This window comes from Pantoea eucrina (assembly GCF_001691555.1).
Taxonomy (GTDB): domain Bacteria; phylum Pseudomonadota; class Gammaproteobacteria; order Enterobacterales; family Enterobacteriaceae; genus Pantoea; species Pantoea borealis.
In genome coordinates, this window is the sequence record NZ_MAYN01000008.1 from 328,617 (window position 1) to 385,318 (window position 56,702).

The window sequence follows — 56,702 nt, forward strand, 5'->3', positions numbered from 1 at the left end:
CGATTTTCAGCTTGTTTTACCGGATAACAGAATTTGCCTGGCGGCCACAGCGCGGCGGTCCCACCTGACCCCATGCCGAACTCAGAAGTGAAACGCCGTAGCGCCGATGGTAGTGTGGGGCCTCCCCATGCGAGAGTAGGGAACTGCCAGGCATCCATCAAGTAAGAGAGCCCTGAACGCCTGTTCAGGGCTTTTTTACGTCTGCAGAAAACGCAGAAGTGAGTAAAATTTAAGCTTTTTTCAGCCAGCTGACGATAAAGTCAGCGATGCGGTCAGGCTGGTTGATATTCAGAACCGGCACCTGTCTTCATTCTTTATTATCGCGTCTCATTCCGGAGCAGCGACAATTCCCTTACCGGGCAAACTAATGTTTTACTACCCGCTTCGCGTTCTTTCTTCGCAAGGAAATGAGGTAAAGCATGACCCATCTGGAACATCAAAACAGCCGACCGCCCGTATCAGCAGCCGAAACGCGGCAAAGAATCAGGGCAATTGTCGGTGCATCATCCGGTAACCTGGTTGAGTGGTTTGACTTTTACGTTTACTCTTTTTTCTCCCTCTATTTTGCCCATGTCTTTTTTCCGGCAGGCGATACCACCACGCAGCTACTGCAAACAGCAGGGGTATTCGCTGCAGGTTTCCTGATGCGACCGATTGGCGGCTGGCTGTTTGGCTACATTGCCGATAAACATGGACGTAAAACCTCCATGCTGATCTCGGTCTGCATGATGTGCCTGGGCTCTCTGGTAATAGCGTGCCTGCCGGGCTATGGCGAAATTGGCATAGCAGCGCCGATCATTCTCCTGCTGGCACGTATGTTTCAGGGACTGTCAGTGGGTGGCGAGTATGGCACCAGTGCAACCTATATGAGTGAAGTCGCGCTGGAAGGGCGGAAAGGCTTTTATGCTTCTTTTCAGTATGTGACGCTGATTGGCGGTCAGCTGATGGCAGTATTAACCGTAGTCGTACTGCAACAGTTGCTGGATGATGAAGCGCTGCGCAGCTGGGGCTGGCGTATTCCGTTTTTCATCGGTGCCGGACTGGCCATCGTCGCACTCTGGCTGCGACGCTCTCTCAATGAAACCTCTGAGAAATCGCATCGTACGCATCGCGATGCGGGCAGCGTGATCGGGCTGTTACGCAATCACTCACGCGCCTTCTTTATGGTGCTTGGCTTTACCGCCGGCGGATCGCTGAGTTTCTACACCTTCACCACCTATATGCAGAAGTACCTGGTCAATACTGCAGGGATGGATGCGCGCAGTGCCAGCGGTCTGATGACCGGTGCTTTACTGGTCTTTATGGTGATCCAGCCCATTATCGGGGCGCTATCCGACAAAATCGGACGGCGGGCTTCCATGATGATATTTGGCGCAGGTGCTGCAACGTGCACCGTGCCTGTCCTGCTGCTGCTGCAACATACCGACAATCACTGGGTCGCATTCCTGCTGGTTATGCTGGCGCTGGTTATCACCAGCTTCTATACCGCTATCAGCGGTATTCTTAAAGCTGAGATGTTTCCGCCAGAGGTGCGTGCGCTGGGTGTGGGACTCTCTTATGCGGTGGCTAACGCGATTTTTGGCGGATCGGCGGAATATGTTGCACTGCTGATGAAAAGAGAAGGCATTGAAACCAGCTTCTTCTGGTACGTCTCAGCCATGGGCGCACTCTCTTTCCTGGTTTCGCTTATGCTGCATCGCAAGGGTAAAGGAATTGCGCTGTAGTCAGTGACGGATATTCCAGAGCATGATGCCGCTGGCAGCACCGGCGGCATCCCATGCCAGGTCTTTCCAGCTCCAGCCGCTTCCTGCCGCACGGCTGTCATATAACTCTTTTGCCGCACCAAAACTGAGTGAGAACATCAGGCCAAAACGCAGATTTTGGGCGTTATCCTGCTGCTGATGATGGGCAATTTCTCTGCCGGCGGCAGCAAGCAGCGCGGAGGAGACATAGTGCTGCGCTTTATCTTTACCGGTCCAGCTATCCTGCGCCTGATGCGCACATCCGCTACACAGCAACGCTATACAGAGGATGCACGCCCGCACGATTTTACAGCAACCTGCTGATCAGCCGGTCGATGCGGATACGTCGCAGACGACGGATAAGCTTGCGCACTTTAGCGGGGTAGTCGGAGATACTTTCCAGCTCGCGAAAGTGAGTCACCACCGTAGTATGTTCGCGGATTAGCGTCAGCTCTTTCTCGCGCTGTTCCGCCAGCTGATTAAGCGGATCGTGAATCAACACGGCATTTTCCAGATCCAGACGCCACGCGCGCGGATTAAGGTTGTTGCCGGTGATCATCATCCACTCATCATCAACCCAGATGCCTTTCAGGTGATAGCTGTTCTCACCATCTTTCCACAGGCGTACCGTCAGCTGACCGTTATCAACATAGTACTGCAGGCGGCTGAGAAAACGGCGCAGGTTGATCTCATAAAGGTAGGGCAGGGCGCCAATCACTTTGAACGGTTCAGACGGGGGAATATAGAAATCATTCGCCGTTTTATCGCCGACAATAATCTCAACATCTTTACCCTGACGCAGCAGATGGATCAGATTACGCACCAGTATGGCGGGCAGATTAAAGTAGGGTGTGCAGAGCGTAAGTTTCTGCTCGGCGCAGGGCATCAGATGGAAGATGGTTTTATTCAGTAAACTGCGTTTGCCCAGACCAACCAGCGGCGTTACCGCCAGCGTATCGTTGCCGGCATCGCCGGTAAAGTGATAATGAAAACTGCGCAGCTCGCTGCGAAACTGACGCGTTTCGTTTTTGATTTCCGGACTGGAAGGGCGTTCAGTCTGATCGAGGCGATTGACCGCATCAGACTGTTTCAGATTTTCATCGATCCACTCATACATCGCATTTGCCAGCTGCGGATTGCGAATCAGCTGATAGCGATCGTAGCGGTACCGTTCATGCTGATGCAGATAGACATCATTCAGGCTGGCTCCGCTGTAAAGCAGCGTATCATCAATGATAAAGCCTTTAAGATGCAGCACGCCCAGCGCTTCCCGCGTATTGACCGGGATGCCGTAGACCGGAATGGCAATATCCGGATACCGGGTAGCCATCTCACAATACCAGTCAGCATTGGTCAGGCCGCGCGCCGCACCGATACGTCCGCGCTGTGCACGATGCCAGTCCACCAGAATAGAGATATCCAGTTCCGGGCGAGCCTGACGCGCAGCATACAGCGCCTCCATAACGCTACGGCCGCCATCATCGTTTTCCAGATAGAGCGCAGCAATACAGATGCGTTTTTCTGCCGCGGCAATTTTTGCCAGCAGCGTCTCGCGAAACTCAGCAGGCGAAAAAAGCGTGGTCACATCCGACACAGATTGTGACAGTTTAGGCAGCTGTGCGAGGTGTTGTTGGTGTTTATTGCGTTTAAATTTAGACAACATCACAGTGCACTTCTTCTCTGTTCATTGTATGGCCTTTTGCCATCAAATCATGATCCTAACGTCAAATAATAACATTAACTCACCTGATAAGGAGGATTTTTACCGTTCTCTACAGGCGGCGTTCCGACGTCAATTAACGGTAAATTAAGCGTGACAATGCCATCATCAAGCTGAATATTCACGCGAAAGTTAAGTTTGCGTGCCAGTGTAATCATGCCGCTATTGTGTGGCATGGTTATACCGTTCAATTGTTGCAGACCATGATCGCGGGTATAACGAATCATCTTCTCCAGCAGTCGTCGTCCCATACCCAGTCCCTTGAGATCGGAACGGACCAGTACTGAAAACTCAGCATCGACATTATCGGCGTCAGATATCGCCCGGGTAACGCCGATGATCTCTTCAGCGCCTTCCCGCTGACGTACCGCCACAATTGCCATTTCGCGGTCATAATCTATCTGCGTCATATTGGCTAAGTCATCATGGGTGAACTCGCTGATTTCACTGAAATAGCGATAGTAGAGATCTTCTTTAGTCACCTGCGCAATAAAGGCGCGCAGCTGTGGCTCATCCTCAGGCAGAATCGGGCGAAACAGACAGTGCTGGCCATCCTTCAGGGCGACCTGCTCCTCCAGATGCTGTGGGTAAGGGCGGATAACCAGCCGCGCCTCGCTGTCGCCGCTAAACGGGGCCAGCTGCAGCGTGACATCAATCAGGGTAAACGTCTCTGCCGATGCCAGCAGCGGATGAATATCAAGCCGCTGAATCTCCGGACAATCCACTACCAGGTTTGAAACCTGTACCAGCAGCTGGCTCAGCCCGGCAATATCCAGCGGATGCAGCGCGCTGCGGCTGCGGATCTTGCCGCTTTTTATCGCCTGAATCACCAGATAGCGCGCCAGCGTCATATTCAGCGGCGGCAGCGCTACAGCGGCCTGCTTATCAGGCTGCCATTCCGCTCCTCCTTCGCCCAGCAGGATAATAGGCCCAAACAGCGGATCCTGGTCTACCACTACGCGTAGCTCCTGAGCACCAGCCCGGCTGGCCATACTCTGTACCAGCAGGCCATCCACGCGCGCCTGCGGATGCGTGATGCGCACGCGCTCAAAAATAGCCTGGGCGGCCTGTTTCACTTCAGCAGCACTGCGCAGATAAAGCATCACGCCCTGTACTTCAGACTTATGGGCGATATCAGGCGAGCGCAGTTTGAGGGCTACCGGATAGCCCGTTTGCTCAGCAATGGTGACCGCTTCCTGACTGTCGCTGGCGATCCAGCCGGGCAGCGTTGTCAGGCCATACGCCTGCATTACAGGCTGCACCTCATGGGTATCCAGCGTGGTCACGCCGCTGTCGAGCGCCTGCTGCAGCAGCTGATGTGCTTTAGCGCTGTTTTGCTGCAGCCCTGGCGGCAGCGCCGGCGTTTCCCGCAGCTGCTTCTGGTTACGGCGATACTCAACCTGATGCATAAATGCGGTCACGGTGCCTTCCGGCGTGCGCCAGGTCGGAATGCCGGCCTGGGTAAAGGCGCGCCGCGCCGCCTGGGATGAGGACTCACCGCACCAGTTAGTCAGCAGCGTGATCTGCCTGCCGCGTGGATGACGCGCCAGCGCGGCAATAATCTGCTCCGCCGTTTCAGTTGCTGGCGCTACCGCACTGGGGGAGTGAATAATCATCAGCGCGTCAAACTCATGGCTGTCGAGCAGCAGTTCAATGCAGGCAACATAGCGTGCGGGGGTGGCATCATCTTTTAAATCCAGTGGGTTTCCCCGGCCAGCGCCCTCCGGCAGCAGGGACGCAAGTCTCTGCCGTATCGCCTCATCCAGAGAGGCCAGTTTGCCACTGCGCGCATAAAGCGCATCCAGCGCCAGAGCAGCAGGCGCGGCGCCGTTGCTGACGATCATCAGGCGCTCGCCGCGCAGCGGACGCATGTGGCTGAGCGATTCAACCGCAGAGAACAGTTCATGCGTATCCTGCACGCGCAGCAGGCCGGCGCGCTGTATCGCGGCATCCCAGGCGGCATCCAGACCGCTCAGGGTGCCAATCATCGCCTGCGCTTCGCGACTGCGTCCGCTTTTAATGACCAGAATAGGTTTATTACGTGAGGCGCTGCGCGAAGCGGAGACAAAACGCCGGGCATCGCTCAGGTGTTCAAGGTAGAGCAGAATAGCGCTGGTTTTCGCATCGCGGGCCAGAAAATCGAGCACGTCATCGACATCGATATCGAGGCTGTCGCCCAGCGCGATAAACCAGGAGAAGCCGAGATTCCGCTGCTGCGCCCAGTCGAGGATGGTGTTTGACACTGCGGCAGACTGTGAAACAAAAGCAATGCGTCCTTTCGCGATGGGCACCGGCGAGAAGCTGGCGTTCAGCCCCTGCCACGGGGCCAGCAGTCCCAGGCTGTTAGGACCGAGCAGGCGAATTTGCCACTGGCTGGCGCAGGTTTTCAGCGTTTCAAGCTGGCTGGCGGGTGAGGAGAGAATAATGCAGGCTCTGCAGCCTTTTTCGCCCAGCTGCTGCAGCAGCTCGGGATTGCGCTTTGCATGGGTGCAGATGATCGCCAGGTCAGGCGCAAAAGGCAGACTGGCGATATCGGGCCACGCCAGCACGCCCTGTACCGCCTTGTATTTTGGCGTGACCGGCAGCACCGGGCCGCTGAAGCCGCCCGCCAGCAGGTTGCGCATCAGAAAATAGCCGGCACGCCCCGGCGTTACCGAGGCGCCAATTACCGCAATCGATTTAGGTCGTAACAGCGCTTCCAGTCCACGTTGACTCATCATCCACTCCTGCAGTCGGGATTGGCATGATTGTAAACGCTTTTACGGTGAAAACCGATTTGCTGCTGTCAGGCTGCGAGCCAGCTTCAATTTTCGCTGCTGTTTATCGCTTGCTGCGTATGAACCGGATGATGCGGTTTGCCCGCAAGGTAAGCATGACGGAACTGTTCAAAGTGCTGCTGCAGGGCGCTGGCAGCAAGACTGTCACCCGCCTGAGCCAGCAGCGCTGCGGCGACCTCAGCCGTGCAGTGCTGTCCTTCACCGTGCGCCTCGCGCAGCGTATAGCGCGAAGGCGTACTCACGCTAAGCGACATAACGGGAAAAGTGTCCAGCCACGGGCTTTTACGGAACATCTTGCGCGCCTCGGACCAGGTGCCATCCAGCATAATAAACAGTGGCGGTTTACCGCTGACCGGCGGCGTGGTCAGCACGTCGCGTCCGGGATCGGCATAAGATGCAGGAAACACCACTACCGGCTGATAGTCACTGCTTTGTACTGCTGCCAGCAGCGCCGGATCGGGCTCCGTTCGCGACCAGCCGAAGGCGAGGGTATCTGGCAGCACATCGGCAATCAGGCGTCCGGTATTGCTGGGCTTCATTGGTTCAGTATCAAACATCACCAGGCAGAAGCGGCTGCGCGACTGCTGCGGCTGCAGCGTAGCACACAGGCAATTCTTGTGCGGCAACAGGCAGCGCTGACAGCGTACGACGCGATTACCGCGCGCGAGAAAAGGCCGGGTGGCGCGGGCCAGACGTTGCGCCCGTAAGCGCAGAACAGCATTTTCAGACATAGATGTGCAGGGCAGGAAAAACGTCAGTGTAATAGAAGGGGAAAAGCAAGGCCAGCAATGTGCCGGCCTTCAGTGACTACAGGGTTTCATCGAGCCATTCATTAAACGGCGTTTTCGGCATTGCGCCATTCAGCATATCGACCATTTCGCCCTGTTTAAAAATCATGATGGTCGGGATCGTGCGGATACGAAAACGCGTGCTCAGCGCCTGCTCAGCTTCCGTATTCACTTTGATGAAGCGCACTTTGCCACTGCGTTCGGCCGCAACTTCTTTAAACACGGGCGCAAAGTTTACGCACGGTCCGCACCACGGTGCCCAGAAGTCGATCACGACCGGCAGGTCATCCTGCAGATAGCTATCCAGCGTAGCGGCCGTGGCATTCACCACTTCACCGTTGAAAAGCGCTTCGCCGCAGCGGCCGCACTTCGCACCGTCGGTCAGGCGCGCTTCGGGAACGCGGTTAACTGCCTGACAGCCGGCGCATACAGTATTTATTGTCATCTCAAACCGGTCCTGTAAATCTGGTAATAGAGTCGTATTATGAAAAGGCTGAATGCTATGCTCAATCTGGATTACCCAATAGGTTCAATAGTTGATAGCTAAGCGCTGGCACATCAGGTAATCTTCGCGCTCTCAATGCTGGAGGAACAGATGAACGACGAATTTAAAGGCAAAAGCGGCAAGGTAAAAGTGATGTATGTACGTGAAGAGGAGGGCGGCAGTAAGCCAAATCCGCGTACCGGCAAAGGCGGCCGTCCTGCTGCGCGCCAGGAAGATAGTCGTCGCTCTGCTCCCCGCAGCAATCGCAATAATGACGAGGGCGATCGTGCCCGCGCACCGCGCAGCGGTGACGACTCCGGCCGCTCGCGCAGCCGTGATGACGCCGGCCGCTCACGTGCGCCGCGCAGCAGCGATGATGCCGGACGTGGCCGCCGTACGGACCGTAACGACCGTAATGACCGTAACGACCGTAGCAATCGCCCTGAGCGTAACGACCGCGACGATCGCGGCTTCAGCGATTCGCCGTGGCGCACCGTATCCCGCCCGCCGGTTGCCGCTGCAGAGAGCGCGGCGGATGATGCCGCTGACGCGAAGCCGGTCATTGATTCTGAGCAGATCCGCCGTCAGCGCCAGGAAGAGACGCGTGTCTATGGCGAAAACGCCTGTCAGGCGCTGTTCCTGAGCCGTCCGGAAAGTATCGTGCGCGCCTGGTTTGTCCAGAGCGTTACGCCGCGCTTCCGCGAAACGCTGCGCTGGCTGGCCGCAAACCGCAAAGCGTATCACGTGGTTGAGGAGGCTGAGCTGGCGAAAGCGTCCGGTACCGAACATCACGGCGGCGTCTGCTTTATTATCAAAAAGCGCAGCGGTATGGCGGTATCAGAGTGGCTGAAGAAGGCAGAGCGTAAAGATTGCGTGCTGGCGCTGGAAGATGTCAGCAACCCACACAACCTGGGCGCCATTATGCGCAGCTGCGCGCATTTTGGTGTGAAGGGACTGCTGGTGAACGATGCGTCGCAGCTGGAATCGGGTGCTGCCGTTCGTACTGCTGAAGGCGGCGCTGAGCACGTGCAGGCGATCAACGGTGAAGATTTTGCTGCAGGTCTCGAAGCGTTTCGTAAGGCGGGCTACACCATCGTGACCACGTCGAGCCATGAGGGCACGCCGCTGGCGCGCGCTGAACTGCCGGCGAAAATGGTACTGGTGCTGGGGCAGGAGCGTGAAGGTCTCTCAGACAGCACCTTCCGGCAGGGCGATCTTAGCCTGTCAATTGGCGGAACCGGCAACGTCGAGAGCCTGAACGTCTCGGTAGCAACCGGTATTCTGCTGGCCGAATGGTGGCGTCAGAACGCATAAAAAAAACGGGCCATTACGGCCCGTTTTACATGGTGGCGGCTTAGTGCGCGCCGCCACCTCCGCCGCCTGCGCCAAACGGCGGACGGGCAAACCATACCAGCACCAGCAGAATCACAAACACCCCCGCCGATGCCCAGAAGATCTCATTGGCTGAAATAATCAGACCCTGATTGGTAATCTCCCGCGCAATCCATGCAGACGCCTGCTGGTGGCTCATCCCCATCCCTTCCAGCTGCGCATACATCTCCTGCGAATTCTGGTTGTAAGGATTGACGGATTCACTCAGATAGCTGTGATGCATTGACTCGCGATTGGTCCACAGGGTGGTAGTGATCGAGGTACCGATCGACCCCGCCAGCGTACGCACAAAGTTAGAGAGGCTGGAGGCGGCCGCCAGGCGCTCCGGCGGCAGTCCCGATAGCGTAATCGTGGTCAGCGGCATAAAGAAACAGGCTACGGCAAAGCCCTGAATAAACTGCGGCCAGGCAGATGCGCCAAAGTCCATGCCGGGTTCAAAGGTATAGGCGCGCCAGTAAAAACAGACGGCATACATGATAAAGCTAAAGGTCACCAGCCGGCGCATGTCGAGCTTGTGGGCAAAACGGCCGATGATAGGTGAGAGGATCACCGGAATAATCCCGACCGGTGCCGATGCCAGTCCGGCCCAGGTGGCAGTGTAGCCATAGACCTCCTGCAGCAGCTGCGGCAGCAGGACAATGGAGCCGAAGTAAAGCATATAGGCCAGGCTTATCGACAGGCAGCCAATGGTGAAATTGCGCATTTTGAACAGCGACAGGTCAACTATCGGATGATCATCCGTCAGCTCCCACACCAGCAGCACCGCCAGCGCCACCACGGCGACCACCGTCAGCACGATAATCTCTGTTGAGCTGAACCAGTCCAGCTCTTTACCGCGATCCAGCATCACCTGCAGCGCCCCGATACCCACCACCAGCAGCACCAGACCGACAATATCGATCGGGCGGATCTCTGTTTTGGTTTCGCGGCCACGCAGCGTCTGCAGCGTCAGCATCACCACCACAATGCCAATCGGCACGTTGATAAAGAAGATCCAGCCCCAGTGATAGTTGTCGCTGATCCAGCCGCCGAGGATCGGGCCACAGATTGGCGCGACGATCACCGTCATCGCCCACAGCGACAGCGCAATGCTGCGTTTGGCAGGCGGATAGTTACTCAGCAGCAGGCTTTGCGAGAGCGGGATCAGCGGGCCGGCCACAATGCCCTGCAGAATACGGAAAAAGATCAGCATCTCCAGGCTTTCTGACATGCCACACGCCCAGGAGGCGAGCGCAAACAGGATTGTCGCCCAGGTAAAGAGCTTCACTTCACCGATGCGTTTTGCCAGCCAGCCGGTAATCGGAATCGAGATGGCGTTAGCCACCCCGAACGAGGTGATGACCCAGGTGCCCTGTGAGTTAGAGGCGCCCAGGTTACCGGCAATGGTCGGGATCGCCACGTTGGCGATGGTTGAGTCGAGCACCTGCATGAATGTCGCCAGCGACAGGGCGATAGTCATCAAAACAAGGGGCGCGCCCTCAAGCGGTTTTTGTGCCATAACAGTCTCCGGCGGATCAGCCCGCGTTGGCACGAACGATAGCGGTAATCATCTGGTTGACCGGTGCGAGGTCGATAGCCAGCGCATTGCTCTCATACGCCGCCTGCGGACGTACGGCACCCGCCAGCACGGCGCCCTCTTTGTTCTGCGTATCAATTTTCACCAGGGTCGAAAGGCCGATGCGCAGCGGATGCGCCGCCACTTCATCCGGGTTCAGCTCAATACGCACCGGCAGGCGCTGTACGACTTTGATCCAGTTACCGGTGGCGTTTTGCGCGGGCAGCAGCGAGAAGGCGCTGCCGGTACCCATATCGAGCCCCGCAACCCTGCCGTGATAAACCACGTCATCGCCATAGATATCGCTGACCACGGTTGCAGACTGACCGATACGTACGCCGGCAAGCTGCGTCTCTTTGAAGTTGGCATCTACCCACAGGTTGGTGGCGGGCACCACCGCCAGAAGCGGGGTGGTAGTGGAGATTTGCGAGCCGACCTGCACGCTGCGGCGTGAAACATAGCCATCAATCGGGCTGCGAATATCGGTACGCTGCAGATTAAGCCAGGCATCGCGCAGGGCAGCAGCGCTTTGCTGTACCGCAGGCTGATTTTCCAGACCGGTATTCAGGATCATCGCCTGGTTGGCATTATATTGCTGCACAGCCACGTCAAGCTGCGCTTTGGCGGTCGCAACGGCGTCGCGCGCGTGCTGCAGCTCTTCGCGGCCAATCAGATTGGAGGCACCCAGCGGTTCGCGGCGCTTCAGGTCGGCTTCTGCCTGCTCCAGTGCCGTCTGCTGCAGCTTGATCGTGGCCTGATACTGCCTGCCGTTGATCATCAGCTGGTGCGTCTGGCGGACGCTGGTGGCCAGCGCAGTTTGCGCTTTTTCAAAAGCCTGCTGCGCATCGGTTTTGTCCAGTGAGACCAGCACGTCACCTTTTTTGACGCGATCGGTATCATCAAACCACACTTTATTAACGCTGCCGGAAACCTGCGCCATCACCTGCACCTGATTGCCAGCCACATAGGCATCATCAGTCTCCTGAAAATGCCGCAGCACCAGATACCAGTAAGTCAGATAGCTAATGCCGGCCACAATAAACACGACAGCCAGCAGGATCAGCGCAAGTTTACGCTTCTTCTTCTTGTTTGCAGGCTGTTGCGGGCTTTGAGCTTCCGCTGTCGCACTCATGTCGTTCTCCACGTTTGCCATAAGTCGGGATGTGCTGATCCATCAACACGGTAACCCGAATCGAAAAAGCCAGCGCAAAAGGCGCTGGCCAGATAAAGGAAAATTAAAATAGCGATTTCGGCAGGGGGTTGTGTCGCACTTCTTGCTATTAGCGAGAGAGTGAGGCGATAACCTGATCTTCGTCCATTTTATCCAGACGGTTAAGCAGCTTGCGCGTGATGGCTTCCAGCTGCTCCTGCTCGGTTGCGCTCAGTGACGACCAGAGATACTGCAGGCTCTGGTGCTGTGGCGGCAGCAGCTGACGCAGAAACTCGTTGCCTTTTTCAGTCAGGTGCAGATGCAGGCAGCGGCGATCGTTGTCGCTTTCACGGCGTTCGATCCAGCCGCGCTTTTCCAGTTCATCCGCAATGCGCGTGGCGTTGGTGCGTGAGGAACCCAGCGCCGAGCTCAGTTCTGATGGCTGAATGCTCTGGTTTTCCTGTGCATCCAGCGTGATCAGCGCCATAAATAAGGTTTCGTTAATTCCCTGCGCCTTGAGCATTTTGTTGCGATTATCCAGCAGCTTGCCCTGCATATGCATACACAGGCGGGTCAGGATAATTTCCTGCAGCGGAAAATCTTTATGGCGATTTGCCCGGACGTTCAGCATCTGCTCAATGGGAGTAAACGAACTTTCCATCTAAAAAAACCTCTTGATTGCAACGTAGAAATATCACATTCAGCGCGCTAACCGCTTCGCTGTGGAATAATTTCGAGAGTAAAAATAACTTCAGTGAATAAGTACACTGCTAACGATATCAAACTCACCTGTTAATGGACAGCGCAGCTTACCGATTTGCGCTGTTTTTCTTGCTCAGGCAGGCTCTGCGCGGGCATTACGCCACCAGATTGTCAGATTAAGCAGCGTTGCCAGGGCGCCAGCCGCACAGACGCCATACCAGCCAAACAGATGAAACGCATTTGCCGAGATAACCGAGCCCAGCGCACCCCCGGTAAAATAGCTGGTCATATAGCCGGAGGTCAGGCGATTGCGCGCTTCAGGCAGGGTGCGATAAATCACGCTTTGATTGGTGATGTGCACCCCCTGAACCGCCAGATCCAGCAGCACAATACCGGCAATCAGCGCCAGCAGGCTGCTGCTGCCCAGAGCGGTAACGCCCCAGGAGATCAGCATGATCACCAGCCCGGCGCTGGTGGTGAGTTTTGCTTTGCCGCGGTCGGCCAGTCCGCCTGCCTGACGCGCCGCCAGCGCGCCTGCTGCCCCGGCCAGACCCAGCAGGCCAATCTCGCCCTCGCTGAAATTCCACGGCGGCGCGGCCAGCAAAAAAGCTATTGAAGTCCAGAGCATGCTGAAGTTTGCAAAACTCAGGCAGCCGGTAAGTGCCCGGGTACGTAATACCCGATCGGCGCTGAACAGGGAGAAAATAGAGCGCAACAGCTGCAGGTAGTTAAGCGGCACGCGCTGCTGGTAACGCGGCAGATAGCGCCACAGCGCCAGCGCCATCAGGATCATCAGCACGCTGGCGCACCAGTAAACGCTGCGCCATCCTGCAACCTGAGCCAGCGCGCCGGCCACGGTACGGGCCAGTAAAATGCCCAGCAGCAGACCACTCATGACCGTGCCTACCACTTTGCCACGCTTTTCCGGAGCAGCGAGCGTTGCGGCCAGCGGTACCAGCAGCTGTGCGACCACTGAGAAGAGACCGGTTATCACGGTACCCAGCAGCATCAGCGTCAGCGAAGAGGAGAGGGCGGTCAGCATCATGCCGCCCGCCGCCAGCAGGCTCATTGAGACAATCAGGGCACGGCGTTCCAGCATATCGCCCAGCGGCACCAGCAGCAGCAATCCACAGGCGTAGCCTAGCTGCGCCGTAGTCACGATAAAGCCCGCGACACTGACTGAGAGGCCAAACTGATGCGCGATTGTGTTGAGCAGCGGCTGCACGTAGTAGTTACTGGCCACTGCCAGCCCTGTCGCCACTGACATCAGCGTTACTAATGGGGCACTGAGACGTGCCGGGGATGAACTCATGAGCTGACACACAAAGAAATAATCATATACGGGTAATAGTAACCGAAAAAATTATTTCATTGTTGTGATAATTGACAGGACATACCAGTCCCCTTCAGCGCACGCTGCGCTGACATTTAGCGTGCAGAAAGAGAAGGAGGGCAGCACCACGGGAGTTCTCCCGTGGCGTATAAAACCGGCAGTGCAGCGTAACGTTAAAAATCCCAGTCCTCATCTTCCGTTTCCACAGCTTTACCCATCACATAGGAGGATCCGGAGCCGGAGAAGAAGTCGTGGTTTTCATCGGCGTTGGGCGACAATGCTGCCAGTATTGCCGGGTTAACTGCCGCTATCTCCGCCGGAAACAGCGCCTCATAGCCCAGATTCATCAGCGCCTTGTTAGCGTTGTAGTGCAGAAAAGCTTTTACTTCGTCAGCCCAGCCCGACTCCCCATACAGCGTATCGGTATAAGCCAGTTCATTTTCATACAGCTCCAGCAGCAGATCGACAGCGAACTGCTGTAGCGCCTCTCGCCGCGCGTCATCGGCGTGCTGCAGCGCCTGCTGATATTTATAGCCGATGTAGTAGCCATGAACCGCCTCATCGCGGATGATCAGACGGATCAGATCGGCGGTGTTGGTCAGCTTGCCGCGGCTTGACCAGTACATCGGCAGCCAGAAGCCCGAGTAAAACAGAAACGACTCCAGAAAGACGCTGGCGATCTTTTTCTTCAGCGGATCGTCCGCCTGATAGTGCGCCAGAATGATCTGCGCCTTATTCTGCAGCGCGGCGTTCTCTTCACTCCAGCGGTAGGCAGCGTCCACGTCTGCCGTATTGCATAGCGTGGAGAAAACCGAGCTGTAGGAGCGGGCGTGTACCGCCTCCATAAAGCTGATATTTGACAGCACCGCTTCTTCATGCGGCGTGGCGGCATCCGGCATCAGGCCCGGTGCGCCCACCACATTCTGAATCGTATCGAGCAGCGTCAGCCCGGTAAACACGCGGATAGTCAGCTGCTGCTGCGCCGGTTCCAGCGCCTGCCACGCGGGCAGATCGTTTGACAGCGGTACTTTTTCCGGCAGCCAGAAGTTACTGGTCAAACGGTTCCAGACCTCAAGATCTTTATCATCCTGCAGGCGATTCCAGTTGATTGCCTGAATGGCATTACGTTTCATCATAATTTTACAGGGCGCAGGAGACGCAGCCCTCAACCTCCGTGCCTTGCAGCGCCATCTGACGCAGACGAATGTAATAGAGCGTTTTGATGCCTTTTTTCCAGGCGTAAATCTGCGCCCTGTTGATATCGCGCGTGGTGACGTCATCGCGGAAAAACAGCGTCAGTGACAATCCCTGATCGACATGCTGCGTCGCTTCGGCATAGGTATCAATAATCGCCTCAGGACCGATCTGGTAGGCATCCTGATAGAACGCCTGGTTTTCATTGGTCATAAACGGTGCCGGATAATAGACGCGCCCGGTCTTGCCCTCTTTACGGATCTCAATGCGCGACACAATCGGATGAATACTCGAGGTGGCGTGATTGATGTAGGAGATAGAACCGGTCGGCGGGATCGCCTGCAGATTCTGGTTAAACAGCCCGTGCTGCATTACCGCCGACCGCAGCGCCTGCCAGTCAGCCTGCGTCGGCAGGACAAGTCCGGCATCGTGGAACAGCTGCGCAATACGGGCGGTGCGCGGCTGCCAGCTGTGCGTAATATATTTATCGAAGTAGCGCCCGCTGGCGTAGTGCGACTGTTCAAATCCGTCAAAGCTGCGCTGCCGCTCGCGGGCCAGCTGGTTTGAGGTACGCAGTGCGTGGAACGTGACGCAGTAAAAGTAGAGGTTGGTGAAATCAAGCGCCTCGTCTGAACCGTAGGCGATGCCTTCCCGCGCCAGGTAGCCGTGCAGATTCATCTGCCCGAGACCAATGGCGTGTGAGCGGCGGTTACCTTCGGCGACGGACGGCACCGAGGCGATCTCGCTCATCTCTGACACCGCGGTAAGCGCCCGCACGGCCACCGCTACGGTGCGGGGAAGGTCGCGGGAGTCCATGGCGTGCGCGATATTCAGCGATCCGAGATTACAGGAGATATCTTTGCCCGTGCGCCGGTAGCTGAGATCCTCATTCAGTTCACTGGCGCTGTTCACCTGCAAAATCTCCGAGCAGAGGTTACTCATGTTAATGCGGCCGGCAATCGGATTACTGCGATTAACGCTATCTTCATACATGATGTAGGGATAGCCCGATTCAAACTGGATCTCTGCCAGCGTCTGGAAAAAGTCGCGCGGTTTGATATAGGTTTTGCGGATACGATCGTCAGCCAGCATCGCATCATAGTGCTCGCTGATGCTGATATCGCTGAACGCTTTGCCATAGATGCGCTCAACGTCATACGGCGAAAACAGCGCCATATCCCGGTTCGCTTTTGCCAGCTGAAAGGTGATATCCGGGATCACCACGCCCAGCGAAAGCGTTTTAATGCGGATTTTTTCATCTGCGTTTTCACGTTTGGTATCAAGGAAGCGCAGAATATCGGGATGATGCGCATTCAGCCAGACGGCACCGGCACCCTGGCGGGCGCCCAGCTGGTTAGCGTAGGAGAACGCATCCTCCAGCATCTTCATGACGGGGATCACGCCGGATGACTGGTTTTCAATGCGCTTGATGGGGGCTCCCGCTTCGCGCAGGTTAGAGAGCAGAAACGCCACGCCGCCCCCGCGTTTAGAGAGCTGCAGGGCAGAGTTCACCGCCCGGCCAATCGACTCCATGTTATCTTCGATACGCAGCAGGAAGCAGGAGACCAGCTCACCGCGCTGCTGTTTGCCGCAGTTCAGAAACGTGGGCGTGGCAGGCTGGAAACGGCCGCTCAGGATCTCCGCCAGCAGCGCACGCGCCTGCTGCTCATCACCGCGTGCCAGCGTCAGCGCCACCATACAGGCGCGCTGGGTGAAGGTCTCCAGGTAGCGTTTGCCATCAAAGGTTTTCAGCGTATAGCTGGTGTAAAACTTCCAGGCGCCGAGGAAGGTGTGAAAGCGGTGCTTCTGCGCATCCGCGTCATCATGCAGCGCGCAGAGAAAGCGGAAATCATACTGATTCAGCACGCTGGCTTCGTAGTAGCCTTCATCCACCAGATAGCGCAGTCGCTCAGCGGCAGAGCTGAAGGTGAGCGTGTTGGGCTGAACATGCTGCAGGAAAAACTGCCGCGCCGCTTCACGATCTTTCTCAAACTGAATATGGCCTGCTGCGTCATACAGATTCAGCATCGCGTTCAGCGCATGGTAATCGAGCTGCGTGCTGTTCAGGGTGTCTGCTGTTGCCAAAATTGGGTTACTCCTGCTTTAACCTGCGCAATGTCTTCCGGCGTCCCCATCATTTCAAAGCGATAGAGGCAGGGCACCTGACATTTACGCGCAATGATGTCGCCCGCCAGGCAGAAACCGCTGCCGAAATTGCGGTTGCCGGCGGCAATAACGCCACGGATGCCGCGACGATTCGCGCTGTCGTTAAGAAACTGAATCACCTGGCGTGGTACGGCACCCTGCACACCGCCGCCGCCATAGCTTGGCACCACCAGAATATAGGGGTGGTCAACCTGCAGCCGCTGGTCAGCCTCTGCAGGAATGCGGCGCGCCGGCAGCGCCAGGCGGGTAATAAACCTGTGGGTGTTTTCAGATCGGCTGGAAAAATAGACCAGCGGATACACGGGGCTATTCACTTACCGCTGCTGGCTGGCGCAGCGCAGCAATTTTGTCCGGACGGAAGCCGCTCCAGCTGTCGTCCGGCGTTATCACAACCGGTACCTGGCGGTAGCCCAGCGTTCTGAGCTCTCCAGTCGCCTCCGGCTGTATATCAAGATTGATGAGCTGGTAAGCGATACCACGACGATCCAGCGCATGTTTAGTGGTGTCACACTGGACACAGTTGCTTTTAGTGTAAATAATAATGCTCATGATTCGCATTTCCTTTTAGTCACAGGAAGATAGCGGCTACTGCCAGACGCAACGGGTCATATTTCAATATGTAGTGCCTTATTTGATTATAAGATACTAGATGTAGCGATTGCGGTGGTCAACCCGCTAACTGAAGGGATATTGCTCCGATAGCAGCACAAACCAGGCAGGCAGCGCTTTTCGCAGCGGAAAAAATTTTTCGCGTAAAAAACGGCAAAAAAAAGCCCTGCGTCAGCAGGGCCTTGTGAGATTTCATAGGTCAGATTAGCGGCGGGATACCAGCAGCGCACCCAGGACCAGACCAACGGCAGCGCCTACTCCGACACCGTGCCATGGCTTGTCGCGCACATAGGCATCAACCTGATAGCCTGCATCACGCGCCGCCTGTGAAACTGAATTGTTGCCGTTCATTTTCGCACGGGTCTGTTTCAGCAGTTTTTGCGCCTTATCGCGTGCGCTGTCGACTTCATCTTTGGCATCGCTGCCGTAAGATTTGAGCAACGCTTCCAGCGAATCAGCCAGATCGTTTACATCCTGATTGATATCAATGTCATCATTTTTAGTCGTTCGATTAAACATTTTTCGCTCCCTTTGATTTAAAACGTAATACTAAGTGTAGACGATACGTGATTAAACGCAGCGCTATGCCAGGCTTTAGGGAAAATCCGAATGTCTGTACCATAGGTCTGTTGTAAGGTTGCGGAGCTGTGAGAAGAGAGGAGCAAGCATGTATTTACGTCCGGATGAGGTTGCGCGCGTACTGGAAAAAGCAGGATTCGAAATGGATGTTCTGACGCCAAAAACCTATGGTTACCGCCGTGGTGAGAACTACGTCTATGTTAACCGTGAGGCGCGTCTGGGACGCACAGCGCTGGTGATACATCCTACGCTGAAAGAGAAAAGCCAGCACTTTGCTGAGCCCGCCTCAGAGATGAAAACCTGCGATCACTACACGCAATTCCCTCTCTACCTGATGGGTAATTCACAGGAGCATTACGGTATTCCCCACGGTTTCAGTTCCCGTGTTGCGCTGGAGCGCTATCTGCAGGGCGTGTTTGGCGCCTGATTTTTTGCCCCGTTAACGCGGGGCTCTCCCGATCTGTACGATTCCCTGTTTCCGCCACGTTGCAAAACGCAGCGCGGATGCGTATAACTCTGTATCCATATAGAAGTTTAGACGTCCATATGGATTATCAGCATGCAAAGCGCGAATACCCCTCCGCAGGAAAGTTTTAAACGCACGATGAAAGTGCGGCATCTGGTGATGCTGTCGCTGGGCGGCGTCATTGGCACCGGCCTGTTTTTTAACACCGGCTACATCATTTCAACAACCGGTGCCGCGGGCACACTGCTGGCCTATCTCATCGGCGCGCTGGTGGTCTGGCTGGTAATGGCCTGTCTGGGCGAGCTGGCGGTAGCGATGCCGGAAACCGGTGCGTTTCACGTTTACGCCGCGCGCTACCTGAGCCCGGCCACGGGCTACACCGTCGCCTGGCTTTACTGGCTCACCTGGACCGTGGCGCTGGGGTCCAGCCTGACCGCGGCCGGTTTCTGTATGCAGTACTGGTTCCCGGCCGTGCCGGTCTGGCTCTGGTGTCTGGTATTTTGTCTGGCCATCTATCTGCTGAATATTATCTCTACGCGCTTTTTTGCCGAAGGCGAGTTCTGGTTCTCGATCATTAAAGTGGTCACCATCATCGCTTTTATTGTGCTGGGCGGCGCCGCGATGTTTGGCTTTATCCCGCTGAAAGATGGCTCTGCCGCGCCGGGCCTGCATAACCTCACGGCGTCGGGCTGGCTGCCGCACGGCACGCTGCCTATTCTGATGACGATGGTGGCGGTAAACTTTGCGTTTTCCGGGACTGAACTGATCGGAATTGCAGCAGGTGAGACTGAGGAGCCGCAGAAAGCGCTGCCGCTGGCTATCCGTACAACCGTGGCCCGCCTGATTATCTTCTTTGTCGGCACGGTATTTGTGCTGGCGGCCCTGATCCCGATGGACCAGGCGGGCATAGTTAAAAGCCCGTTTGTGCTGGTGTTTGAAAAAATCGGTATTCCCTGGTCAGCTGACATCTTCAACTTCGTGATTCTTACGGCGATCCTCTCTGCTGCTAACTCCGGCCTCTATGCCTCCGGACGCATGCTCTGGTCGCTGGCGAATGAAAACACGCTGCCGCGCTGTTTTGCGCGCGTGAACCGGCGTGGTATTCCGGTTCTGGCGATCACCATCAGCATGCTGGGCGGCCTGCTGGCGCTCTTTTCCAGCGTAATCGCGCCGGATACGGTATTTGTGGCGCTGTCGGCCATCTCCGGTTTTGCCGTGGTGGCCGTCTGGCTCAGCATCTGCGCCTCACACTACGTTTTCCGCCGGCGCTACGTGCAGGCCGGAAATGATATCAGGCAGCTCGCGTACCGCGCGCCGTTCTACCCGGTGGTGCCGGTACTGGGATTTGTGCTTTGTCTGGTAGCGTGCGTGGGTCTGGCGTTTGATCCGTCACAGCGCATCGCGCTCTGGTGCGGTATTCCGTTTGTACTGCTCTGTTATGCTGCTTACTATGTTACCCGGCGACGTAAACCCCTTAAGACGCAGGAGAGCAACCATGCCGCGTAACCCGATTGCTGAAGCACTCACTCAAACCCGTCCGCTGATCCTGGATGGCGCGCTGGCCACCGAGCTGGAGGCACGCGGCTGCGATCTTGCAGACTCCCTCTGGTCAGCAAAAGTGCTGATGGAGCAGCCGGAACTGATTTATGCCGTGCACCGCGACTACTTTGCTGCCGGCGCACAGGTGGCGATCACCGCCAGCTATCAGGCAACGCCGCGCGGTTTTGCCGCACGCGGCCTGGATAGCGGCAAGGCGGGCGAGCTGATCCGCCTGAGCGTGACGCTGGCGCAGCGTGCACGCGATGATTACCGTGCTGCTTCCGGCACCACGGCTCCGCTGCTGATCGCCGGTTCAGTAGGGCCCTGGGGCGCCTATCTGGCAAACGGTGCCGAGTATCGCGGCGACTACGCGCTGCCGCCGGAAGAGATGAAAGATTTCCACCGGCCGCGCGTGGCGGCGCTGCTGGAGGCGGGCGTCGACCTGCTGGCATGCGAAACGCTGCCGTCGTTTGGCGAAGCGCAGGCGCTGATCGCGCTGCTGGCTGAATTCCCGCAAAGCAGCGCATGGTTTTCGTTTACGCTGCGTGACGCAGAGCATATCAGCGACGGCACGCCGCTTGAGAGCGTGATGAAGGTGATTGACGCAGCACCGCAGGTTGTTGCGGTGGGCATTAACTGTGTGGCGCTGGAGAGCGTTACGCCGGCGCTGCGGACCCTGCAGGCGCTGACGCAGAAGCCGCTGCTGGTCTACCCTAACTCGGGTGAGCAGTATGATGCAGAGAGTAAAAGCTGGCACTCCGCCCCGTCTGGCTGCACGCTGCAGGAGAAGTTCAGCGAATGGCAGCAGGCAGGTGCGCAGCTGATTGGCGGCTGCTGCCGGACGTCGCCTGAGGATATCCGGGCAATTGCTGCCTGTTGTCAACGCTGAATAAGCACAAAAAAAGCACACTGATAGCGCGATTGTCGTCAGTGAAAAGCCAGAGAGCACGGTTTACACTGTGCTCTCTGACTCTGATGCGGATCTGCTATGAACCTGCGACACACTCTTCCCGCCTGCGCGCTGCTGCTAAGCGGCTGCGCCACTATCGTCGGTACAGACACGCAGCCGGTAAAAATTGACTCTATCCCGCAAGGCGCCCGCTTTACGGTACAGGATGAGACCGGACGCGCGGTAGCGCAGGGCTACACGCCCCAGACCATAGACCTGGCAAAATCAAACGGCAGCTACTTTGGTAAAAAACATTATCAGGTCATGCTGGAAAGCCCCGGCTATGTCCCGCTGACGCTGCCGATTGAGGCAAGTGCCAATCTCTGGTACGTGCTGGGAAATATTCCGCTGCTCGGCTTCCCGGGCTGGCTGGTGGTCGATCCGTTCTATGGCGGGATGTATACCCTGAAACCGGATCATCCGCAGCCGGTACTGAACGTGGTAGGCGCGCGCGGCCGCTGATCTCTGCGTAATCATTCCCCTGCGAAGGTTCAGGTGCCGTAGAGGGCGCATTCATGCGCCCCTGGCCAGTTCCCGGCAACGCCGGCCAGGGCGCCATTAATGGCGCCCCTACGAAGGGTTCAGATGCCGCAGGGGGCGCATTCATGCGCCCCTGGCCAGTTCCCGGCAACGTCAGCCAGGGCGCCATTAATGGCGCCCCTGCAAAGGGTTCAGGTGCCGCAGGGGGCGCATTCATGCGCCCCTGGCCAGTTCCCGGCAACGCCGGCCAGGGCGCCATTAATGTTGCCCCTGCGAAGGGTTCAGGTGCCGTAGGGGGCGCATTCATGCGCCCCTGGCCAGTTCCCGGCACGCCGGCCAGGGCGCCATTAATGGCGCCCCTACGAAGGGTTCAGATGCCGTAGGGGGCGCATTCATGCGCCCCTGCAAAATGTTCAGATGCCTGCGGTTCGCTGCTTACTGGGCGGTGGGCTTGACCATGGCGTTGCCGGGTTTATGCTGCGCCAGATACTGCTGCTGAAAAATGCACATGCGGATGGTGTTACGGTATTCACCGTTGATAAAAAATTCATGCTTCAGCACGCCTTCAACTTCAAAGCCGAGCTTACTGTAGATATGAATCGCCTTCTCATTCTCCTGATCAACAATCAGATAGAGCTTGTAGAGATTCAGCACGGAAAAACCGTAATCCATGGCCAGCCGGGCCGCCTTGCTGGCTAAACCCTTGCCCTGATGGCCTGGCGCGATGATGATCTGAAACTCAGCGCGACGGTGCACATGGTTAATCTCCACCAGCTCAACCAGTCCCGCTTTTTCCTCTTCATATTCGACCACAAAGCGCCGCTCGGTCTGATCGTGAATATGCTTGTCATAGAGATCGGAAAGCTCAACAAACGCCTCATAAGGCTCTTCAAACCAGTAGCGCATCACGCTGGCATTATTATCCAGCTGATGAACAAAATGCAGATCTTCCCGCTCCAGAGGGCGTAATTTCACCGTCACAGGCTGCTCCTTGCGTTAAGAAATTCAGAAAGCGGCCGCCGGATACCGGAGGCCGCATAAGCGAAAGGCTAACTGACAATGCGTCCCTGCGCCATATGCGCCGCGCGATCGCACATATGATCGATAACATCCGGATCGTGGCTGACCAGCACCATGGTCAGTCCGTCGTTCTGCTTGAGATCGTTCAGCAGGTTGAGGATCTCCGCCTGCACCGACATATCCAGCGCTGATGTCGGTTCATCCAGCAGCAGAATTTTAGGTTCCAGCAGCAGTGCGCGTACAATCGCCACGCGCTGGCGCTGTCCGCCCGAAAGCTGATGCGGATAGCGATCTGCCAGCGCCGGATCGAGACCGACATGACGAAAACCTGCGTCGATGCGCTCATTGATATTGTCGCGCTTCAGCAGCTTCAGGGGCTCCGCCAGCGTGCGGCGCAGACGATGACGCGGATGCAGCGAGGCATAGGGGTCCTGAAACACCATCTGCACATCGCGCCGCAGCTGGCCGGTAAAGGCTTTACCGGGCTGCACCGCCGTCTGCGCCAGCGTCATCTCGCCCTGCCAGTGCGGGTTCAGCCCGGCCAGCACCCACAGCAGCGAGGATTTGCCGCAGCCGGAGGGACCGACCAGGCCAAAACATTCACCGGCAGCGACCTGCAGCGAGACGTCATGCACTACGGTACGCAGCTCATAGCCGTGCTTATGGGCAACGCTCAGGTTTGATAACTCAATCATTCTCTCTCTCCAGCGCAGCGCGATCCAGCACCGGCAGACGTTCGCCGTGCGTCGCCTTGCCGGGGCGACATGCCCACAGCGTGCGGGTATAAGGGTGAGTGGCATGAGAGAGCTGTGAGGCCGGCAGCGTATCAAGCAGCCGGCCCTTATACATCACCATTACCCGTTCACAATGTTCTGAGACCTGTTGCAGATCATGACTGATCAGCAGCAGCCCCATATTACGCTGCTCAACCAGACGGCGGATCAGCGCCAGCACCTGGTCGCGCATGGCGTGATCGAGCGCAGAGGTCGGCTCGTCGGCAATCAGCAGTTCCGGATCGGTGATCAGCGCAATCGCCAGCATCACGCGCTGGCCCATGCCGCCGGAGAGCTGATGCGGGTAGCGCTTCATCAGCTGACGCGGTTCGGGCAGGCCAACGGCTGCCAGCATCTCACACACTTTCTCGCGGCGTTCAGCGCGGCTCAGCTTGCGATGCAAAATCAGCGGCTCTTCTACCTGCCAGCCGATGGTACGCGTCGGGTTAAGCGCATATTTCGGGTCCTGCATCACCATCGCCACTTTGCCGCCGCGCAGCGTGATCCAGTCACGCTCCTGCAGACGCTGAGCATCAGCGCCGGCAATCTGCAGACGTTCAGCCTGCAGCTGCAGGGAAGGGGAGAGCAGGCCCATCAGCGAGCGTGCGGTGAGTGATTTGCCGGAGCCGGATTCACCGACCAGCGCCACGCGTTCGCGGCCAATCTGAAAGCTGATGTTATCCACCAGCAGTGATTCGCCGCTGCGGATGCTCAGCCCGCGGGCATCAATCAATAACTCATTTTGCATGGCGGGTATCCAGTCGATCGCGCAGGCCGTCGCCTGTCAGGTTAAACGCCAGGCTGGCGAACAAAATCGCAGCGCCGGGCGCCGCAGCTACCCACCACTGATCGAAAATCACTTTACTGCCTTCGGCAACCATTGAGCCCCATTCGGCGGTAGGAGGCTGTACGCCCATACCGAGGAAGCCGAGACCCGCAGCAGAAAGAATAATACCGCCGAGGCTGAGTGCAGCACGCACGACGGCAGTTGGCAGGCAGAGCGGCAGAATATGGCCGAACATCAGCCGCAGGCCGGTGATCCCCTGCATGCGCGCGGCGGCAAGATAGTCGCTGCGGCGCAGCGCCAGCGTCTCTGCACGCGCCTGGCGGGCAAACGGCGGCCAGCTGGTCAGCGCCAGCGCCAGCGCACCATTCATCAGGCCCGGACCGAGCATGGCGACCAGCGCCAGCGCAATCACCAGATTTGGTAACGACAGGAAGATATCCGTAATGCGCATCAGCACGCGCTCGGTCCAGCCGCCGACATAACCGGCGGTAATACCAATCAGTAATCCCACCGGGATCGTCAGTACCAGAATCAGCGACACCAGCAGCAGCGTCGGGCGCGCACCGTAAATCACGCGCGACAGCAGGTCGCGGCCAAAGCCGTCGGTGCCAAACCAGTGCAGGGCGGAGGGCGGCAGCAGGCGCTGGTTAATGGTCTGCACATTCGGATCGAACGGGGCCAGCCACGGTGCCAGCAGCGCCATCGCAATCAGAATTACCACCAGCGTCAGGCCGATGGAGAGGGAAGTCACGCGCGCCCGACGACGACGCGGACGCACGCTTTCCAGTTCGTGAAGTTGTTGAGTCATCGGGTTCTCGGATCGGTTAACCAGGTCAGGGCATCAGCCACGGCGTTGAGCAGAATAAAGCAGCCGCCAATCAGCAGCGTGGCGCCGAGGATAGCCGGCACATCCGCTGAAAACAGGGCATTGGTCATGTAACGGCCTACGCCCGGCCAGGCGAAGACGGTTTCTGTCAGCACCGAGCCTTCCAGCAGCGTGGCATACGAAAGTGCAATCACGGTGATCAGCGTACCGGTGACGTTGGGCAGAATATGACGCAGCAGGATGCGCGTACGGCCTGCGCCTTTTGCACGTGCCAGCACCACATACTCTTTGCTGCTCTCTTCAAGCAGCGCCGCACGCAGCAGGCGGGTGATGCCCGCCATCGCCAGCAGGCCGAGAATTACCACCGGCAGCCAGAGATGCGCAATTGCATTACGGAACATCTCCGGATCGCCGGAGAGCCAGCTGTCGATCAGCACAAAGCCGGTTTTGGGCTCCAGCGTGTAGACCCAGATATCATCCAGCTGACCCGGTCCGGCGGACCAGTGCAGCACCGCGTAGAACAGCAGCAGACCCAGCAGCCCGAGCCAGAACACCGGCACCGAATAACCCAGCAGCGAAATAAAGCGCGCCACGTTGTCGATAACACTGCCTGGCTTCCACGCGGCCAGCAGCGCCAGCGCCACGCCAAACACGGCGGCAAAGATCATTGCGCAGGTGGCCAGCTCAATCGTAGCCGGAAAGGTACGCAGCAGATCGGCGCTCACCGGCTGATTCGTCAGATGAGAAAGACCTAAATCGCCGCGCGCCAGATGACTGATATAGCGCCAGAACTGCACCAGCACCGGCTGGTCAAGTCCGAGATCGTGCCGCACCTGCGCATAGGTTGCTTCGCTGGCGTGATCGCCGGCAATCTGCTGCACCGGATCAACCGGCGAAAGGTGCGACAGCATAAAGGTAAACGCCAGCAGCCCGAGCAGCGTCACCAGCAGCGAAAGCAGGCTGGTGACAAGGCGGCTGCCGCGCTGCCAGAGTGACCGGGCGAACCCGGTCTGTGAAGCAGATACGGACATTATTTAGAGACCTGCGCGTAATACACCATATCGGGGTTGATGCCCTGCACATAGCCTTTCAGATTGTCGCGCAGCGCAACCAGATTACGCGCCTGCAGGCCAATCACGTACGGGGAGTTTTTCAGCACTTCGCGCTGCATCGCCTGGTACAGCTCTGCGCGTTTGTTGCTGTCCGCTTCCGCCGTGGCAGCCAGCGTCTGCTTGCTCAGCTCCGGAATGTGCCAGTCAGAGCGGTAGGCGATGGTTTTGCTGCCATCTTCCGGATTATAGGCAAAGGAGGCGGCGTTGGTGTTGGGATCGAAATAATCGGCACCCCAGGCGTTCAGCGTCGCCTCAAACTGATGCGCTTTAACCCGCGTTGAGACTTCAGAGCTGAGGCCCGGCTGAACCTCAACTTTTACCCCGCCCTTCGCAAAGCTGCCCTGCAGCGCCTGAGCGATATCAAGATAAGGCGGCTGATTGCTGGTGGAGAGCGTAAAGCTCACATTCGTCAGGCCCGCTTTCTTCAGAATCGCTTTGGCTTTTTCCGGATCGTAGCTGTATGGCGTTTCATTCAGCGCGCCTAAAAAGCCTTTAGGCAGGAAGGTCTGGTGCACTTCAAACTGACCTTTCAGCAGGTTGTCGGCAATGCCTTTATAATCGAACAGATAGCGTGCCGCTTCCCACAGCGCCGGGTTTTTCAGCACCGGATCTTTGCCGACGTTAAACTGAATGTAATAGAGCGACGCCATCGGGATCGCATCGGTTTTGACGCCCGCTTTGCCTTTCAGCGCGGCAATCTGGTCGGCGCCCAGGTTACGTGCGATATCCACATCGCCCTGTTCCAGCAGCAGGCGGCGCGCCGCAGGTTCCGGTACGTTTTTGATCAGAATATTTTTCAGCTTCGGCGCACCGGCGGGTGAAGAGGGGTTTGCCGACAGCAGAACTGCTTCATGCAGCACCACCTTGCGGATCTGATACGGGCCGCTGCCGGCAGAGTGGGTTCCCAGCCATGCATGACCGAAATCGCCGTTTTTCGCATTAGCCTGCGCTGTTTTTTCATCAATGATTGAAGAGACCGGCGCTGAGAGCAGGCTCAGCACATAGGCCGGGCTGACGTTAGCGTTCCAGCTGATCTGAACGTGCTGGTCATCCACCTTTTTCAGGAAGCTATCAACGTTATCTTTATTCCAGCCGAGCTGCGTCAGGATAAAAGAGGGGTCGAGATTCAGTTTAACCACGCGACCCAGTGAAAAAATCACATCTTCCGGGCGCAGCGGATTGCCGCTGGCAAAGGTCGCATCTTTACGCAGCTCAAACGTCAGGCTGCGGTTATCGCTGCCCGACTGCCATGAGGTCGCCAGCGTCGGTTTCAGGTCGGTCGGGTTTTGCGGATCGGACTGGACCAGGCGCTGATAGATATTAGTAAACGACTGTACCGTGGTGAGTTCAAAACCCTGCGCCGGATCGAAGCTGTCAGCATCATCGGTAGACTGTGCAATTACCAGCGTATCTTTGGGTGTGGCAGCGTGCGCAGAGAAGGCGGCCGCCAGCGACAGCGCCAGCAGTGAGGGAATAATTGTTTTCATGTTGTTTCCTTGCCTTAAAAAAGTAACGCGAGTTTACGAGAGCGTACCAGTGAAGAATAGTCTATTTATGGCTATGCATATGCTTTTAGGTTCTAAGACCGGCGGTTCTGTTATAAGGGTTATGGCCGGTAATAACCAGCATAGTACGCATCAGATACGCTTTTTCAGAAATGTTTCAGCCCCGGATTTTCTGCGGACTTACCGGGTCGCAACCGCAAGCCATTAATAACGTGCTCAACCAAACGGCAACAGAATTTAGATAAACCGCTCATGCGTTATATTCAGCTTTACTTCACTTGTTGCACAAATATAATAACGGCAACTAACTATCTGGAGGATCTTGTTGAACAGTCAACCTTATCGATGGCGATACAGGGCAAGCTGACGCACCGATCCTTTTGCTGCTGCTTGCCTCTCAGGCGGGCGGCACGTTCTGTTCTCTGCAGAATGCTCCCGAAAACGCAATGCTGATGGCGAACACAGATTCGCGGGAGTAATTTATGCCTCTGATTTACAACGCGCTATTTCCACCACCCCGATGCGCACGCTGATCCTCAGCGTGCACCCGTCTGCTGTGCGTTAACCCTGACTTCGCATTCTCAGTCAGGCGTTACGCCATACACATTTAATCACTCACTTTTATTCGGTGCAGGATCGTGACGTCTTTTATTAATTAAAGACGCGTAATCTTTTCGCCCGATAATAGCGGGTTCAGCGTGCTGATTATTTATCAGGCTCTCTCTGTTTATATGCGCCAGGCGCAGGATAGCGCTTGCCTGAATAACACCATCGGGGTGTCACATGAACAATATGAAATATAAGCTGCAACGGGATAACCGGAAAAAGGATCTGCGGTCGCCGTTTTACCGCATTGAGCTGGAAACCAGCTTTACTGCAGATGAAACGCTGGTACGGCTGTGCAGCCAGGCTTCGGGCCTGACCGAAGAAGAAGCTGCGGCACGCCTGCGCCGCTATGGCCCTAACGATGCCCGGCATATTGACGCGCCACCGGCGCTGCTGCAGCTGCTGCAGGCGTTCAGTAATCCATTTATCTATGTGCTGATGGCGCTGGCCGCGGTGAGTTTTTTTACTGACTACTGGATCCCGCGGCGGCAGGGCGGGGAGACCGACCTGACCGGGATCGCGATTATCATCACTATGGTAACGCTGAGCGGATTACTGCGTTTCTGGCAGGAGTTTCGCACCAGTAAAGCAGCCCAGGCGCTGAAATCGATGGTGCGCACGACCGCAACGGTGATACGGCGTACGTCGCTGCAGGCGTCGCCGGTACGCAGGGAAGTGGATATCGCGGATCTGGTGCCGGGGGACATCATCTGCCTTTCCGCGGGCGATCTGGTGCCGGCCGATCTCCGCCTGCTGGAGTCGCGCGATCTGTTTATCAGTCAGGCGATCCTGACCGGCGAGTCGCTGCCGGTAGAAAAATATGACGTCACCGGACATGTCACCAGTAAAGCGGCGGGCGGATGCGAACAGAGCGCGTCGCTGCTTGAGTCAGGCAGCATCTGCCTGATGGGCACCAGCGTGGCCAGCGGCTGCGCAAAAGGGGTGGTGGTCGCCACCGGCAGCGATACCTATTTCGGCAGTCTGGCAAAATCGCTTACCGGTAAACGCAGCCAGACGGCGTTTGATCGCGGGGTAAACAGCGTCAGCTGGCTGCTGATCCGCTTTATGCTGGTTATGGTGCCGGTGGTACTGCTGCTTAACGGCCTGACCAAAGGCGACTGGCTGGAAGCCTCGTTGTTCGCACTGGCGGTCGCAGTGGGCCTGACGCCGGAGATGCTGCCGATGATCGTCAGCTCGAATCTGGCAAAAGGGGCTATCGCCATGTCGCGTCGCAAGGTGATTGTGAAACGCCTGAACGCGATTCAGAACCTTGGCGCGATGGATGTGCTGTGCACGGATAAAACCGGCACGCTGACGCAGGATAACATTACCCTGGCACAGCACGTGGACTGTGCCGGCGTGGAGAACAGCCGCGTGCTGATGCTGAGCTGGCTTAACAGCTTTTACCAGAGCAGCACCGCTAACCCGATGGATCGCGCCATTCTGCACTATGGCGGCGCGCGTATGGGCGGCGCTATTAATGATGCATGGAGCAAGATTGATGAGCTGCCGTTTGATTTTGTCCGGCGGCGCGTGTCGGTCGTGGTACACAATCGCCGGCTTAACCAGCAGCTGCTGATCTGCAAAGGGGCCGTTGAAGAGATGCTCAGCATCGCGGTCGCAGAGCGTGAAGGCAGGCTGATACAGCCGCTGAATGACACCCGTCGTGCGGAACTGCTGGCGCTGGCGCAGGGGTATAATCAGCAGGGGTTTCGCGTGCTGCTGGTAGCGAGTCGCGTACTGGATGAGCCGGGTCTGCAGCAGGCGCTGAACGTTGCAGATGAGCAGAACCTCACCATAGAAGGGATGCTGACGTTTCTTGATCCGCCTAAAGCCAGCGCGGCTCCGGCGGTCAGTGCGCTGCGTGATAATGGCGTCGCGATAAAAGTCCTGACCGGTGACAACCCGGTGGTGACCGCGCGCATCTGTGCAGAGGTGGGTATCGACAGCGGCGCGATGGTAGCCGGTGAACAGCTGGCGCGGATGAGCGATGAGCAGCTGGCGCAGACTGTGCAACAGAGTGCGGTGTTTGCCAGACTCACGCCGCTGCAGAAGTCGCGTATTGTGACGGCGCTGCAGCAGCAGGGGCATACCGTGGGTTTTCTGGGTGATGGCATCAATGACGCCCCGGCGCTGCGCGCGGCCGATGTCGGGATCTCCGTGGACAGCGCGGCGGATATCGCTAAAGAGTCCTCGGATATTATCCTGCTGGAGAAAGATCTGCGGGTGCTGGAGGAGGGGATCGTCAAAGGACGTGAGACCTTTGGCAACATCATCAAGTACCTGAACATGACCGCCAGCTCTAACTTTGGCAATGTCTTTTCGGTGCTGGTCGCCAGCGCGTTTATTCCGTTTCTGCCGATGCTGGCGATTCATCTGCTGATTCAGAACCTGATGTATGACATCTCGCAGCTGGCGATGCCGTGGGACAAACTGGATAAAGAGTTTCTGCAAAAACCGCGTAAGTGGGACGCACGCAATATCAGACGGTTTATGCTGTGGATCGGGCCGACCTCCTCTCTGTTCGACATCACCACTTTTGCGCTGATGTGGTATGTGTTTGCCGCAAATACGCCAGAGATGCAGTCGCTGTTTCAGTCGGGCTGGTTTGTCGAGGGGCTGCTGTCGCAGACGCTGGTGGTGCATATGCTGCGCACCCGCAAAATCCCGTTTATTCAGAGCCGCGCCGCACTGCCGGTATTGCTGACCACCGCCTGCGTCATGGTCGCCGGGATCCTGCTGCCGTTCTCATCGCTGGGAGCCAGCGTCGGCCTGACGCCGCTGCCGTGGTCCTACTTTCCGTGGCTGGTGGCGACCCTGACCGGCTACTGCCTGGTGGCGCAGGGTATGAAAACCCTCTACATCAAACGTTTTGGTCAGTGGTTCTGATCCGCAGGAGGTGCGATGAAAAAGCCGGAACTGACAAAGGTGGTCTGCCACCTGGTGTTAATGATGACGGTGATTACCGTGCTAACGTTAGTGTTACGTTAGTTCATCGCGGGCAGCATACGCTGCCCGTTTCGCTACCTGTCCGGGAGAAAAATATGAGCCAGTCACAACGCGCGTTGGTTATCGGTGCCTCAAAAGGGATCGGGCTTGCGGTGGTACAGCAGTTTTTGCAGGCGGGCTGGGATGTGACCGCCACCTTCCGCCGCACGGCGGTCTCATACCAGCACGAGCGGCTGCGCTGGCTGGCGCTGGATATCACCGACGGCGCGGCGCGTGCGGCGCTGCTGCAGCAGTTACAGGGTGAGCAGTTTGATGCGGTGCTGATCAACGCCGGCATCTTTGGCCCGGATGCGCAGCAGCTGCAGCAGGCAGAGGATGCGGAGCTGAGCGAGCTGTTTATCACTAATGCGGTAGCGCCGGTACGGCTGGCGGAGAGCCTGCTGCCGCTGCTGCGTGATAAGCAGAGCGTGGTGGGGATCACCACGTCACAGCTGGCGAGCCTGAATGAAAACCGCGTCGCCGCGATGCCGCTCTACTCGGCCAGCAAGGCGGCGCTTAATATGCTGAGCCGCGCGCTGGCAAAAGAGATGCGACCGCAGGGTGCGACGCTGCTGTCGCTGCATCCGGGCTGGGTAAAAACCGATATGGGTGGCGAGAACGCCGATATCACAGCGGAAGAGAGCGCAGCAGGGCTGGTTGCGCAGCTGCAGCGCTATCGCGGCGAGGGCGGTCATCACTACCTTGATTATAAAGGCGACGCGCTCGCCTGGTGATGTTTCAGGCCGGTTTACGCGTCGTCAGGCGCGTAATACTGCACCCCAATCTCAATGCGCTCCCGACCACCGGCCACGCGGTGCCGGTTGGTATCGCGCAGTGAATAGATGCAGCCGCAGTACTCCTGCTGATAGAAGCGCTCGCGTTTGCTGATCTCAATCATGCGCGATGAGCCGCCGCCTTTACGCCAGTTAAACTCCCAGTAGAGCATATCCGGATAGTGCGCCGCCGCCCGCACGCCGCAGTCGTTGATCTGCTTCATATCTTTCCAGCGTGAAATCCCGAGCGAACTGGTGATCACCGGAAAGCCGTGCTCGTGCGCATAAAGCGCGGTGCGTTCAAAGCGCATATCAAAACACATGGTGCAGCGTACGCCGCGTTCCGGCTCCCACTCCATGCCGCGCGCGCGTTCAAACCAGTTATCTTTATCGTAGTCAGCATCCACAAACGGCACGCCAAACTGCTCAGCAAAGCGGATATTCTCCTCTTTACGCAGCTCATACTCTTTCAGCGGATGAATATTCGGGTTGTAGAAGAAAATGGTGTAGTCGATGCCGGAGGCGAGCATCGCTTCCATCACTTCGCCGGAGCAGGGGGCACAGCAGGAGTGCAGCAGCACTTTATTGTGTCCGCCGGGCAGCGGCAGCGGCTGACGTGTGAAGGTTTCAGACATAAGTAACCGTTAAGCTTGCAGAGGATAGGCGTAGTGTAGGGAGTTACGGCACCGGATGCAAAATGCGGCAGCGGAAAAACAAAAAGGCCGCAGGGCGGCCTTTTTATCACAGTAGTGCAGCTTACTCGCTGACTTTCTGTTTCAGATCGCTGGCACCTTCTTTGGTTTTGTTCCAGCCTTTCTGTGCGCCTTCTTTGGTCGCATCCCAGCCTTTCTCAGTGCCTTCTTTGGTCTTGTTCCAGGTTTTCTGGGTGCCTTCGCTAGCTTTGCTGGTCATGCTGTCGCTTTCGCCTTTCGCCGCGTGCTTCGCTTTAAGACGCTGCTCTTCGCCCTGATGCTGCGCCTGATGCAGTTTCTCTTTTGCGGTGTTAGCGCCAGCCTGAGCGTTAGCGACCGTATCGTCAGTTGCGTGTGTGGTAGCCGCAAACGCGGAAGAAGCCAGCAGGAAAGCAGATACAGCAATAATGGTCTTTTTCATCATAGTCCCTCATTTAACGTATTTGGTGATATGAGCGTAGTTAAGAGTGGCACACTGAGCAACGTTGCGCTCCAGGATAAAACTGTAAGTGAATGAAAACGCCGTGAGGGGTTGGGTTAGCTGTGAAAGTGGCTGCAGGGTATTACTGCTCAGTGGCGGATTTTGAAATGGTGAATGCAGGTTTTGGGGTGATTTATGGTTTGGATGGGTGGGGGAGTTGTATGGGCGGAGAGGGAGCAAAGGAGAAATGAAAGTGCTGCACGGTAAGCCTGGGTTAATAAGCAGGAGGTGCAAAACCCTGTGGGGATTATGTTATGGAGGTTTTAAAGGGCTGGCGGAGTATGAACATGGCGCGCAATACTGTGAAATTGATTGTTTTTTTAATTTCAACTTTGGATCGTGTACCTAAACGTGTACCAATTATTGGATCTCATACCCCGGAGCAGCACGGCAAGGATAACGAATGCCCGGCGCTAGATTCATTTGAAATGATTTTAGAGAAAAGTGTTCACACTGTTCACTTTTAGTTTTTATGTATAAACTTCAACTTTTTAGGTGGTGTATGGTTTGAGGCGGGATGTACATTAGTGTGCACTTTTGGTGATCACCTTAGCCAAGATGACAAAAAGCGACCTGAGCCACTATGTGTAATGTGAAGTTATTAGGCGCTGCTGTTGTTAATGGTCCGCTTTGTGCCAGAAACGGACATTGTAAGCATCTGTTTGCATTTATCTATAGGGAGGGATTCAATATCGTTCAAGCTTCAGATCTGGGTATTAAGTTTTGAATGAATTGCTGATTTCCAAAGCTAACGAGATTAATCATTGAGTTAGTCTATTTGTTGGGTGATAATTATGAAAGTATGAATTTATAAGACATCACTGCTTAAAGCTCATCCTTAATAAAACTTTGGAATCCGGAGGTGGTACCATGTTAGAACTACCTGCATCATTGAGTTTAGATAAGATAGACTCCTTCATCAAAAAAGCAAAGATGGCAGATGATGACCAACCTTTGTTGCTTCCTGTGGGTAAGAAAAACACTGCTTTTGGAGGAATAGCCAGTGCTGTTCAATCTATTAATACTTGGGCGAACTTAAGCCTGAACAAGAAGCTAGTTTTAAGAGAGCCGTCCATTAAGGACGCTGACTATTTTACAGATTTGATCAAAACACCTCATAAATTCACCGCCGCAATGATGTCGAAAGAAATTTCATTTTCAGGCGATCCTAATAAAAACATAAGACGTGATATAAACATACTTGCTAAAGATGCAATCGAGTCACAATCAGACAATCTTTTTGGGCAACAACATGGAAGGCTCTGCTGGTATTCGTTTGTAGATCACAGCACAAAAGGATTTGATAGCAATTTTTATAATAACTCACCTGCTGCTCATTCTGAACCGAAAAAATATGAAGAAATAAGAAACATAATAAGCGCAATGGTTTTGAAATCATCAACTGTTGCAGGAGGAGCTATATCTCTTGAAGATGATAGTATTGACGATCTTGGGAGAATGTTTTATGAATTATTTGTTAACACACACGAGCACGGTACTCGGGAGCTTAATAGGGATAAGTGGATAAAACCAGGTAACAGGTTAATATACACTTATGGCATAAACTTATCTGATGCAGCAATAAATAATTACCTCCTGAATGATGAGGTTCTTACAGAATACATTTCAAGCCTTAAACAAAACCACGTTTCCTCGCGAAGGTTCATTGAAATAAGCATTGTTGATTCTGGTTTAGGTTATTGTGGCCGATGGTTGGCAGATCACTCCGATGCTGGAATGAATCTAGACGTTGACGATGAATATAAGATAATCAAGAAATGCCTGAAATTTAGAAGTTCATCTACAAATAATGATGTAAAAGGGAATGGTTTGCCTTCAGTTATGGCATCATTAACCAAACTGAATGGTTTCATGAAGATAAGAAGTAACAGAGTCTCTATCTACAGAGATTTCAATACTACTCCATATAGTTTCGATGAAAGCGATGACTGTAAGTTTTTAGATTGGTCAACTAAAAGCTATTGCGATGAAAAAATAACTGAACATTCTGAAGTTTGCGGAGTTTCAATAACAATCCTTGTACCTCTTGTCGATAAAAATAATTTCAAGGAAGAATGAAATGAATGGTGTTTTTATTTTCAGATTTAATAAACCTAGCGTCAAACTCTCACCTACATTGGCAATTTTCTGCATTTCATCACTAGATCTGCATCAGTTAATCAAAGAAATAAAAGAAGATATAAGCAAAAATTTAGTACCCAATGAAGTTTTAATTTTTGGTTTTGGAGTAGATGAATCACAGAAATCACGCTTGCTAAATGATCAACTTTTTAACCAAGAGTTCGAATCTTACATCGGAACAGCTTCAAGTAAAATACAGTTTCTAAACGTTAACAATGATGGTGACATCACTGATATAACGACGGGAAAAAAGTACAGTTATCGGCATGAGCTTCTCCAGGCTGGAGCAAGTGAAATATTTAAGAAACGTAAAGGTGTAATCACTTCCACTTCAACCTATCATTTTAGTAAACCTTCCGGTGACCATTGTGATAAATTCATTAGGGCATCAAATTTATTCACCTCAAGCGTCGAGGTGACTTTTTTAGCTATTGGATTATTAAGCTCTATAGTTTCCACTTTAAAAAGAGTTTATGTCGATACTTCATCTATTTCTTTCTTAGTTAGTACGGCACTATACTTGTCAAAAAAATTCCCATTAAGCATACCAGTTATAGAGAGCTTTGAGTCATATTCATCTATAAATCAAGATTACAACTTTATCCGAGATGAAAATCAGTTGATTATAATCTCGGCCACGACCAGTGGTAGTTTAGCGGGAAAACTTGAAAAAAAGAAAAAAATATCACAAAAAAATATAAAAACACTTTTCTATTCTTCACTAGGTGAAAACCAGACTGGACTATATAACATCCTTGATGCCTTGGGTGGTGACATATATTCTGAATCACACGAAACATGTAATTTATGTGCTAACGGCTCAAAAGTAATCAGACTTGAAGGTGAGCAGTTTTTGCCTGAGACGCCTAAGCATGACTTACTCATGATAAAGAAGGTAGATTTCAAAGCAGAAAGACAAAACTTTTTCAGAGAGTTTTCAGCAAAAAATATCTTAAGTATTAATGCTATAACTCGAGAAAGCAATGATGGGTTTTACGATATCGATATTCCTGTATTAATGAAGAACAATCCCGACCTTCTTATTTCTGACATGCGAAAAAAAATCAATAAATATTTCTCTCGTGATATAAATTCAATTATTCATCTAGACGACGAAGGTTCAAAACTTTTAGCATTAAAGGTTAAAGAAATTGTTAATGATGATGATTTGAAAATATTTAATTTCGGCAAAATGAATGAATCTGATTATAGTAGTATGTCATCAGTTTTTGTTGTGGCAGGCGCAATAACGACGGGTAGGAAGTTATTATCCGTATCCAGAAAACTTAGAAATCTTGATAAATCATCTTCAATCTCATATTTTGTTTGCTTTTCGAAATTACAAAATGCACTTAGTCTTGATCAGCTAAGAAAAGACTTATGCATGGGTGGTCATGAACTTATAGTTCTCAGAAATTGCTTTTTACCAAGGATAAATGATAAGTCAAAGACTTATTGGGATTTAGAGCATGAAAAACTTTTTCAATTTAAAAATGACGATCCTCTTGATGATTATTACCATGGACAAAAAATCTCTGAAGATCTGCTTTCAAGACTAGCTTTACTTGAATCGCCCATAAGTCCCAATGAACTGTTCTTGAAAGATAGCAAAGGCAATTCACTTAAACTACGGAAAACATTCGTGTTTTGGGACAAACTGGACATTGTGTTAGAGGATTCTTCCCAAGCAGATGTTTTTTGGACTATTCAAACATTGCTTCATGATTTAAGAATGAATGATGGTAAGGGTTTATCCACAATTTATCACTACACTCTTTTGAGCCCCGTTTGTTTTGACCGATACAATGATGGAGTTATACAAGCATGCCTATTACGTTCAGCGTATTCTTCAGAACTGAACTATTCCATTGATGAAAATTACAGTCAACAAATGTGCGATATAATATGTTCGGTCGTCAAGAATTATGACAATGAACAAGGTGAAGGATGCCTTGAGTTCTTAATGTCTATCTGGATCAAGCACCTAAGGATACTTGACCACCATCTGAAGGAAATTTTATCTTTAGAAAATCAAAGCATGCCTAACTCGGTTAAATTCTTATTGCATCAGATTAGGCGTGATTTTTTTTAAGCGAGTAGCTACCATAGTGAAGGTTGGTAGTCCAACCTTCACTGCTCCCCCATGCTTATTTTACTATTCACATTTTACAAATATGCCACGCTCCCCGTAATCTTTACCTACTCCTCGTTGACTTATACTGAATCATGTCAGCAATGTCCGCAGACTGCTCTTAGCGGACCTTGGCTAACATTAATAATTGCATCAAATATAAAAAAACCGGCCTAAGCCGGTTTACATGTAATGATGTTATCAGACACTACATGTGGGCAACCAATCCGCTTCGTTGTCTTCATGTAGTACGAGATTAGTTTGTATACCGTTATTCGTACTGCGCTTGAGCAGCACCCGCTCATACTCTTTCAGCGTCTGCGGCACCGCCTGGCCGAAAGCCGTCAGGCTAAGCGGGTGCTGATGACCGCGCGACTCCATAAATGACAGATACGCATGATAGAGATAACGTTTCGGGTTTATAGGGCGAATGTTAGCGTTACCTATAAATAGCCCGTTCGGCATGCTCAACGGCATCAGATAGCCACAGAAATCGACCAGCGGATCGGCCTGGCGTTTTATCTCCAGCGCTTCGCCTGATGAGTGCTGCGCCTGCAATAACTCGCAGGCTTCCTCAGGTGAGGCGAAGCGCTGCATCAGATGGTGAACAATAACGGCCAGCTCGGCGCTGATTTTATCTAACAGCTGCGGGTCGCGCTCTTTTGCCGGCATCACTTCCGGGAAGGTCAGAATTACCCGGCGGCGTGACACGCCGCCGCTGCGATCGCTGAAACGCATAGGGTTGTTGTTTACCGCCGGAATATGTGTGGAGTAGGCATCGCGATATTTGGCATCGATGGCGACCGCATCGCCGCCGCTAATCGCCTTGATGCCTGCGCCGTCGCCGCTCCATTTCTCCTGCTCGGGCAAAATAATCAGCGAGAACTCCATCATGCTGACGACGCGTTACCATTAGTCTGGCGTGGCGGATGTTGTGCTTTTTCGGCCAGAGAGCAGGGGCTTTTGGTCTGTTTCATGAGTGCGATTCGTCCACGCTTTTAACCCACAATAAACGCGTAACTGTAATCACTCAATCCAGACACACTCAATCGGGAGATTACAGACACAAAAAAGCCCGCAGGGCTTGCACCGTGCGGGCTTTCAGGACTTCATCATGTGACTCTGGTAATCACCGATGGAGAATTTTGGTGGAGCTGGCGGGAGTTGAACCCGCGTCCGAAATTACTACACCGTCGGTACTACATGCTTAGTCAGTCTTTACATTCGCCTGGCAGCTGCGGACAGACACGCCACTGACAGACTAGCCTGATTGGTTTTAACGCTTCAACCCCAGGCAGGGCATCCACGCGATCTCTTTTGGGTTTGACCTCTCTTGATCCCCGTCCTAAGAGCGGAGGCTAGGGAGAGAGGGCTCTAAGCAGGTTATTAAGCTGCTAGTGCGTAGTTTTCGTCGTTTGCGACTATTTTTTTGCGGCTTTTTACGAGGCAAACCGCCCCTCGGCATGCACCTTGGGTTTCGCGAATCCCGTCGAATCCAGAATCAGCCCCAAGTTCTAAAACTGTAGCGCAAATCTATAAAAGAATCCAGTGCTTAACGACTGGCGCTCTTCATAATTCGTGCTTTATCCATCTTCCACTCGCGATCTTTGATATCAGAGCGCTTATCGTGCTCTTTCTTACCGCGTGCAACGCCGATTTTGAGCTTGGCCCAGGCGTTTTTCCAGTAGAGCGAAAGCGGTATGATGGTATAACCGTCGCGGTTAACGCTGCCAAACAGTGAAGCGAGCTCGCGCTCTTTCAGCAGCAGCTTGCGGGTGCGCGTAGGGTCGCATACCACGTGCGTTGAAGCACCGATCAGCGGCTGGAACGTGGCGCCGAACAGAAACGCTTCGCCGTCGCGCAGCATGATATAGCTTTCGCTGATATTGGCTTTACCGGCGCGCAGTGCTTTGACTTCCCATCCCTGTAACGACAGACCCGCTTCGAACTCCTCTTCGACGAAGTATTCGTGGCGCGCGCGTTTGTTGAGGGCAATGGTGGCTGAACCGGGTTTGTGAGCTTTTTTCTTTGTCATAGTGCGGCGTAGTCTACATTACTCAGTTTGTGGGCGCATCCCCATGTCCTGCGGGGCGGTAAAAAACATCCTATTTTAGCACAGCTGGCAAAAGCATGAATTTTTGTTTAATGGCTTAAAATGGTATAATTCAACGGTTTTGTGACCAACAGGAACCCTTATGGCCCAGATTAGTCGTTCAGCGCTGGTCCCCTATAGCGCTGAGCAGATGTACCAGCTTGTGAATGACGTGGATGCCTATCCTGAATTTCTTCCCGGCTGCACCGGCAGTCGCGTGCTGGATAACAGCGGTCATCAGATGACTGCTGCGGTTGATGTCTCAAAAGCGGGCATCAGTAAAACCTTCACCACGCGTAACACGCTGACTGATAATCAGAGCATTCATATGCAGCTGGTTGATGGCCCGTTCCGTAAGCTCACCGGCGGCTGGAAATTTATCTCGCTGGGTGATGACGCCTGCAAAGTTGAGTTAAGTCTCGACTTTGAGTTCACCAATATGCTGGTTGAGATGGCATTCGGGCGCGTGTTTAAAGAGCTGGCAAACAGTATGGTGCAGGCGTTTACCCAGCGCGCCAAAGAGGTCTATCGTGACTAAGATCCGTGTGGAAGTGGTGTATGCGCTTCCGGATAAGCAGTATCTGCGTGAGGTCTCGGTGGAGCAGGGCGCCACGGTAGAGCAGGCGATAGAGGCATCAGGCCTGCTGCAGCTGCGCCGCGATATCGATCTGGCAAAGAATAAAACCGGGATCTTCAGCCGGCCGGTGAAGCTTGGTGATACGGTTGAAGAGGGCGATCGGGTTGAGATCTACCGGCCGCTGATTGCCGATCCGAAAGAGCTGCGCCGCCAGCGCGCTGAGCGTGCCGCGGTGAAAAAGTAGCTGACGTTAAGCATTAAAAAAGGCGCCCCGGGCGCCTTTTTTATTGTCATCAGCTTAATTATCTTTCTGGCCAGCGAGCCGCGGCTTGTTATCAATGTTCGTCAGAACACCGCTGCGATCAAAGGTCAGCGTCAGCGTCTGCTGCTTCACGTGCTCATGACCGGGTTCCTGACGGAAAATGTAATACCAGACGTTGCTGCCAAAGGGATCGTGCATCATCGGGGTGCCCAGCGTGTAGGCCACCTGCTGCTGCGTCATGCCGGTGTGGATCTTGGCGACATCGTTGGCGGCCAGGTAATTCCCCTGATTGATATCCGGACGATAGACAACGCGCTCCAGCGTGGAACATCCGGCGGTTGTCATCAACATTACCACTGCCGCAGCAGTCAGCGTCTTAAAGCGCATCTGTACATTCCTTTTTTCGGGCCAAACGCCTTTCAGCAGGCAGTTTTGTTGCCATTACATTCTGAACTCTGCACGCGGCAGGCTTTTATTATGGCGATATCACTGCCGATGATAATAGACCTTTTCCCGGTTGGGAACCTCTACAGAGCATGCATATGACCACCAGGCCGGAAAAAAGTGCGGTCTCAGGCTGCTAAAAGTTCTTTGGCGTTCGCCAGCGTGTTACGCGTGACTTCGCTGCCGCCCAGCAGACGAGCCAACTCCTGCAGACGTGCCCGCTTATCCAGCGGCTGCATATGCGTTTCCGTCATCGCGCCGTCGGTCTCTTTGCTGACAAAGAAGTGCTGATGACCGCAGCCCGCAACCTGTGGCAGGTGCGTGACACACATAACCTGCGTCGATTCGCCCAGCTGCCGCAGCATCTTGCCCACTACAGCAGCCGTCGGGCCGCTGATGCCGACATCCACTTCATCGAAAATCATGGCCGGGGTTTCCATCTTCTGCGCGGTGATCACCTGAATAGCGAGCGCAATACGCGAGAGCTCACCGCCAGAGGCGACTTTACCCAGCGGCTGCAGCGGCTGGCCCGGGTTAGTTGTCACCCGGAAATCGATGCGGCTGGCACCCTCGGCGGTGAGCTGCTCGGGATTAAACTCCAGCACAATCGCAAACTGCCCGTGCGGCATCGCCAGGGTACGCATGCTTTGCGTAATGAGATCGCACAGCTCCTGAGCGGATTTTTCACGCTGATGATGCAGCGCTTCAGCGCAGGTGATAGCGGCTTTGTGATGCATTACCACATCATGCTGCAGACTCTCCTGATCGCTCTCCTGCTGCGACAGCAGCTCCGCTTCTTCCAGCAGCTGCTGATGCAGGGCCGGCAGCGCTTCAGGCGCAACGTGATGCTTGCGCGCCAGTGCAATCTGCCGCGACAGGCGCTGCTCCAGCTCGTAAAGACGGTTAGGATCAAGATCGAGACGTTCGCAGTAGTGACGCAGCTCGTCGCTGGCTTCACTCAGCTGAATCGCCGCTTCTTCCAGCAGATTAAACACGCCGCTGACTTTATCATCCAGCGAGACCAGCTCGCTGAGCATGTTGCGGGCGCTGTAAAGCAGGCTCTGCAGGTTAGTATCGTCGCCATCAGCAAGGATATGCAGCGCCTGCTGGCTGGTAGAGAGCAGCTGTCCGCTGTTGGCCAGACGCTTGTACTCTTCATCAATCTGCTCATATTCACCCGCCTGCGGGGCAAACTCGTTCAGCTCTTTCAGCTGATACTGCAGCAGCTCGCGGCGCGCTTCACGCTCCTGTGACTGCTGCTGATGCTGCGCCAGCACACGGCAGCTGTGATGCCAGCGCTGGTAGTGCTGACGCATCTCCGTCAGCAGCCCGTCATGCGCCGCGTAAGCATCCAGCAGATGCTTCTGGTGATCGGTTTTCAGCAGCAGCTGATGGGCGTGCTGACCGTGGATCTGAATCAGCAGCTGGCCCAGTTCCCGCAGCTGGGAGAGGGGTACGGCTGTGCCGTTAATAAAGCCGCGTGAGCGCCCATCGGCGCTGATAACGCGGCGCAGCAGACACTCATTACCGTCATCCAGCTGATTATCAACCAGCCAGCGCTGCGCTGACGGCGAGGATTTCAGCTGAAAGCGGGCGCAGATATCAGCCCGGCTCGCCCCCTGACGCACCATATCCGCTTCCGCCCGTCCGCCAAGGCAGAGGCCCAGCGCATCAATGGCAATAGATTTACCTGCGCCGGTCTCACCGGTGATCGCTGTCATACCGCGATGAAAGTCGATCTCGAGTTCACGAACGATTGCGAAGTTACTGATGGTCAGTTGTGCCAGCATACAATCACCTGTATGGAAAAACAGATATGGTTTTTCGTACAGTATAAACTGGTTTTTTAACCAGTAAAGTAGCCAGCGCTGATTTCTAAAACAATTTTTTTGACCAGCCGAGTTTTGAGCTTAATGTATTGAAGTAATTGTAATTTTTAGGATGAATCAGATTAAGATGGCTGCTGCTGCGCCGGATCAGCACATCTTCACCTTCCTGAATCGGCAGGGCAATCTGGCTGTCACAGCTGATCTCCAGATCGCTGCGTAGCGAGGAGAAGCGCAGGCGAATGGTACTGTTGCTGTTGATAACCAGCGGGCGCGACGACAGCGTGTGCGGGAACATCGGCACCAGCACAATCGCATCAAGCGAAGGGGTAAGAATAGGTCCGCCTGCGGAGAGCGAGTAGGCGGTGGAGCCGGTGGGGGTGGAGATAATCAGGCCATCTGAACGCTGAGAAAAGGCGAAGACTTCGTCAATATAGACCTCAAACTCAATCATATGCGCCACTTTGCCAGGATGGAGCACCACTTCATTGATGGCGCTGCCAATGCGCGGTGAGCAGGTATCACGGCAGACCTGCGCCTCAAGCAGAAAGCGACTCTCCACAAAGTAGTCGCCCTGAAGAACATCATCCAGCTGCTGCTGCGCGTTATCCGGATCGAGGTCGGTCAGGAAGCCCAGATTGCCACGGTTGATGCCAATCACTTTAATGTCATAGCGTGCCAGCACCCTGGCCGCGCCCAGCATATTGCCATCGCCGCCAACCACCACGGCCAGATCGGCCTGCTGGCCTATTTCCGCCAGCGTGCCGGTCTTTACATCGGTTAAGCTCAGCTCGCGCGCAATTTGCTGTTCGACAATCACCTCATATCCCTTATCGGTCAGCCAGCGCCAGAGCATCTCATGGGTGGTTAACGCGGTAGGATGGCGCGGATGACCCACGATTCCGATGCAGCTAAAGTGTGTGTTCATGTGGCGGGTATTCCTCATAAGCCAAAACGGCCTGGCAATGTGATGGGTTCACTTGAAACCGTCAAACTGATCCCCATAATAAGCCAACCAGCGAAATGAATGTGCAAAACGCGGAGAAATTCATGAGTAGTAAAGAACAGAACACCCCAAACGAGCAAGTCTCAGACGAAATTCAACAGGATCACCAGCCGGCGGACGCGGAGACAGCAACTGAGGTGGATCCGCGTGATGAGCGCATTGCGCAACTGGAAGCGGAGCTGACCCAGGCGCAGGGCGGCGTACGCGAAGCGCAGCTGCGTGCGCAGGCGGAGATTGAAAACATCCGTCGCCGTGCGGAAATGGACGTTGAAAAAGCGCATAAATTTGCGCTGGAAAAGTTTGCCAACGAACTGCTGCCCGTGATCGATAGCCTGGAGCGTGCGCTGGAAGTCACAGACAAAGAGAACACCGAGCTCGCTTCGATGATTGAAGGCATCGAGCTGACGCTGAAGTCGCTGCTGGGCGCCGTGCGCAAGTTTGGCGTTGAAGTGGTGGGCGACACCCACGTGCCGTTCAACCCGGATCTGCATCAGGCGATGTCGATGATGGAATCGGATGAGGTTGAGCCGAACCATGTGCTGATGGTGATGCAGCGTGGCTATACCCTGAATGGGCGCCTGCTGCGTCCGGCGATGGTGGCGGTTTCTAAAGCCAAAGCCTGAGCAGAGTAGTGCATCACAACGGCCGCCTGACGCGGCCGTTGTTGTTTCAGGGGAGGACTGGCGTCCAGTCGATCGGCGTTTCTCCCGCCTGGCTGAGCAGTGCGTTGGTCTGCGAAAAGTGCCGGCAGCCAAAAAAGCCGCGGTGCGCTGAGAGCGGAGAAGGGTGGGGGGCTTTCAGCACGTGATGACGCTGCGCATCAATGATGCTGCCTTTCTTCTGCGCGTGCGATCCCCACAGCAGAAAAACCACGCCCTCACGGTGCGTATTGATGGCATCAATCACCGTATCAGTAAACGTCTCCCAGCCAAGCCGCGCGTGCGAGTGTGCTTTGCCCGCCTCAACGGTCAGTACCGTATTCAGCAGCATCACCCCCTGCGTGGCCCAGCTCTCCAGAAAACCGTGCTGCGGGCGCTGAAAGCCGTCGATATCCTGTTCAAGCTCTTTGTACATATTAAGCAGGGAGGGCGGGATAGCCACGCCAGGCAGTACCGAGAAAGCCAGGCCGTGCGCCTGATTCGGTCCGTGATAGGGGTCCTGACCCAAAATCACCACTTTAATATCGCCCAGCTCTGTCAGCTTAAATGCGTTAAACACATCTTTCTGCGGCGGATAAACAGTCACGCCCGCTGCCCGCTGCTGCGCAACCGCCTGCAGCGTCTCTTTGAAATAGGGTTTCTCTTTCTCATCTGCCAGCACGTCGTGCCAGGTCAGCTTGTCACTCATGGTTAACTCCTGCCGCTAGTTTTCCTTAGCTTAGCTGCTTCAGAGCGCGAGCAGAAGAATTAACCCCGCCGTTTCAGCTTGATACAGGTCAAGGCACCGGCGGCGTCCCGGTGATATACCAGCCTGTCTATCTGTCAACGGCGTTCAGAGACAGAACGCCTCTTTCTGGAGATCGCTATGATTACCGGCATTCAAATTACTCAAACCCATAACCCGCTATTGCTGAACTCATTCTGGCTGCTGGATGAGGAGGCCGGACAGGCGCGCTGTCTGTGCGCCAGAGGTATCTATGAGGCGGATCAGGTTGTTGCCCTGAGTGAACTGGGCGAGATGGCCTACCGCGAAATCCCCCTGGAGCAGAAACCGCAGGTGCGCGTTGAGGGCGGACAGCATCTTAACGTCAACGTACTGCAGCGGGAAACGCTGGAAGATGCGGTTAAGCATCCCGAAAAGTATCCGCAGCTGACCATTCGCGTATCCGGTTATGCCGTACGGTTTAATGCCCTGACGCCAGAGCAGCAGCGCGATGTGATCACCCGTACCTTTACAGAGAGCCTGTAACTGAAGTAGCGATGAAAAGTTGCTCATGCTGCAGGCCAGTGCGGAAGCGGTCCGGAACGCATGCGTTGATTAAAATGCGACATTTACCGGCGTTCGCGCTGACCCGCCGGTCAGTGGCCCTTAAGGCCCGCTGAATGTAAAAAAAAAGCGCCGGTTCAGGCGCTTTTTTTACTGCAGTGACGTTTTATTCCGCACCTGACTCCGGCGTGGTTGATCCGCTTGGCTTGCGGCGTTTACCCACGTTTTTGGTGTCACGATGGCGTTTTTTCACGCGCGGCTTTTCGTCTTCTTTCTCTTTCTTCTCTTTGCGTTTGGCAAGCGCCTTTTTCGACGGCTTTCCGGTGACTTTAGCACTCGGCGCACGCGACTCAGGGCGCAGCTCATCAATCACGCGTGATTTCAGCGGCTCATTGACGTAGCGGCTGATTTTACCCAGCAGAACGTGATCATGCGCCTCAACCAGCGAGATAGCGATCCCTTTGCGTCCGGCGCGGCCGGTACGGCCAATACGGTGCAGATAGGTATCTGCCGTACGCGGCAGGTCAAAGTTGATCACGTGGGTCACGTCATCAATATCAATACCGCGCGCCGCGACGTCAGTGGCAACCAGCACATTTACGCGACCGTCGTTGATGCGTTTAATCGCTTCATTACGGTTAGCCTGAACCATCTCCCCTTCGAGGTAGCTGCTGCGCAGGCCCGCTTCATGCATCCAGGTCACCAGCTCGTGCAGACGTTCACGCTTGCGCACAAACACAATCGCACGCTTCACTTCCGGCTGCTTTAACAGGTGCACCAGCAGTTTGGTCTTGTGCTCAAGGTTATCAGCACGGTAGTACCACTGCTGAATGCGTTTGCGTTCGCTTTTGCTCGGGTCGGCTTCAATCGCGACCGGATCGTTGAGCAGGCGTTCAGCAAAATCTTTGATGTGCTCGCCTTCCAGCGTGGCAGAGAAGAGCAGCGTCTGTTTGCGCCAGCGCGTCTCACCGGCGATGGTCTCGATATCCTGGGCAAAGCCCATATCGACCATGCGGTCCGCTTCATCCAGGATCAGCGTTTCTACCGCGCGGCAGTCAAAATTCTCTTCTTTGATGTACTGCAGCAGGCGGCCGGTGGTCGCCACTACAATATCCTGGTTTTCGCTGAAGACTTCAGCGTGGTTCATATAGGCAACACCGCCGGTAATAGTGGCAATGTCGAGATGGGTGTGCTTCGCCAGCTCACGCGCCTGGTCGGCCACCTGCATCGCCAGTTCGCGGGTAGGGGTGAGGATCAGGATACGCGGCGGACCCGACTTCTTACGCGGGAAGTCCAGCAGATGCTGTAATGCGGGCAGCAGATAGGCGGCGGTTTTCCCCGTTCCGGTGGGTGCCGAACCTAACACGTCACGGCCTTCCAGCGCGGCAGGAATGGCTTCAGCCTGAATGGCCGTCGGGCGCGTGAAGCCTTTTTCCTGCAGGGCATCCAGCAGGCTTTCGTCGAGTTCGAGTTCGGAGAATGTGGTTACTGTCATGTTCTACCTCAGTTTGGGGCGCTGATTATAGACAGATCAGCCGCAATCTTCATCTGTTTGTGTTCATCAGACGTAGATGAATTCATCATGCGACCACGTTACACTCTCGCCAGATAACAATTCAATGGCCGAAAGCATGTCTCAGTACCAGCCGCCAGCACGGGCGACATTAAGAAAAGATGGGTTTACGTTTAAGCAATTTTTTGTCGCACACGATCGCTGTGCAATGAAAGTCGGCACGGATGGCGTGCTGCTGGGGGCATGGGCGCCGGTGGCTGGCGTCCGGCGTATTCTGGATATTGGCTGCGGTAGCGGGCTGATCGCCCTGATGCTGGCGCAGCGCACGCCGGAACAGGTCACGCTGGATGCGGTCGAACTTGATAGCGATGCCGCCGCGCAGGCGCAGGAGAACGTGCAGGCCTCACCGTGGGGCGCCCGTATCAGCGTGCACCAGGCGGATATCCTTAACTGGAGCAACCAGTGTGAAAAACGCTATTCGCTGATCGTCAGCAATCCACCTTTCTTTGTGCCCGGTATGGCCTCATCCAGCGTCGCGCGAGACACGGCGCGCAGCACCGCCACGCTCGATCACGCCGCGCTGCTGCAGTGCGCGGCACAGTTGATCGAAGAAGACGGGCTGTTTTGCGTGGTGCTGCCGGTGGAGAGCGGTGAGGCGCTGGTGCAGCTTGCCCGCGACGATGGCTGGCATCTGCGGCTGCGCTACGACGTCGCGCCTTATGCACAGCGGCCACCCAACCGGCTGGTACTGGGCTTTTCACCCGCTGCCGGTGATCTGATTCAGGAGCGGCTGGCGATCCGCAATGAAGACAAAAGCTACTCCGCTGACTGGCTGAGCCTGGTGACTGACTTCTATCTTTTCCGCTGAGTATTGGCTGTCACCGTACTGCAGCAGCGGTCGCGATCTGCCATGACGATCGCAGGTTTCATGCTATATCGTGTCGCAACTTAGCGAATTTTGCGCGCTGCCATCCGCTATGCTGAAAAGAAGAGTAATAAAGATGAAAAAGAGGCTGCCTTACGCTACTCTGCCAGCACTGATTGGCAGCGCATAAGCCATTGAAAGCGGTTGAACTGCTGCTGGCAAAACCGGTAAGTCGCAAATGGCTGCGCTGCCGGTACGAAAAAACAGGTCGTGGTGAACTTCAGGCCAGAACAGAACTCAAAGCGCATGCTTGCTCACGGGTATGAGATGTGCTGGCAGTCCACTTACGCATAAAAGAGTTTTGGGGAGACATTACCTCGGATGAGCGAGCAGTTAACGGATCAGGTTCTCGTTGAGCGGGTTCAGAAAGGAGATCAAAAGTCCTTTAACTTACTGGTAGTCCGATACCAGCATAAAGTGGCGAGCCTGGTTTCACGCTATGTCCCTTCGGGTGACGTGCCCGATGTGGTACAGGAATCATTTATCAAAGCCTATCGCGCGCTGGAGTCGTTCCGCGGGGATAGCGCTTTTTACACGTGGCTTTACCGCATTGCGGTAAACACGGCGAAAAATTATCTGGTGGCTCAGGGCCGCCGTCCGCCGTCCAGCGACGTTGATGCAATTGATGCGGAAAACTTCGAAAGTGCGGGCGCGTTGAAAGAAATATCGAACCCTGAGAACTTAATGTTGTCTGACGAACTGAAACAAATTGTTTTTCGGACAATTGAGTCACTTCCTGAAGATCTCCGGATGGCTATCACGCTCAGAGAGCTGGATGGCCTGAGCTATGAAGAGATCGCTGCCATTATGGATTGCCCGGTTGGTACTGTCCGATCGCGCATATTTCGTGCCCGGGAAGCCATTGATAACAAAGTTCAACCGCTTATCCAACGTTAGTGATAACGGCTACTGAAAGGGTACCAAGGCATGCAGAAAGAAAAACTTTCCGCTTTAATGGATGGTGAAACGTTAGACAGCGAGCTGTTGTCCTCGCTGTCAAAGGATGTCGAACTTCAGAAAAGCTGGGAGAGCTACCATCTTATTCGCGATACGCTGCGCGGCGATGTTGGCGAAGTGCTGCATTTTGATATCTCCGCCCGTGTGGCCGCAGCCATTGAAAATGAGCCGCTGCGCACTGCGGCGACGCCGCTGATCCCGGAAGCGCAGCCGGAACCGGCACGCTGGCAAAAAATGCCGTTCTGGCGTCGCGGTGGCAACTGGGTGGCGTCAGTCACGCAAATTGGCGTGGCCGCATGTGTATCGCTTGCAGTGATTGTGGGCGTGCAACACTACAACGGCTCTTCTGCCAATGGTGCAGCAGAATCATCGGATGCCCCGGCGTTTAATACGCTGCCAATGATGGGTAAAGCGTCACCGGTAAGCCTGGGCGTGCCGTCTGATGCCTTTGATACCAATAGCTCAAACCAGCAGGTTCAGGATCAGCGGCGTCGCGTCAATGCCATGCTGCAGGATTACGAACTGCAGCGCCGGTTGCATGCCGATCAGGTGCAGTTTGAAAACACGGTACCGCAGCAGGCGCAGGCCACCGTTCCCGGAACCCAGTCGTTAGGAACTCAACAGCAGTAATGAAGCAGCTCTGGTGCGCCGTTAGCCTCATGGCAGGCAGCCTGCTCTGGACATCTACCGCCCCGGCACAGACTTCGTCTTCCGGGGCGTTGTTACAGCAGATGGAGCAGGCGACTCAAAATCTCAATTATGAATTCGCATATATTAATGTCTCCCGACTGGGCATTGAGTCACTGCGCTATCGGCACGCCGTGGTGGATAAGCGCGTCTTTGCACAGCTGTTGCAGATGGATGGCCCGCGTCGTGAGGTGATCCAGCGCGGCAGTGACATCAGCTATTTTGAACCTGGCCTGGACCCGTTTTCACTGCCGGGTGACCATATCATTGACGCACTGCCCTCATTAATGTTCGCTAATTTTGCCCGGCTCGGTCAGGCGTATGATTTTGTGCCGGTAGGGCGGTCACGCATGGCCGATCAACTGTGCGAAGTTGTGCGGATTGTCTCCCGTGACGGTACGCGCTACAGCTATGTGGTCTGGCTGGATGTGGATACCAAACTGCCATTACGCATCGATTTGCTGGATCGTGACGGCGAAACGCTGGAGCAGTTTCGTGTTATCAGCTTTGCGGTGGATGAGGGCGTGCGTAATCTGATGCAGGGACTGGAGAAGGCAAACCTGCCGCCATCGCTCTCTGTGCCGGCGGGCGACAAGGTTGAACTTAGCTGGCAGCCAGGCTGGATACCGGCGGGCATGAAGCTGATTTCACAAAGCCGTCGCGCGATACCCGCCATGAATAAAACCGTCGAATCACGTCTCTACAGCGACGGGCTGTTCAGTTTTGCCATCAATATAGCGCCTGCCGATAAAAACAGCGTGCCCCAGCAATTGCGCACGGGACGTCGTACGGTGCAGACCGTTGTGCGCGATAATCAGGAGATCACCGTGGTGGGCGAGTTACCGCCTGCAACCGCGAAACGTATCGCCAGCGCTATTGATACAGGGGCAAAAAAATGATGAGAGAGTGGGCCACGGTTGTGGCATGGCAGGACGGCATTGCCACGCTGCATTCTGAAGCGAAAACCTCCTGCAACAGCTGTTCAGCACGCAAAGGGTGCGGCAGCCATGCGCTCAACAAGCTGGGGCCGAAGAACGCACACGTCATGACGATTCCCAGCGCTGAGCCGCTACAGCCGGGACAGCGCATTGAGTTAGGCATCCGTGAGAGCAGTCTGCTGGGCTCAGCGCTGCTGGTTTATATGACCCCGCTGTTTGGCCTGTTTGCTGTGGCTGGCGTATTCCAGATGCTGTTTCACAGCGATCTGGCTGCTGCCTGCGGGGCACTGCTTGGTGGCGTAGGGGGCTTTATCATTGCCAAAGGCGTTTCATCCCGCTATGCCGGGCGCGAAGCCTTTCAGCCGGTGATCCTTAGCGTGGCGCTTCCGCCTGATGCGCTGCGGGTCGAAGATGTCAGCTGATGCCGCCAGGGCCGCCAGATGTGCGGCCTTTTCATTTCCGCTTACCCGCTGAATTCTGTTGCAAATCCCACAGGTTCCATTCTTTAACGCGCGGCGTTAACAGTGTAATATGCGACGTCATTAATGAGGCCGACAGGGTTCCGGGTAAAGATCGCTTGCCTGAATGTGTCTGTGCTCACGTTTTCAACTGATTCTCTACGTGAAGATATTCATATAAATGAAGCACATACGAAATTTCTCTATTATTGCTCACATTGACCACGGCAAATCAACGCTCTCCGATCGTCTGATTCAGATTTGTGGTGGCCTGAGCGATCGTGAGATGGCAGCGCAGGTTCTTGACTCCATGGATCTGGAGCGCGAGCGCGGCATTACGATTAAAGCGCAGAGCGTTACGCTCGATTACACAGCGCCAGACGGTGAAACTTACCAGCTCAATTTTATCGACACCCCGGGCCACGTAGACTTCTCGTATGAAGTTTCCCGCTCGCTGGCGGCCTGCGAAGGGGCGCTGCTGGTGGTCGATGCAGGACAGGGCGTTGAAGCACAGACGCTGGCGAACTGCTATACCGCCATGGAAATGGATCTGGAAGTGGTACCGGTACTGAATAAGATCGATCTGCCTGCTGCCGATCCTGAGCGTGTAGCTGAAGAGATTGAAGATATCGTGGGTATTGATGCCGTAGACGCCGTGCGCTGCTCGGCGAAAACCGGCATCGGTGTACCTGATGTGCTGGAGCGCCTGGTGCGCGATATCCCGGCGCCGGAAGGCGATCCGGATGGCCCGCTGCAGGCACTGATCATCGACTCCTGGTTTGATAACTACCTCGGCGTTGTTTCCCTGATCCGTATCAAAAACGGTACGCTGCGTAAGGGCGAGAAGGTCAAAGTCATGAGTACCGGTCAGGTATATAACGCTGACCGTCTGGGTATTTTCACACCCAAACAGGTTGACCGCACCGAACTGAAATGCGGTGAAGTTGGCTGGCTGGTGTGCGCAATCAAAGATATTCTTGGCGCGCCAGTGGGCGATACGCTGACGCTGCAGCGCAATCCGGCAGAGAAAGCGCTGCCAGGCTTTAAAAAAGTTAAACCGCAGGTCTATGCCGGTCTCTTCCCGGTAAGCTCGGATGATTATGAATCATTCCGTGACGCGCTGGGCAAGCTGAGTCTGAACGACGCCTCCCTGTTCTATGAGCCAGAGAGTTCAACCGCGCTGGGCTTTGGTTTCCGCTGCGGCTTCCTGGGTCTGCTGCACATGGAGATCATTCAGGAGCGTCTGGAGCGCGAGTATGACCTCGACCTGATCACCACAGCACCAACGGTAGTGTATGAAGTGGAAACCACCGATGGCGAAGTGGTGTATGTCGACAGTCCATCCAAGCTGCCGCCGCTGAACAACATCGAAGAGCTGCGTGAGCCGATTGCAGAGTGTCATATGCTGCTGCCACAGGAATATCTGGGTAATGTGATTACCCTGTGTGTGGAGAAGCGTGGCGTTCAGACCAATATGGTTTACCACGGCAACCAGGTTGCGCTCACCTACGAAATTCCGATGGCTGAAGTGGTGCTCGACTTCTTTGACCGCCTGAAATCGACGTCGCGCGGCTATGCATCGCTGGACTATAACTTCAAGCGCTTCCAGGCGTCAGACATGGTGCGCGTGGACGTATTAATTAACGCAGAGCGTGTTGATGCCCTGGCGCTGATCACCCACCGCGATAACTCGCAGTACCGCGGTCGCGAGCTGGTGGAGAAGATGAAAGATCTGATCCCGCGCCAGCAGTTTGATATCGCGATTCAGGCGGCGATTGGCAACCACATCATTGCGCGTTCCACCGTGAAGCAGCTGCGTAAAAACGTCCTGGCAAAATGCTACGGCGGTGACGTCAGCCGTAAGAAAAAACTGTTGCAGAAACAGAAAGATGGTAAGAAACGCATGAAGCAGGTCGGCAACGTTGAGCTGCCGCAGGAAGCTTTCCTCGCCATTCTGCATGTCGGTAAAGACAGCAAATAAGGAACCACAATGGCTAACATGTTCGCCCTGATTCTGGTTATCGCTACGCTGCTGACCGGTATCATCTGGTGTATCGATCGCGTGAAGTGGGCGCCTGAGCGTCGTGCAAAGCAGGCTGCTGCGCAGGCGCAGGCGGGTAACGCGCTCGACAGCAAAACGCTGGCGAAGGTTGCAGCACAGCCAGGCTGGATTGAAACGGCGGCATCGGTATTTCCGGTGCTGGCGGTGGTACTGATTGTACGTTCATTTATTTTTGAACCCTTTCAGATCCCCTCCGGCTCAATGATGCCCACGCTGCTGATTGGCGACTTTATTCTGGTAGAGAAGTTTGCGTATGGCATTAAAGATCCCATCACGCAAACCACGCTGATCCCGACCGGACATCCAAAACGCGGTGACGTTGCCGTGTTTAAATATCCGAAAGATCCCAGCGTTGACTACATCAAACGCGTGATTGGTCTGCCGGGCGACAAAGTGGTGTTTGATCCGTTCAGCAAAACGCTGACCATCAACCCGGGCTGCGGTAACGGCAAATGTGATACGGCGCTGCCGGTCACCTATACCAATATTGAGCCAAGCGACTTTATCCAGACCTTCAGCGGCTTTGATGGCAATGAAACCGGCAACGGCTTCTTCCGGAAACCGCAGGGTGAAACGCTGCGCGGCGGCCTGCGTCTCGGTACACGTAAAGAGACGCTGGGCGATGTGACGCACAATATCCTGCTGGTGAATGAGGCGCAGAGCCAGGCGAACATGTACTATCAGCAGCCGGGCCAGCCGCAGGCGACCTGGGTCGTGCCGCAGGGGCAATATTTCATGATGGGCGATAACCGTGACAACAGCGCCGACAGTCGCTACTGGGGCTTTGTGCCTGAGAAGAATCTGGTCGGTAAAGCGGTCGCTATCTGGATGAGCTTTGAAAAACAGGAAGGTGAATGGCCGACAGGTGTACGCCTGAGCCGTATCGGCGGCATTCACTAAATACGGGTGGCTTCCTGTCTGACAGGAAGCCACTGCACACGAAACAGAACGCGCTGCTCTCAGCCCTGTTTCGTATGCAGAGTTACAGACGCACAGAACAACTGGAATCGCATGAACCCCATTCTCATTACTAAGCTGCAGCGCAAACTGGGCTACACTTTTACTCATCCGGAACTTTTGCAGCAGGCCCTGACACACCGCAGCGCCAGCAGCAAACATAACGAACGGCTTGAATTTCTTGGCGATTCAATTCTCAGCTATGTGATTGCCAACGCGCTCTATCACCGCTTCCCGCGCGTGGACGAAGGTGATATGAGCCGCATGCGTGCCACGCTGGTGCGTGGCAATACGCTGGCAGAAATGGCGCGTGAATTTGAACTGGGTGAGTGCCTGCGTCTCGGGCCAGGCGAACTGAAAAGCGGCGGCTTCCGTCGTGAGTCGATCCTTGCGGATACGGTAGAGGCGCTGATTGGCGGCATCTTCCTCGACAGCAATATACAGACCGTTGAGAAGCTGATTCTCGACTGGTATCTGAATCGTCTGGAGCAGATCAGCCCGGGCGATAAACAGAAAGACCCTAAAACGCGCCTGCAGGAGTATCTGCAGGGTCGCCATCTGCCGCTGCCCTCCTATCTGGTGGTGCAGGTACGTGGCGAAGCGCACGATCAGGAGTTCACCATTCACTGTCAGGTGAGTGGCATGGCCGACCCGGTAGTGGGCGTAGGCTCCAGCCGCCGTAAAGCGGAACAGGCTGCTGCCGAACAGGCTTTAATCAAGCTTGGACTCGAATAAATTGTTTTACGACAGCGCCATCCCGGCGCTGACTAAGTCAGGACCCGAATGAGCGAACACGAAACTTATTGCGGCTTTGTCGCGATTGTAGGCCGGCCTAACGTCGGTAAATCAACCTTACTGAACCAGCTGCTGGGGCAGAAGGTCTCGATCACCTCACGCAAGCCGCAAACCACGCGCCACCGCATTATGGGCATTCACACTGAAGGCGCTTATCAGGCGATCTACGTGGATACGCCCGGGCTGCATATGGAAGAGAAGCGGGCGATCAACCGCCTGATGAACCGTGCTGCCAGCAGCTCAATTGGCGATGTGGAGCTGGTGATTTTCGTCGTGGAAGGCACGCGCTGGACACCGGATGATGAGATGGTGCTCAACAAACTGCGCGATGGCAAAGTGCCGGTGGTGCTGGCGGTGAACAAGGTGGATAACATTCAGGATAAAAGTATCCTGCTGCCGCACCTGCAGTTCCTGAGTCAGCAGATGAATTTCCTCGATATCGTGCCGATCTCTGCTGAGAATGGCAAAAATGTCGATACCATCGCAGCGATTGCCCGCAAGCGCCTGCCGCTGGCAGAGCATCACTTTCCGGAAGACTACATCACCGACCGCTCACAGCGCTTTATGGCTTCAGAGATCATCCGCGAAAAGCTGATGCGTTTCCTGGGCGCCGAGCTGCCTTACTCCGTCACCGTGGAGATTGAACAGTTTGTCGCTAACGAGCGCGGCGGCTACGACATCAATGGCCTGATTCTGGTGGAGCGCGAAGGCCAGAAAAAAATGGTTATCGGCAACAAAGGGTCAAAGATCAAAACCATCGGTATCGAAGCGCGGCGCGACATGGAAGAGATGTTTGAAGCCAAAGTGCACCTCGAACTTTGGGTGAAAGTAAAATCGGGCTGGGCAGATGACGAACGTGCGCTGCGCAGCCTGGGCTACACAGACGATCTGTAACTGATGGAAGGCTGGCAACGCGCGTTTGTGCTGCATAGTCGCCCTTACAGCGAAACCAGCCTGCTGCTCGATCTCTTCACGGAAAGTCAGGGACGCGTCCGCGTGCTGGCTAAAGGCGCGCGCTCGCGCCGTTCTCAGCTGAAAGGCACCCTGCAGCCTTTTACGCCGCTGCTGGTGCGCTGGGGCGGACGCGGCGAAGTGAAAACGCTGCGTAACGCCGAAGCGGTGTCACTGGCGCTGCCGCTCAGCGGTATCACGCTCTACTGCGGTCTCTATGTCAATGAACTGCTGTCGCGCGTGCTGGAGCAGGAGATCCCCTTTTCTGAGCTCTTCTTCGATTATCTGAACTGTATCCAGGAACTGGCTGCCGGCACGGCCTCGCCGGAACCGGCGCTGCGCCGGTTTGAGCTGGCGCTGCTCGGGCATCTCGGCTACGGCGTCGATTTTCTGCACTGCGCCGGCAGCGGCGAAGCGATTGATGACGCCATGACCTACAGCTACCGCGAAGAGAAGGGCTTTATCGCCAGCCTGGTGCTGAACCAGCGCAGTTTTACCGGTCACCAGCTGCGCGCCATTGAAGCGCGCAGTTTCCCCGATGCCGACAGCCTGCGGGCAGCCAAGCGCTTTACGCGCATGGCGCTGAAGCCCTATCTCGGCGGCAAACCGCTGAAGAGCCAGGAGCTGTTTCGCCAGTTTATTCCAAAGAAGAAACCTGATGCGCCGCAGGCGTAGCGGCGGTCATACCACCTGAACGTATCATCGCGATACACTGCACTGACATTGGACAAAGAGAAGCGTAGTTATGGCTGAGTTGCTGTTAGGCGTCAATATTGATCATATCGCTACCGTACGTAACGCGCGTGGCACCCACTATCCCGATCCGGTACAGGCGGCTTTTGTGGCCGAACAGGCGGGTGCTGAC

54 protein-coding genes, 1 rRNA gene, 1 other RNA gene and 1 pseudogene (1 of these 57 only partly in view) are annotated in these 56,702 nt (G+C 55.0%); 27 read left to right on the plus strand and 30 right to left on the minus strand.

Annotation, left to right across the window (positions count from 1 at the left end; translation table 11 throughout):
• Positions 1-36 precede the first annotated feature (36 nt).
• Both rrf and BBA90_RS07670 read left to right on the plus strand, forming a co-directional pair.
• Positions 37-152 (plus strand): 5S ribosomal RNA (rrf, locus tag BBA90_RS07665).
• A 267-nt stretch (positions 153-419) separates the two neighbouring features.
• A complete protein-coding gene (locus tag BBA90_RS07670) occupies positions 420-1,724 on the plus strand; it encodes an MFS family transporter (RefSeq protein WP_065648614.1) in 1,305 nt (434 codons plus the stop codon).
• Here BBA90_RS07670 and BBA90_RS07675 read toward each other — a convergent pair whose 3' ends face one another.
• From BBA90_RS07675 to trxC, 5 genes are all read right to left on the minus strand, one after another.
• Positions 1,725-2,045 (minus strand): YfiM family lipoprotein, encoded by a 321-nt coding sequence (locus BBA90_RS07675; protein WP_065648615.1) that lies wholly within the window; start codon positions 2,043-2,045, stop codon positions 1,725-1,727.
• Between the two features lie 4 nt (positions 2,046-2,049).
• Positions 2,050-3,405, minus strand: a complete 1,356-nt coding sequence (gene pssA, locus BBA90_RS07680) for a CDP-diacylglycerol--serine O-phosphatidyltransferase (protein ID WP_065648616.1) — start codon at positions 3,403-3,405, stop codon at positions 2,050-2,052.
• A gap of 74 nt (positions 3,406-3,479) precedes the next feature.
• On the minus strand, positions 3,480-6,179 hold the full coding sequence (locus tag BBA90_RS07685; protein WP_065648617.1) for a bifunctional acetate--CoA ligase family protein/GNAT family N-acetyltransferase: 2,700 nt from the start codon (positions 6,177-6,179) through the stop codon (positions 3,480-3,482).
• A gap of 86 nt (positions 6,180-6,265) precedes the next feature.
• Positions 6,266-6,970: a tRNA-uridine aminocarboxypropyltransferase gene (locus BBA90_RS07690; protein ID WP_065648618.1), complete on the minus strand. Its 705-nt coding sequence runs from the start codon at positions 6,968-6,970 to the stop codon at positions 6,266-6,268.
• A 76-nt stretch (positions 6,971-7,046) separates the two neighbouring features.
• Positions 7,047-7,466: a thioredoxin TrxC gene (gene trxC, locus BBA90_RS07695; protein WP_065650425.1), complete on the minus strand. Its 420-nt coding sequence runs from the start codon at positions 7,464-7,466 to the stop codon at positions 7,047-7,049.
• 156 nt (positions 7,467-7,622) lie between these two features.
• Between trxC and BBA90_RS07700 the strand changes: the two genes are divergently transcribed.
• A complete protein-coding gene (locus tag BBA90_RS07700; RefSeq protein WP_065648619.1) occupies positions 7,623-8,825 on the plus strand; it encodes a tRNA/rRNA methyltransferase in 1,203 nt (400 codons plus the stop codon).
• 40 nt (positions 8,826-8,865) lie between these two features.
• Here BBA90_RS07700 and emrB read toward each other — a convergent pair whose 3' ends face one another.
• The 9 genes from emrB to BBA90_RS07745 all read right to left on the minus strand — a co-directional run bounded on the left by emrB (position 8,866) and on the right by BBA90_RS07745 (position 18,131).
• Positions 8,866-10,401 (minus strand): multidrug efflux MFS transporter permease subunit EmrB, encoded by a 1,536-nt coding sequence (gene emrB / locus BBA90_RS07705; RefSeq protein WP_065648620.1) that lies wholly within the window; start codon positions 10,399-10,401, stop codon positions 8,866-8,868.
• 16 nt (positions 10,402-10,417) lie between these two features.
• Positions 10,418-11,590 (minus strand): multidrug efflux MFS transporter periplasmic adaptor subunit EmrA, encoded by a 1,173-nt coding sequence (gene emrA / locus BBA90_RS07710; protein ID WP_065648621.1) that lies wholly within the window; start codon positions 11,588-11,590, stop codon positions 10,418-10,420.
• A gap of 148 nt (positions 11,591-11,738) precedes the next feature.
• Positions 11,739-12,269 carry a transcriptional repressor MprA gene (gene mprA, locus BBA90_RS07715; RefSeq protein ID WP_065648622.1) on the minus strand — a complete coding sequence of 177 codons (531 nt, stop codon included), beginning with the start codon at positions 12,267-12,269 and terminating at the stop codon, positions 11,739-11,741.
• A 174-nt stretch (positions 12,270-12,443) separates the two neighbouring features.
• A complete protein-coding gene (locus tag BBA90_RS07720) occupies positions 12,444-13,622 on the minus strand; it encodes an MFS transporter (RefSeq protein ID WP_065648623.1) in 1,179 nt (392 codons plus the stop codon).
• A gap of 194 nt (positions 13,623-13,816) precedes the next feature.
• Positions 13,817-14,776 carry a class 1b ribonucleoside-diphosphate reductase subunit beta gene (gene nrdF, locus BBA90_RS07725; protein ID WP_065650426.1) on the minus strand — a complete coding sequence of 320 codons (960 nt, stop codon included), beginning with the start codon at positions 14,774-14,776 and terminating at the stop codon, positions 13,817-13,819.
• A gap of 7 nt (positions 14,777-14,783) precedes the next feature.
• Positions 14,784-16,922: a class 1b ribonucleoside-diphosphate reductase subunit alpha gene (nrdE, locus tag BBA90_RS19540; RefSeq protein ID WP_075050723.1), complete on the minus strand. Its 2,139-nt coding sequence runs from the start codon at positions 16,920-16,922 to the stop codon at positions 14,784-14,786.
• Positions 16,901-17,305, minus strand: a complete 405-nt coding sequence (nrdI, locus tag BBA90_RS07735; RefSeq protein ID WP_065648624.1) for a class Ib ribonucleoside-diphosphate reductase assembly flavoprotein NrdI — start codon at positions 17,303-17,305, stop codon at positions 16,901-16,903. The genes nrdE and nrdI overlap by 22 nt, the downstream gene beginning before the upstream one ends.
• A 4-nt stretch (positions 17,306-17,309) precedes the next feature.
• Entirely contained in the window at positions 17,310-17,552 is a 243-nt protein-coding gene (nrdH, locus tag BBA90_RS07740; RefSeq protein WP_065648625.1) for a glutaredoxin-like protein NrdH, read from the minus strand.
• A gap of 264 nt (positions 17,553-17,816) precedes the next feature.
• Complete coding sequence (locus tag BBA90_RS07745; protein WP_065648626.1) at positions 17,817-18,131, minus strand: DUF883 family protein; 315 nt, start codon at positions 18,129-18,131, stop codon at positions 17,817-17,819.
• Positions 18,132-18,279: 148 nt separating this feature from the next.
• On the opposite strand from BBA90_RS07745, the gene BBA90_RS07750 reads away from it, so the two are divergent.
• The 4 genes from BBA90_RS07750 (at position 18,280) to BBA90_RS07765 (ending at position 21,607) form a co-directional block, all read left to right on the plus strand.
• A complete protein-coding gene (locus BBA90_RS07750) occupies positions 18,280-18,618 on the plus strand; it encodes a DUF2002 family protein (protein ID WP_065648627.1) in 339 nt (112 codons plus the stop codon).
• Between the two features lie 132 nt (positions 18,619-18,750).
• A complete protein-coding gene (gene mmuP / locus BBA90_RS07755) occupies positions 18,751-20,163 on the plus strand; it encodes an S-methylmethionine permease (RefSeq protein WP_065648628.1) in 1,413 nt (470 codons plus the stop codon).
• Entirely contained in the window at positions 20,153-21,085 is a 933-nt protein-coding gene (gene mmuM / locus BBA90_RS07760) for a homocysteine S-methyltransferase (protein ID WP_065648629.1), read from the plus strand. Before mmuP ends, mmuM begins: the two co-directional genes overlap by 11 nt.
• 99 nt (positions 21,086-21,184) lie before the next feature.
• The gene (locus BBA90_RS07765; protein WP_065648630.1) at positions 21,185-21,607 is read left to right on the plus strand and encodes a hypothetical protein; all 423 of its coding nucleotides are present in this window, start codon (positions 21,185-21,187) and stop codon (positions 21,605-21,607) included.
• A 453-nt stretch (positions 21,608-22,060) separates the two neighbouring features.
• Here BBA90_RS07765 and speG read toward each other — a convergent pair whose 3' ends face one another.
• The 6 genes from speG to BBA90_RS07800 all read right to left on the minus strand — a co-directional run bounded on the left by speG (position 22,061) and on the right by BBA90_RS07800 (position 27,630).
• Complete coding sequence (gene speG, locus BBA90_RS07775; protein ID WP_039379754.1) at positions 22,061-22,606, minus strand: spermidine N1-acetyltransferase; 546 nt, start codon at positions 22,604-22,606, stop codon at positions 22,061-22,063.
• A 68-nt stretch (positions 22,607-22,674) separates the two neighbouring features.
• A complete protein-coding gene (locus tag BBA90_RS07780) occupies positions 22,675-23,340 on the minus strand; it encodes an ABC transporter ATP-binding protein (RefSeq protein WP_065648632.1) in 666 nt (221 codons plus the stop codon).
• Complete coding sequence (locus tag BBA90_RS07785) at positions 23,333-24,166, minus strand: ABC transporter ATP-binding protein (RefSeq protein WP_065648633.1); 834 nt, start codon at positions 24,164-24,166, stop codon at positions 23,333-23,335. The genes BBA90_RS07780 and BBA90_RS07785 overlap by 8 nt, the downstream gene beginning before the upstream one ends.
• Complete coding sequence (locus BBA90_RS07790; RefSeq protein ID WP_065648634.1) at positions 24,156-25,013, minus strand: ABC transporter permease; 858 nt, start codon at positions 25,011-25,013, stop codon at positions 24,156-24,158. Before BBA90_RS07790 ends, BBA90_RS07785 begins: the two co-directional genes overlap by 11 nt.
• Positions 25,010-26,062: an ABC transporter permease gene (locus BBA90_RS07795; protein ID WP_065648635.1), complete on the minus strand. Its 1,053-nt coding sequence runs from the start codon at positions 26,060-26,062 to the stop codon at positions 25,010-25,012. Before BBA90_RS07795 ends, BBA90_RS07790 begins: the two co-directional genes overlap by 4 nt.
• Entirely contained in the window at positions 26,062-27,630 is a 1,569-nt protein-coding gene (locus BBA90_RS07800; RefSeq protein ID WP_065648636.1) for an ABC transporter substrate-binding protein, read from the minus strand. The genes BBA90_RS07795 and BBA90_RS07800 overlap by 1 nt, the downstream gene beginning before the upstream one ends.
• Before the next feature lie 801 nt (positions 27,631-28,431).
• Between BBA90_RS07800 and mgtA the strand changes: the two genes are divergently transcribed.
• Entirely contained in the window at positions 28,432-31,143 is a 2,712-nt protein-coding gene (mgtA, locus tag BBA90_RS07805; RefSeq protein WP_065648637.1) for a magnesium-translocating P-type ATPase, read from the plus strand.
• A 155-nt stretch (positions 31,144-31,298) separates the two neighbouring features.
• Complete coding sequence (locus tag BBA90_RS07810; RefSeq protein WP_065648638.1) at positions 31,299-31,976, plus strand: SDR family oxidoreductase; 678 nt, start codon at positions 31,299-31,301, stop codon at positions 31,974-31,976.
• A 14-nt stretch (positions 31,977-31,990) separates the two neighbouring features.
• On the opposite strand, the gene BBA90_RS07815 is transcribed toward BBA90_RS07810, so the two are convergent.
• Both BBA90_RS07815 and BBA90_RS07820 read right to left on the minus strand, forming a co-directional pair.
• A complete protein-coding gene (locus tag BBA90_RS07815; RefSeq protein ID WP_065648639.1) occupies positions 31,991-32,650 on the minus strand; it encodes an epoxyqueuosine reductase QueH in 660 nt (219 codons plus the stop codon).
• Between the two features lie 121 nt (positions 32,651-32,771).
• Positions 32,772-33,128 (minus strand): hypothetical protein, encoded by a 357-nt coding sequence (locus BBA90_RS07820; protein WP_065650428.1) that lies wholly within the window; start codon positions 33,126-33,128, stop codon positions 32,772-32,774.
• A 347-nt stretch (positions 33,129-33,475) separates the two neighbouring features.
• Between BBA90_RS07820 and BBA90_RS07825 the strand changes: the two genes are divergently transcribed.
• From BBA90_RS07825 to BBA90_RS07835, 3 genes are all read left to right on the plus strand, one after another.
• Positions 33,476-33,655 (plus strand): hypothetical protein, encoded by a 180-nt coding sequence (locus tag BBA90_RS07825; RefSeq protein ID WP_139074178.1) that lies wholly within the window; start codon positions 33,476-33,478, stop codon positions 33,653-33,655.
• A 403-nt stretch (positions 33,656-34,058) separates the two neighbouring features.
• Positions 34,059-35,267, plus strand: coding sequence for a hypothetical protein (locus BBA90_RS07830; RefSeq protein ID WP_065648641.1), 1,209 nt, complete (start codon positions 34,059-34,061; stop codon positions 35,265-35,267).
• Between the two features lies 1 nt (position 35,268).
• Positions 35,269-37,422 (plus strand): hypothetical protein, encoded by a 2,154-nt coding sequence (locus BBA90_RS07835; protein WP_065648642.1) that lies wholly within the window; start codon positions 35,269-35,271, stop codon positions 37,420-37,422.
• Positions 37,423-37,662: 240 nt separating this feature from the next.
• Here the strand turns inward: BBA90_RS07835 and BBA90_RS07840 are convergent.
• From BBA90_RS07840 to smpB, 3 genes and pseudogenes are all read right to left on the minus strand, one after another.
• Positions 37,663-38,358 (minus strand): annotated as a pseudogene (locus BBA90_RS07840) (primase-like DNA-binding domain-containing protein); the annotation flags it as partial.
• A gap of 249 nt (positions 38,359-38,607) precedes the next feature.
• Positions 38,608-38,970, minus strand: a transfer-messenger RNA (tmRNA) gene (ssrA, locus tag BBA90_RS07845).
• A gap of 43 nt (positions 38,971-39,013) precedes the next feature.
• Entirely contained in the window at positions 39,014-39,496 is a 483-nt protein-coding gene (gene smpB / locus BBA90_RS07850) for an SsrA-binding protein SmpB (protein WP_065648644.1), read from the minus strand.
• Positions 39,497-39,656: 160 nt separating this feature from the next.
• Between smpB and BBA90_RS07855 the strand changes: the two genes are divergently transcribed.
• Together BBA90_RS07855 and BBA90_RS07860 are read left to right on the plus strand one after the other, a co-directional pair.
• On the plus strand, positions 39,657-40,091 hold the full coding sequence (locus BBA90_RS07855) for a type II toxin-antitoxin system RatA family toxin (RefSeq protein WP_065648645.1): 435 nt from the start codon (positions 39,657-39,659) through the stop codon (positions 40,089-40,091).
• On the plus strand, positions 40,084-40,374 hold the full coding sequence (locus BBA90_RS07860) for an RnfH family protein (protein ID WP_065648646.1): 291 nt from the start codon (positions 40,084-40,086) through the stop codon (positions 40,372-40,374). The genes BBA90_RS07855 and BBA90_RS07860 overlap by 8 nt, the downstream gene beginning before the upstream one ends.
• Before the next feature lie 54 nt (positions 40,375-40,428).
• Here BBA90_RS07860 and bamE read toward each other — a convergent pair whose 3' ends face one another.
• From bamE to nadK, 3 genes are all read right to left on the minus strand, one after another.
• The gene (gene bamE, locus BBA90_RS07865; protein WP_065648647.1) at positions 40,429-40,779 is read right to left on the minus strand and encodes an outer membrane protein assembly factor BamE; all 351 of its coding nucleotides are present in this window, start codon (positions 40,777-40,779) and stop codon (positions 40,429-40,431) included.
• Between the two features lie 185 nt (positions 40,780-40,964).
• Positions 40,965-42,626, minus strand: a complete 1,662-nt coding sequence (recN, locus tag BBA90_RS07870; protein WP_065648648.1) for a DNA repair protein RecN — start codon at positions 42,624-42,626, stop codon at positions 40,965-40,967.
• A gap of 85 nt (positions 42,627-42,711) precedes the next feature.
• Positions 42,712-43,590 carry an NAD(+) kinase gene (gene nadK / locus BBA90_RS07875; protein ID WP_065648649.1) on the minus strand — a complete coding sequence of 293 codons (879 nt, stop codon included), beginning with the start codon at positions 43,588-43,590 and terminating at the stop codon, positions 42,712-42,714.
• Positions 43,591-43,712: 122 nt separating this feature from the next.
• Between nadK and grpE the strand changes: the two genes are divergently transcribed.
• Complete coding sequence (gene grpE / locus BBA90_RS07880; protein WP_065648650.1) at positions 43,713-44,291, plus strand: nucleotide exchange factor GrpE; 579 nt, start codon at positions 43,713-43,715, stop codon at positions 44,289-44,291.
• A gap of 46 nt (positions 44,292-44,337) precedes the next feature.
• Here the strand turns inward: grpE and ung are convergent, their stop codons facing one another.
• Positions 44,338-45,015 carry a uracil-DNA glycosylase gene (gene ung / locus BBA90_RS07885; protein ID WP_065648651.1) on the minus strand — a complete coding sequence of 226 codons (678 nt, stop codon included), beginning with the start codon at positions 45,013-45,015 and terminating at the stop codon, positions 44,338-44,340.
• Between the two features lie 177 nt (positions 45,016-45,192).
• Between ung and grcA the strand changes: the two genes are divergently transcribed.
• The gene (grcA, locus tag BBA90_RS07890) at positions 45,193-45,576 is read left to right on the plus strand and encodes an autonomous glycyl radical cofactor GrcA (protein WP_065648652.1); all 384 of its coding nucleotides are present in this window, start codon (positions 45,193-45,195) and stop codon (positions 45,574-45,576) included.
• 184 nt (positions 45,577-45,760) lie between these two features.
• On the opposite strand, the gene srmB is transcribed toward grcA, so the two are convergent.
• Entirely contained in the window at positions 45,761-47,089 is a 1,329-nt protein-coding gene (gene srmB, locus BBA90_RS07895; protein WP_039379716.1) for an ATP-dependent RNA helicase SrmB, read from the minus strand.
• A 136-nt stretch (positions 47,090-47,225) separates the two neighbouring features.
• On the opposite strand from srmB, the gene trmN reads away from it, so the two are divergent.
• The 11 genes from trmN to pdxJ form a co-directional block, all read left to right on the plus strand.
• The gene (gene trmN / locus BBA90_RS07900) at positions 47,226-47,975 is read left to right on the plus strand and encodes a tRNA(1)(Val) (adenine(37)-N(6))-methyltransferase TrmN (protein WP_065650429.1); all 750 of its coding nucleotides are present in this window, start codon (positions 47,226-47,228) and stop codon (positions 47,973-47,975) included.
• Between the two features lie 378 nt (positions 47,976-48,353).
• Entirely contained in the window at positions 48,354-48,929 is a 576-nt protein-coding gene (gene rpoE, locus BBA90_RS07905; protein WP_039379714.1) for an RNA polymerase sigma factor RpoE, read from the plus strand.
• Between the two features lie 30 nt (positions 48,930-48,959).
• Complete coding sequence (gene rseA / locus BBA90_RS07910; RefSeq protein WP_065648653.1) at positions 48,960-49,619, plus strand: anti-sigma-E factor RseA; 660 nt, start codon at positions 48,960-48,962, stop codon at positions 49,617-49,619.
• Positions 49,619-50,575, plus strand: a complete 957-nt coding sequence (gene rseB / locus BBA90_RS07915) for a sigma-E factor regulatory protein RseB (protein WP_065648654.1) — start codon at positions 49,619-49,621, stop codon at positions 50,573-50,575. The genes rseA and rseB overlap by 1 nt, the downstream gene beginning before the upstream one ends.
• Complete coding sequence (gene rseC / locus BBA90_RS07920; RefSeq protein WP_065648655.1) at positions 50,572-51,036, plus strand: SoxR-reducing system protein RseC; 465 nt, start codon at positions 50,572-50,574, stop codon at positions 51,034-51,036. The genes rseB and rseC overlap by 4 nt, the downstream gene beginning before the upstream one ends.
• Before the next feature lie 217 nt (positions 51,037-51,253).
• On the plus strand, positions 51,254-53,053 hold the full coding sequence (lepA, locus tag BBA90_RS07925) for a translation elongation factor 4 (protein WP_065648656.1): 1,800 nt from the start codon (positions 51,254-51,256) through the stop codon (positions 53,051-53,053).
• A gap of 9 nt (positions 53,054-53,062) precedes the next feature.
• Entirely contained in the window at positions 53,063-54,034 is a 972-nt protein-coding gene (gene lepB / locus BBA90_RS07930; protein WP_065648657.1) for a signal peptidase I, read from the plus strand.
• A gap of 111 nt (positions 54,035-54,145) precedes the next feature.
• On the plus strand, positions 54,146-54,826 hold the full coding sequence (rnc, locus tag BBA90_RS07935; RefSeq protein WP_039379698.1) for a ribonuclease III: 681 nt from the start codon (positions 54,146-54,148) through the stop codon (positions 54,824-54,826).
• Positions 54,827-54,874: 48 nt separating this feature from the next.
• The gene (gene era / locus BBA90_RS07940; RefSeq protein ID WP_039379695.1) at positions 54,875-55,780 is read left to right on the plus strand and encodes a GTPase Era; all 906 of its coding nucleotides are present in this window, start codon (positions 54,875-54,877) and stop codon (positions 55,778-55,780) included.
• Between the two features lie 3 nt (positions 55,781-55,783).
• A complete protein-coding gene (recO, locus tag BBA90_RS07945; RefSeq protein ID WP_065648658.1) occupies positions 55,784-56,512 on the plus strand; it encodes a DNA repair protein RecO in 729 nt (242 codons plus the stop codon).
• 70 nt (positions 56,513-56,582) lie between these two features.
• Positions 56,583-56,702: the start of a pyridoxine 5'-phosphate synthase gene (gene pdxJ, locus BBA90_RS07950; protein ID WP_065648659.1), read on the plus strand. Its footprint extends 612 nt past the window's final position; the window shows 120 of its 732 coding nt (coding positions 1-120); the start codon lies at positions 56,583-56,585; the stop codon falls past the right edge of the window.

What these genes read in the sequence shown, in the direction of transcription:
- BBA90_RS07670 (WP_065648614.1), top strand. Translation starts at nt 420, where the DNA reads ATGACCCATCTGGAACATCAAAACAGCCGACCGCCCGTATCAGCAGCC.
- pssA (WP_065648616.1), bottom strand. Translation starts at nt 3,405, where the DNA reads ATGTTGTCTAAATTTAAACGCAATAAACACCAACAACACCTCGCACAG.
- BBA90_RS07685 (WP_065648617.1), bottom strand. Translation starts at nt 6,179, where the DNA reads ATGAGTCAACGTGGACTGGAAGCGCTGTTACGACCTAAATCGATTGCG.
- BBA90_RS07690 (WP_065648618.1), bottom strand. Translation starts at nt 6,970, where the DNA reads ATGTCTGAAAATGCTGTTCTGCGCTTACGGGCGCAACGTCTGGCCCGC.
- BBA90_RS07700 (WP_065648619.1), top strand. Translation starts at nt 7,623, where the DNA reads ATGAACGACGAATTTAAAGGCAAAAGCGGCAAGGTAAAAGTGATGTAT.
- emrB (WP_065648620.1), bottom strand. Translation starts at nt 10,401, where the DNA reads ATGGCACAAAAACCGCTTGAGGGCGCGCCCCTTGTTTTGATGACTATC.
- emrA (WP_065648621.1), bottom strand. Translation starts at nt 11,590, where the DNA reads ATGAGTGCGACAGCGGAAGCTCAAAGCCCGCAACAGCCTGCAAACAAG.
- mprA (WP_065648622.1), bottom strand. Translation starts at nt 12,269, where the DNA reads ATGGAAAGTTCGTTTACTCCCATTGAGCAGATGCTGAACGTCCGGGCA.
- BBA90_RS07720 (WP_065648623.1), bottom strand. Translation starts at nt 13,622, where the DNA reads ATGAGTTCATCCCCGGCACGTCTCAGTGCCCCATTAGTAACGCTGATG.
- nrdF (WP_065650426.1), bottom strand. Translation starts at nt 14,776, where the DNA reads ATGAAACGTAATGCCATTCAGGCAATCAACTGGAATCGCCTGCAGGAT.
- nrdH (WP_065648625.1), bottom strand. Translation starts at nt 17,552, where the DNA reads ATGAGCATTATTATTTACACTAAAAGCAACTGTGTCCAGTGTGACACC.
- BBA90_RS07745 (WP_065648626.1), bottom strand. Translation starts at nt 18,131, where the DNA reads ATGTTTAATCGAACGACTAAAAATGATGACATTGATATCAATCAGGAT.
- BBA90_RS07750 (WP_065648627.1), top strand. Translation starts at nt 18,280, where the DNA reads ATGTATTTACGTCCGGATGAGGTTGCGCGCGTACTGGAAAAAGCAGGA.
- mmuP (WP_065648628.1), top strand. Translation starts at nt 18,751, where the DNA reads ATGCAAAGCGCGAATACCCCTCCGCAGGAAAGTTTTAAACGCACGATG.
- mmuM (WP_065648629.1), top strand. Translation starts at nt 20,153, where the DNA reads ATGCCGCGTAACCCGATTGCTGAAGCACTCACTCAAACCCGTCCGCTG.
- BBA90_RS07765 (WP_065648630.1), top strand. Translation starts at nt 21,185, where the DNA reads ATGAACCTGCGACACACTCTTCCCGCCTGCGCGCTGCTGCTAAGCGGC.
- BBA90_RS07780 (WP_065648632.1), bottom strand. Translation starts at nt 23,340, where the DNA reads ATGATTGAGTTATCAAACCTGAGCGTTGCCCATAAGCACGGCTATGAG.
- BBA90_RS07785 (WP_065648633.1), bottom strand. Translation starts at nt 24,166, where the DNA reads ATGCAAAATGAGTTATTGATTGATGCCCGCGGGCTGAGCATCCGCAGC.
- BBA90_RS07790 (WP_065648634.1), bottom strand. Translation starts at nt 25,013, where the DNA reads ATGACTCAACAACTTCACGAACTGGAAAGCGTGCGTCCGCGTCGTCGT.
- BBA90_RS07795 (WP_065648635.1), bottom strand. Translation starts at nt 26,062, where the DNA reads ATGTCCGTATCTGCTTCACAGACCGGGTTCGCCCGGTCACTCTGGCAG.
- BBA90_RS07800 (WP_065648636.1), bottom strand. Translation starts at nt 27,630, where the DNA reads ATGAAAACAATTATTCCCTCACTGCTGGCGCTGTCGCTGGCGGCCGCC.
- mgtA (WP_065648637.1), top strand. Translation starts at nt 28,432, where the DNA reads ATGAACAATATGAAATATAAGCTGCAACGGGATAACCGGAAAAAGGAT.
- BBA90_RS07810 (WP_065648638.1), top strand. Translation starts at nt 31,299, where the DNA reads ATGAGCCAGTCACAACGCGCGTTGGTTATCGGTGCCTCAAAAGGGATC.
- BBA90_RS07815 (WP_065648639.1), bottom strand. Translation starts at nt 32,650, where the DNA reads ATGTCTGAAACCTTCACACGTCAGCCGCTGCCGCTGCCCGGCGGACAC.
- BBA90_RS07820 (WP_065650428.1), bottom strand. Translation starts at nt 33,128, where the DNA reads ATGAAAAAGACCATTATTGCTGTATCTGCTTTCCTGCTGGCTTCTTCC.
- BBA90_RS07825 (WP_139074178.1), top strand. Translation starts at nt 33,476, where the DNA reads ATGGCGCGCAATACTGTGAAATTGATTGTTTTTTTAATTTCAACTTTG.
- BBA90_RS07830 (WP_065648641.1), top strand. Translation starts at nt 34,059, where the DNA reads ATGTTAGAACTACCTGCATCATTGAGTTTAGATAAGATAGACTCCTTC.
- BBA90_RS07835 (WP_065648642.1), top strand. Translation starts at nt 35,269, where the DNA reads ATGAATGGTGTTTTTATTTTCAGATTTAATAAACCTAGCGTCAAACTC.
- smpB (WP_065648644.1), bottom strand. Translation starts at nt 39,496, where the DNA reads ATGACAAAGAAAAAAGCTCACAAACCCGGTTCAGCCACCATTGCCCTC.
- BBA90_RS07855 (WP_065648645.1), top strand. Translation starts at nt 39,657, where the DNA reads ATGGCCCAGATTAGTCGTTCAGCGCTGGTCCCCTATAGCGCTGAGCAG.
- bamE (WP_065648647.1), bottom strand. Translation starts at nt 40,779, where the DNA reads ATGCGCTTTAAGACGCTGACTGCTGCGGCAGTGGTAATGTTGATGACA.
- recN (WP_065648648.1), bottom strand. Translation starts at nt 42,626, where the DNA reads ATGCTGGCACAACTGACCATCAGTAACTTCGCAATCGTTCGTGAACTC.
- nadK (WP_065648649.1), bottom strand. Translation starts at nt 43,590, where the DNA reads ATGAACACACACTTTAGCTGCATCGGAATCGTGGGTCATCCGCGCCAT.
- grpE (WP_065648650.1), top strand. Translation starts at nt 43,713, where the DNA reads ATGAGTAGTAAAGAACAGAACACCCCAAACGAGCAAGTCTCAGACGAA.
- ung (WP_065648651.1), bottom strand. Translation starts at nt 45,015, where the DNA reads ATGAGTGACAAGCTGACCTGGCACGACGTGCTGGCAGATGAGAAAGAG.
- grcA (WP_065648652.1), top strand. Translation starts at nt 45,193, where the DNA reads ATGATTACCGGCATTCAAATTACTCAAACCCATAACCCGCTATTGCTG.
- srmB (WP_039379716.1), bottom strand. Translation starts at nt 47,089, where the DNA reads ATGACAGTAACCACATTCTCCGAACTCGAACTCGACGAAAGCCTGCTG.
- trmN (WP_065650429.1), top strand. Translation starts at nt 47,226, where the DNA reads ATGTCTCAGTACCAGCCGCCAGCACGGGCGACATTAAGAAAAGATGGG.
- rpoE (WP_039379714.1), top strand. Translation starts at nt 48,354, where the DNA reads ATGAGCGAGCAGTTAACGGATCAGGTTCTCGTTGAGCGGGTTCAGAAA.
- rseA (WP_065648653.1), top strand. Translation starts at nt 48,960, where the DNA reads ATGCAGAAAGAAAAACTTTCCGCTTTAATGGATGGTGAAACGTTAGAC.
- rseB (WP_065648654.1), top strand. Translation starts at nt 49,619, where the DNA reads ATGAAGCAGCTCTGGTGCGCCGTTAGCCTCATGGCAGGCAGCCTGCTC.
- rseC (WP_065648655.1), top strand. Translation starts at nt 50,572, where the DNA reads ATGATGAGAGAGTGGGCCACGGTTGTGGCATGGCAGGACGGCATTGCC.
- lepA (WP_065648656.1), top strand. Translation starts at nt 51,254, where the DNA reads ATGAAGCACATACGAAATTTCTCTATTATTGCTCACATTGACCACGGC.
- lepB (WP_065648657.1), top strand. Translation starts at nt 53,063, where the DNA reads ATGGCTAACATGTTCGCCCTGATTCTGGTTATCGCTACGCTGCTGACC.
- rnc (WP_039379698.1), top strand. Translation starts at nt 54,146, where the DNA reads ATGAACCCCATTCTCATTACTAAGCTGCAGCGCAAACTGGGCTACACT.
- era (WP_039379695.1), top strand. Translation starts at nt 54,875, where the DNA reads ATGAGCGAACACGAAACTTATTGCGGCTTTGTCGCGATTGTAGGCCGG.
- recO (WP_065648658.1), top strand. Translation starts at nt 55,784, where the DNA reads ATGGAAGGCTGGCAACGCGCGTTTGTGCTGCATAGTCGCCCTTACAGC.